The organism is Shewanella vaxholmensis (assembly GCF_031932135.1).
Taxonomy (GTDB): domain Bacteria; phylum Pseudomonadota; class Gammaproteobacteria; order Enterobacterales; family Shewanellaceae; genus Shewanella; species Shewanella hafniensis.
On sequence record NZ_JAUOEV010000010.1, the window covers coordinates 115,343 to 164,063 of the forward strand.

The window sequence follows — 48,721 nt, forward strand, 5'->3', positions numbered from 1 at the left end:
TCCATGTAAGGATCGTTAATCAGCCCCTTCCAACCTACTGTGGTTCTTGGCTTTTCAAAATACACTCGCATCACGATTTCGAGTTGATCTTTATACTGCTCACGCAGCGTAACCAGACGCTGACCATATTCCAACGCCGCTTTGGGATCGTGGATAGAACAAGGTCCAATTACCACTAACAGGCGATCATCAGACTTAGCCAGAATATTGTGGATACTATTTCGCGCATTAAACACAGTCGCAGAGGCTTTTTCGGAAGCAGGAAATCGTTCTAGAATCGCGATAGGAGGAAGTAACTCTTTTACTTCTTTAATGCGAACGTCATCATTTTGGTAATACATAATTTTACTGCTCCAACTCTGGTGTTTTAGGCTATTTCTATCGCTGCGATAAGGGATCTCAACTGCAATACTGAGTTCAATTTATCGAGTCTCAAGCGCCAATGCAACCAAGTTGTCTCCATTTCAAAAAATCAAATATAACTTATTGTTTTAATATATTTTAAAAAAATCAAAATTCAAATATGCCAGCTAACTCACAGCCTTAATGAACAAAATCGAATATGGCGGATAAAAAGCAAGCGGGGAATGATTGCGGCAAGTACGAGTGAGCTATCCATGCCTGTCAGCTAAGGTATTAACGACTAAACGCTTGAATGAGTGCAATTGATCCAGTTCTCTATGCAAGAGAACTGGATGCTAAAGCAAGCCAATACTAATGGTGCAGCATGACTTGTAACTTGTTTTGATAGCGATGACGCTCTGAATCATCACGGCTCAAAGCTAGCGCTTTTTCCATATTCAGTTTGGCACGCTTTTCATCCCCCAGCGCCCAATAGGTTTTTGATAAACCGAAGAAGAATTCATGCCGATAATCAGCTTTGGCCAACGCCCTTTGATACCATGCTAAAGCCTCGTCGTATTGATGTTCATCGAAGGCTTGCTGCGCCATATCATAGTAATAATAAGGATTACGTATCCTTGCTAATTCAAGCACTTTATTGATTTCAGCCCATTCATCAAGCCGGCCCTGATCCCCTAAAATCAAGGCTAAGTTATAAAGCGTGGTTAAATTTTTCGCCTCAAACTTAAGCGCATAGCGATACACTTGTTCGGCCCGTTTCTCATCCCCTTTATGCCGATAAATAATGGCGAGCGTATTGAGTGAGGGGACAAACTGACCGACATTTAAACCCGCTTTGATAAGGGCATAGGCCCTATCTAAATCGCCATTCACTAAAGACTCTGCCGCCATGTTATTGTAAAACATGCTGATCAAGGTTTGCTTATTCACTCGGGTCTTACCATACCCTCGTAGGGCGCGCTCGGGCATGAAGTCCACTAAGATTGCTGCGGATGACACATAGACTGAATGTAAATTCTCGGGCGGAAGTAAGCGTAAGTTCACATGACCATTGATTAAATAGAAATCCCCTTGCTTGTCCCATATGGGTTCAATAGCGATATCTTGATACTCAGCGCCCACATTCAATATATCCGCCAACGCAGAAGTCATGACCACTAAGGACATGCAATTCCCTGCCCTTTGGGCGTAGGTTTCACGGGCAATTTGGGTCAGGTTATCTTGGTAGCGAAAATCAATTTTAGCGCTATTGGTTTGGCTGGCATTGATATAACTGGCTAACCATTCGTTGGCTAACATGGCGTTATTATGGGAAAAAGTATATTTGTCATAGCTACGCTTTACATCTGTTACCACCTCAGGCGGCAGATAAAAAATATCCGCAACGGAAGGAATATCGGCGACAGGGGTAAACAATGAATCGGCAAGTAGCGACTCAAGATCAGACGGATCAGGCGCGATGGTCGTCGAGCTACAGGCAACCAACTGACTGAGTACAGTGCCCATTATGGCACTCAGGTATACGGCTCGGAATAGTTTTGACATATGTCCTCCCACACCATTAGCTCCTATTTGAGCTTATTACAAATGGCGAAAAAGACGACATAAAATGGTTACAAAAAATGACAATCGCTATCGTTAAAAAATAACTATAAGTGATTTAACACGTTAGTTACTGCGAAGGTTGATCAACCTCTATGTATAGCTCACGCTGCTGGTAATGGTATGGCCGATAGTTATGCTCCCCACAGGTAAAATAGCGATAGGGCTTCATCACAGTAATACAACCTAAGGGTAAAGCCTGCAGAATTTGGATCTGCTGTTGACGACGAAGCGACTCCTGCCACTCAAAATCCTTGAGCACTTGATCACGCACAGCAAAGGCATCGACAGGCTCACTCGAGCGGTTAACTATGATTTCCCCTGCAAAGGCAGATACTGATATCAAGCCAGCAATAACGATAAGACTGAGTCGCGTAAATTGACCGACTGCTGTGGCATTTAAGCTCATAGTTCACTCCTTTATTCGTGCAGTAAATGGTGCAGGTAAATAGTGTAGGTAAATCATGCTGTAAGGTAATGCACGGCAGCCTGCTTAAGCCCCACTCTAAACCGCCTTGAGCTTAACCCATGACCAAGCCCCATAAAAAAGCAGAGCCTAAGCTCTGCTTTACTATCCCTCGAACCACGCTAGGCATCAAGTTGAATCACCATTCATTCGCCAGTTTACTTAACCAGCACTTTTAACCGTAACAAACTCTGGGTAAGCATCGATACCACAATCAGACGCATCCATACCATTGTATTCTTCTTCCTCAGTCACACGGATCCCCATGGTTTTCTTAATCGCATACCAAACCACAAAGGATGAACAGAATACCCAAGTAAAGATGAAGGCTGCACCGGTCAACTGCCCAGTAATAGTCGCATCAGCGTTGGATAATGGCACACACATTAACCCAAGAAAACCCGCCACGCCGTGTACTGAAATCGCGCCCACTGGATCATCGATCTTAATGCGATCTAAGCCTACAATAGAGAACACCACTAAACCACCAGCAACCACACCAATCACGCCCGCCATTAACAGTGAAGGTGATAGCGGATCTGCCGTAATCGCCACTAAGCCCGCTAGGATCCCGTTGAGGATCATAGTTAAATCCGCTTTACCCCAAATCATCTTACACACGATAAGCGCAGAGATAGCACCAAATGCAGCCGCAGTATTAGTATTTACGAACACTTTTGCCACTGAGCTCGCATTCGCCGCATCCGACACCATTAATTGCGAGCCACCGTTGAAGCCAAACCAGCCCATCCACAGAATAAACATACCTAAGGTTGCCATCGGCAAATTAGAGCCTGGGATAGGATTCACTTGACCGTTAGGGCCATATTTACCCTTACGTGCACCAAGCAATAATACCCCCGCAATCGCTGCAGTCGCACCAGTCATGTGCACAATACCGCTACCGGCAAAGTCCACAAAGCCCAGTTTTGCGATAAAACCTTGGCCCCAAGTCCAATACCCTTCTACTGGATAGATAACTGCAGTCATTACCACAGAGAAGAATAGGAAAGCCCATAACTTCATCCGTTCCGCCACGGCGCCAGAGACAATTGACATCGCCGTTGCCACAAACACCACTTGGAAGAAAAAGTCAGATTCTAATGCATGGCTCGCATCCGATGATTGAGAACCGATTAAGGTACCAATCGATGGTAGCCAGCCTCCTTCAGTGTTATCGACATACATAATGTTGTAGCCAACCAATAGGTACATCACACAGGCAATCGCGTACAAAACCACGTTCTTAGTTAAAATTTCAGTGGTGTTTTTAGAGCGAACTAAGCCCGCTTCTAACATGGCAAATCCCGCTGCCATCCACATTACCAAAGCACCTGAGATCAAAAAGTAAAAGGTATCGAGTGCAAAGCGTAGTTCAGTGACTGTGCCACCTAGTTTTGTTAATTCTTCCATTATCAGCCCCTTATAGCGCTTCTGTATCGAGTTCACCCGTACGGATACGGATAGCATGTTCTAAGTCGACGACGAAGATCTTACCGTCGCCAATTTTCCCCGTATGAGCCGCCGTGGTGATGGCCTCAATCAACATGTCGAGATTTTCAGCCTTAGTGGCAATTTCTAGTTTTACTTTTGGCAAAAAATCCACCTGATACTCGGCGCCACGATACAGCTCTGTGTGCCCTTTTTGACGGCCAAAACCTTTAACTTCGGTCACCGTCATGCCTTCAATACCTATTCCGGCGATAGCTTCACGGACATCATCCAACTTAAATGGCTTGATGATAGCGCTGACTAGTTTCATCCTGACCTCCAAAAAAACGCGATTGTTATTAATTTGTATCAAAGGTAATTCAATCATTAGGCCAACAATTTAACTTACTGATTATTTTAAACTTTAACTAAACAAGGTTATTTTTAAAGGTTAAAAATGCACCATGATCGAGCACAAACAAGTGCAACGCACTCTTTTAGTGAGCAGTTTAAGTGCAACAGCTATTCGACCTTAGGCCTATTGGTAACAAGGTTAAATTGGGGTCTACTGGGGAAGCGTAAATCGAGATGAAATCTGAGCATCACAGCACAAGCTCTTAGACAAAAGCGAAGATCATCACTAAGACAATCATCAAGCGCAGAAGGAAGGCCCGATGTTAAAACCCGAAGAATGTGTTCTCGTTATCGTCGATGTGCAGGGAAAACTTGCACAAATCATGGATAACAGTGACAAGCTGCACCAACAACTACAGACCTTAATCCAAGGTGCACAATTATTTGAAATACCCATACTATGGTTAGAACAGCTACCCGATAAGCTCGGAGCAACCAGTCCTGAGCTTCAAACCTTGCTAGAGAAAACCGGCTCCCCCATTGCCAAGCAACATTTTAGCGGTTGGCACTGTGAAGAGTTTGCGCAGGCACTCACTAAGACAAATCGTAAACACGTCATACTGGCGGGCATTGAAACCCATGTGTGTGTTTATCAAACCTGTTGTGACCTTATAGAGCAGCAATATTCGGTGCATCTCGTCGCAGACGGCGTCTCGTCACGCAGTGCTGAGAATAAACAACTGGGTATTCAGATGATGACAGCCAGAGGCGCCTTATTAACGAACGTTGAATCACTATTATTTGAATTACAACATCAGGCCCAAGGCGAGCGCTTTAGGGCATTATTAAAACTGATAAAATAGTCTTAAATTTATTTAGGGTAAAATAATAAAGGTCACATTAACTTGTGACCTTTATATTAAAATATCGTTACAATTATTAAATTAGAAACGACCAGTCAGACCTAAACCAATAAATACACCATCAGCATCGGAATCTAATTCTCTAGCTAATTCAAAGTTTGCAGAGAAGCTATCAGATAGACGTAACCAATAAGCGGTTTTTAATACGAAAGTATCATCATGACCATCATCAGTATAACCTAGACCAACAGACCATGATTTAGTCACATACCAATCAGCACCTAAATTGAATGTGTCGTCAGAATCTTGATGTGTCCAGTTTGCGCTCAAATCAACACCAGTGGTTGATTGCAGTGCAATAAAGCTACGCACTTTTAAACCGTATGATTCTTCGATGCTATCGCTGCCATCGTTATAGAAAGCAGATACTGCAGAGCTATCGTTGAAGTAATAACCGACTTCTGCACCGTAAGTGTTCCAGTCAAAACTGCCGATTTCAGAACGTTGATAGTTAGCAGCAATAAACCATTTAGAAGCAAATACATAAGTGCCATCAACACCAATGGTATCTAAATCTGATTCATCATAATTGCTGTAATTAACGCCAACATTAGACGTTTGAGCTAAAAATCCATTAAGCGCATAAGGACCTTTAGTTTGGTCAACTGGGCTAATGTAGTAACGATAATTCGCGTTCCACAGACCATCGCTGAACTCTTCAGAATTTGCGCTATATTTTAGGCCTGCTTCATGCTGAAATGAGTTATCTTGTGCAGCAGCGGCATTAACACTTACGAAACCTAATAATATTGCAAGCGCGGTAATTTTTTTCATCAAAGTATTCCCTTATATGATTATAAGCTAGGAGTAAAAGATGAAGATAACGAAGAAACAATCTCAGCATTGCTTATTCCATTATCATTAATATCCATTTAAATTTTTTATTTAAACGAACCTGCTCTCCTAGCGGCGCACACCTTAATGCAAAAAATATAGAATTGAAATAAAAACTTAATATTTATCCTTTAATAAAGGATATAAAAAAAGCTCCTTATACAGGAGCTTTTTATTATTTTGAAGTCTACTTAAGTATTATTTATAAGTGGCTTCGCGTTTTTTCGCTTCTTCATCCCACTTAGGTAACATGTCCTTCTTAAATGCTTCTTTCTCAGCATTCATTTTTTCCATGTCCATACCTAAAGCGGCTTGTGCCTTAGCTTTAGTCGAAATATCAGGGATAGCGACAGGATCTGTGATGCCTTTTTTCGCCAACAGTTGCGCTAATTTAACCCGCGCATCAGCCGCTTTATCTACCGCGGTACCTAAAATACGTAAGACTTCTTCAGGAGCGTGAGCAGCAGCGCCGTGTGAAGCAATCGCATAGTCCCAACGCCATTGTGAATGACGGATATCGGTTAGAATAGGCTTCATTTCCGCTTCAGTTGCACCCGCTTTCCAAGCGGCTGCGGCTTCAAAGTGCGCTTTCACCAGTTGTGCTTCGGCGCGGCCTTTAAGCTCTTTTACTTTCGCTTTACGTTCGTTGGTCAAGCCGACTAAGAACTCTTTACTTTGGCTGTGGCACGTCGCGCAGGTTTCTTCAAAACGATCAAATGGGTTACCCACTTTATGATCTGTGTACTTACGACCCTTGTCGTTAGTCACTTTTGGCATGTGACAATCAACACAGCTCACATCGTTCTTACCATGAACACCGAGTTTCCAAGTTTCATAACCAGGGTGCTGCGCTTTTAACATAGGGGTTTTAGACAGCGCATGCGTCCAGTCGGAGAACTCAATACCGTCGTAATAGGTTTCCATTTGCTCAACGGTTGTGCCCATATCCCAAGGGAATTTAACGAAACCTTTTCTGCCTTCTTTTTTCTCGAAATAGTATTCAACGTGACACTGACCGCAGACCATAGATTGCTTGTCTTTTTTAGACGCTTTGGCAAACGGTGTACCTAATGCTTCCATACCACGTTCAGCAAAGGGGCGAGAGATACGCAGTTTAGGCGTGCCTTTCTCATGGCAGTCGCCGCAGCCTATAGTATTGACGACTTCTGGGCCGCCCTTGGCCCATTTACCTTTAAAGTAACCATCTTCGCCTTGCTCTTCAATTAAGCGAGGTACATCAGGGCTCTTACAGCTCCAACAAGCCATAGGCATTGGACCATCTTCCGCGTTGGCTGGTGCGCCAGTTCGCAGAGTGTTACGCACATCCGTAATGGCATACATGTGGCCACGTGGTGCGTTGTAATCTTTCGCAAAACCATAACCTGCCCACAGCACGACTAAGCTCGGGTCCGAGGCTAACACATCGGTATTTTCAGTGCTTTTATCTGTGTCATGCCAGCTAGCGTATTGATTAGCAAATTTGTCTTTATAAACTTCGTTGCGAGGCTCAGTTTTATCACTCGCCATTGCGCCCGCCGCCATGAAGCTGGCGGCAACCAGTGCACTTAGTGCAAAGGACTTACCTGTCATCTTCTTCATCATCTCATCTCCGTGTTGCATTATTGTTGTAAATCACGACATCTCCATGGTCAAACTTAGTGACTTAATCCCGCTAAACATATACCTCTTAGGGGGTATCTAGGTCGAAGTTTGCGCTAGATCAAAATGTAAAGGTGTTGTTGTTCACACTTCTATACTTTTGTTAATGTATTACATTATTTTCTAATGTAAAAACCACTGCAAAGTGCCATAACAGCGGCCATTAAAATGAATAGCGGATTAATGAAACGAGGCAGTCTAACCTCAAAAATCTTAGGATTAATGTTAGTACTCATTCTGCTTTCTAGCAGTTTATCGACCTTTGCTATCATCAATTTGTCTTACAGCTTGGGCGACGCTAAGGCGATTAACGCCTCGGGTTCTTTGCGGATGCAAAGCTACCGATTGATGTTTTACGCCAACTCTGGCAGTGATGCTGCGCTCGATAAAATCATCGAATTCGAAAACACCCTCTATTCCGATACCTTAAAGCCTTCAGATAGTTGGTTTAGTCCACGTAAGATTGCCGATCAATACCAGCTCGTGATCGATAAATGGCTGGTGATGAAATACTACATAGAGCAAGAAAACTCCCGCGACTATGTGGCGTCACTTAAGGACTTTGTCGACACCATAGATTTACTGGTATTGGAGATGGAGCACCACGCCGCCTTTAAACTCAGGCTCCTCGCCGCCAGCCAAATATTAGGCTTAAGCGTCATGCTCATTATCGCCTTTGTGGCGGTGCGTTTTACTAAGAAGAAAGTGGTAATCCCACTGCAAAAGCTTATGGAATCGGCGAATACTATTTCTAAAGGCAATTTTGAAATCGAAATGCCCGAAACCGAATATATCGAACTCACAGCGCTCACCCATGCCCTGCAAAAAACCGCCAAGGAACTCGCTATGCTTTATGGCGATTTAGAGTCGCAGGTGGCAGAGAAAACCTTAGCACTCACTCGGGCCAACAATGAGCTGGCATTTTTATACGATAACCTACTGACATTAAACGCAAATAAGCTCGATTACAAAGCGCTCAAAGCGGCACTAAATCAGTTAAAAGGCTATGAGTCACTCGACTACCTTAGGCTCATTATCCAGTATCCAGAGCAAGAGCTTGAAGTGATTGAGGCCGATGGCGGCTGGCCAGATATGACTCAAGAGAGTACCCGTTTCCCGCTACAATTTGAGCAAGCAAATCTGGGCTACTTAGAGTTGATTGCCGATCAAACACCGAATATCGCGCTATTTAAAAATTTCGCGATTATGCTGACTCGCTCAATCGTGATCCACAACGCCACAGAGCAAAGGCAACAACTGGCACTGATGGAGGAACGCGGCGTAATCGCACGGGAATTACACGACTCCTTAGGTCAAGTGCTGTCCTTCCTTAAGATCCAAATTAGCTTATTACGCAAAAACTTAGATCACAGCTGCCGCAACCCAACAATTGAGGCTCAATTAACCGAAATCAATGAAGGCGTGAGCACTGCCTATGTGCAGCTCAGGGAATTGCTGTCGACCTTTAGACTCACAATTAAAGAACCCGATCTAAAAAGTGCCCTAGAGGCTATGCTCGAGCAGCTCAGAGCCAAGACGAATATCAAGATCACCTTAGACTATAAACTTGCACCACAATGGTTAGAGGCAAAGCAGCATATTCACATACTGCAGATCACGCGAGAAGCGACTCTAAACGCCATCAAACACGCCGAGGCCAGCCTCATCAATATCCATTGTTATAAGGATGACGAGGGCATGGTCAATATCAATGTTTGCGATAACGGCATAGGTATTGGACATTTAAAAGAACGAGATCAACACTTTGGCATAGGGATTATGCATGAGCGAGCCAGCAAACTTTCAGGTAAAGTCATATTTAGCGACAACGAGATAAGCAGATTTAAACCTGCTACGGCAACCACGATTGAGCAAGGATGCAACGAACAAGACGATACACTCAAGCCTAACCATTCATTCAACCTTGTGCAGCACAGCAAAGGTTCAAGTGGTACTCGAGTGACACTTATTTTCCCCTCTCAACAGGAGCCTTCAAATGGGTAAACCTTATTCCGTACTTGTGGTCGATGACCATCCCCTGTTACGCAAAGGCATCTGCCAGCTCATTGCCTCAGATCCTGATTTCAGCCTTTTTGGTGAAGCTGGTGGCGGTTTAGACGCATTAACCGCCGTCGCCACCGATGAACCCGACATTATTTTGCTCGATCTGAATATGAAAGGCATGACAGGCCTAGATACGCTCAATGCCATGCGCCAAGAGGGCGTCACCTCGCGCATAGTGATACTCACAGTTTCCGATGCCAAACAAGATGTGATCCGCTTACTACGCGCCGGAGCCGACGGCTATTTGCTCAAAGATACTGAGCCCGATTTACTGCTCGAAAAACTCAAAAATGCCATGCTTGGCCACAGAGTTATCAGCGATGAAGTGGAGGAATACCTCTACGAGCTAAAAGATGCGACCGATGAGCAAGAATGGATTTCGAGCCTGACGCCAAGGGAGCTGCAAATTCTAGAGCAACTGGCGGAAGGCTTAAGTAATAGGATGATTTCAGAGCATTTACACATTAGTGAAGGCACAGTCAAAGTGCATGTGAAAAACCTACTGCGTAAAGCCAATGCCAAGTCGAGAACCGAAATGGCGGTGCGCTACCTTAATCAATAATCCCTGAGTTTAGCGAGGTATGGCGCAAACAATAAAGGCAATCCCATGATTGCCTTTATGTTTTTATCGAATAGGATTTAAATGGATGATTACAGACCTTTCTCGACAAACTGCTGCCAACTCAGTAGCGCCAGCTCAAAATCCTCTAAGCCACAATAGGCTTCAGATTCAGCATCATAGAGTGACATCGCCTCTTCTAATTCATACTCTTGCTCGAAACCTAACGTATTCGCAAACACCCGCGCCTGCTCACGCTCTAACTCTAAGGTGAAATCATTACCGACGAGACGCCATGCACCTCGTTTATCGGTTTGAATTTCTTTAATCATGTCTAACACTTGCTGAATTTTGGCTAACTCAGGCCCCAATTCTTCTGTAAACCATTGCCCCAGCACTTCATGATCCATGCTAAAGCTGGCCAGAAAAGTGCCGGTTAAACTGTTACGCCGAAATTCGTATTCCATTTTATTGTCTCTTTGCTCTAAGCCTACTAACGCTAATTTTAACCTATCCTTGCCGAAGTTGCTCGCCTCCCGCAGCACAGCCGATTTAACTCTATTAGCGTTGGCCTCATATCCGTTAAGCACGAGTACTGACTTCATTTTCGCGGTAAAATCAGTTAGCTTGTTTGTATGATTTTGAAAGTTATATGGAATGCGATATGCACGAAGGATTTATCTACAGTTTAGTGCTAAGCGGCGCCCAAGCGGGTTCCACCTTAAGCTTAGAACAGATCGAAAAATGGGATCCGCAGGATGGTCTACTCTGGTTGCACCTTCGCTATCGCAATAAAAAGGCGCGCCACTGGATACTCAATAGCGGCCTGCCGAAGGTCGAGAGTGATGCCCTACTCGCCCAAGATACTCGCCCCCGCGCCGTTATCGCCGGCGAAGGCATATTGCTCGCGTTACGCGGCGTCAACCTCAACCCCAATTCAGCTCCCGAAGACATGGTGGCCGTGCGTATTTATGCCGATAAACAGCGGATCATATCCACCTGCGATCGCGAGTTACAGTCGGTCAAAGATGTCGCCGAGCTGATCCTTGAGGGAAATGGGCCTGCAACTACGGGCGACTTTATCGTCGCTGTCTGCGAGCGACTCACTAACCGTAAAGTCGAGTTCATCGATAAGTTAGAAGAACAACTCTCTGATTTAGAAGAGCTCGTTGTCTCAGGCAATGTAAAAGACCTACGCACCGATATCGCCGAACTGCGCCGCCAAACTGTCGCCATTCGCCGCTATTTAGCGCCCCAGCGTGAAGCCTTTTCAAAAATGATTTCCGAGCAAGTTAGTCTGTTTAACGATTCTGAGCGACTTAAGCTCAGGGAAACAAACGATAAGCTTATCCGCACCATTGAAGATCTCGATGCCCTGCGCGATAGGGCGAATGTGACTCAGGAAGAATTACTCAGTCAGCAATCGGAGCAGCTCAATAAGCGCTTATATTTCTTATCTTTAGTGTCGGCCATCTTCTTACCATTGGGCTTTTTAACGGGCTTACTCGGAGTCAATATTGGCGGCATACCGGGCGCCGACAACACATGGGCCTTCGCCACCTTCTGCGGCATATTAATCTCACTCGTCGCCCTACAAATGGCACTGTTTTATCGATTTAAGTGGTTATAGCATCCTTAAAAACAACAACGCCAATCGATTAGGATTGGCGTTGTTTTCGTTCATTCTTATAAGCTGAATGTTATGAGCTAATGCTTATGCTCTAAGCGGGCGATTATGTCGTCGGCAACTCAAACACATGAGTCATGACTTTATAAAGCTCTGTTCCTTGGTGCACAGACGCCGAAGCAAAGTGCAAAATCGGCACACAGTCCTGGGGCAAACTGAGCGTCTTTAGCTCATCCACTGTACCGTATAAATCCATTCGCAGTAAATTCACTAAGGGCTGTCCCGCAGTCAATGGTTCACCCACTGGCGCGAGGTATTCCACTAACCCTGAACTTGGCGCGTGATACTTTTTATAGTCCTTAAGGTAACAACCAAAGCGCTGCATTTTAGCGGGCGCAACAGTTTCAGCGATCACGCCGCGGTGGCTCAAATACGCCAAAATCCCTTGGGCATCAACCAACGCATCCTCAAGACAGACGCGCTCTTGGCTCGCCAACTCCAAGGTTAACGCTGACACAGCAACGGCTAAATCTCGCCCCTGCGCTTTTGCAAAATCACTTAATTGCCACCAAGGACAAAACGCCGCCTCATCCATAGCACCACCAAAGGTGTTGGGGATAACAAGCGTATAAGGGATCGACAAAAACTGCGCGGCAGCTAAGTCATATTCAGGACAATACAAATGCTTACAGGATTTAGGACCCGTATGTAGATCGAGCACTATATCCGCGCCGTGGGCCATAATCTGCAGATTAACCGCAAGCCTATGCCCGGTTGTAATGCCCCATTCATGCCGCAACTTTTGCTGACAAGCTTCAACCAAAGTACTACGATAAGCTTGGATCAGCTCGCTATCACTCAGCTTGGCATGTTCGCTATACCAAGTCGGCAAATCGATAGCCTGATTCAAATACTCACGATTCCAATTCGCCCCCGTAATAGGATCAAATCGGCCAAGGGTAAACTCACCACTTTTTTGGTTGATCCCAAGAGGATTGGCAAGCGGCACTAAGGTGATTTCGCCGCGGATGTCACAGTGTTCGAGCTGCTTCATCAACTGATAAATCACCGCATTACCTTGCACTTCAGCGCCGTGGACATTGGCCTGAATATACACTTTGGGGCCAGTCGCCTTATCGTCGCTCGGCTTAAAATGGTAAATAGGCAAGGTAAGCGCTTGCCCTGCGGCAAGCTCGCCAATTTGCAGAGACGATGTTGTCGGCAGCATATTAAGCGCCTTCGAACAGATTTTGATGCAGCGATTTCACCACTTGCGCCGCTTCCGATTCTGCCACTAACACACACAGATTATGTGGGCTGGCGCCTTGGCAAATCATCCGCACATTGTGTGGTTCTAACACTTCAAACACACGGCGACAAATACCTGGCGTGGTCGCGATGCGGTTACCGATAATCGCCACTAAGGCCAAACCGTCTTCGACGCGCACCCGGCAATGCTGTGATAATTCTTGCAACAATGCCTCACTCAACAAACCTTGGCCACTTGAATCTGAGCCAGTTTTATCGAGGGTTAGAGACACGTTCACTTCTGAGGTGGTAATTAAATCCACACTGATCTTATGTCGCGCCAATGTCGCAAAGGTTTCCGCTAAAAAGCCCTGTGCATGCAACATTTGCAAGCTGTGAAGATTTAACAGGGTTTGGTCGCGGCGCAAAGCCACAGCGCGGAATACGGGCGCATCTTCCACTTGATGACGGATCCAAGTCCCGCCCTTTTCAGGCTCTTTACTTGAACCCACAAACACTTGAATTTGTTGACGAACAGCAGGAAGAATGGTCGCAGGATGCAATACCTTGGCACCAAAGGTCGCCATCTCGGCGGCTTCATTAAAGCTGATCTCGGCAATCGGAAAGGCATTGGGCGCAAGGCGAGGATCGGTTGTATAAATCCCTGCGACATCGGTCCAAATCTCGACCGCTGAGGCGCGTAGCGCTTCGGCTAACAGCGCAGCAGAATAATCACTACCACCGCGGCCTAATGTGGTCGTTTGACCTGCTTCATCGGCACCGATAAAGCCTTGTGTGACAATCACTTGTTCCGCTAATAGTGGCTGAAGATAATCACGAGCTAAAGTCGCAATCTGCTCAACCTGAGGTTCCGCGCGGCCAAAGTGGCTGTCGGTACGTAATACTCGGCGTACATCGAAGGCGCTGGAGTTAACACCTTTCTCGCGGATGACTGCTGAAAACAACGCCGAAGAACATTGCTCACCGAGGGACAACAACTCATCCATGGTCGCTTTGCTGCGTTGTGATGCGAGCGCGTCACTCAATACTGACATGCGACTCAATAATTTATCTAATGCGGCGGCCACATCGTTAGGACGACCGAGCTTATCTAAAATCGCGTATTGAATTTGGGCAATTTGTTTTAATCGCTGTAATCGACCATCGTCGTTGATGGATTCTTGAGTCAATTCCACTAACAGATTGGTCACGCCACTCGATGCGCTGACCACGACTAAACGGCAATGAGGATTAGCTAACACTATGTCGGCACAGCGATTCATAGCGTTATAGTCGGCGACTGAGGTGCCACCAAATTTTGCGACAACGAGGGACATTAGCGCACCTCCGTGAAACACGTAGGGCAAGAAATAAACGCAGATTGAATAAAATATTGATTAACTAACATGATCACACTCCGAACTAACTTCGTTCGAAGAGCCTGGTGCTCAATGATAACGCACCCCAAAAGAAGGGAAACAGCAATCGTCACCAGAAGCTCTCCACCAATTACAGGTGACAATCGTCAGGATTCAGCCTGAGCGACCGACATAAACATGCAGCAACCATATCTATGCCTCGGCGTTAATCTCCCTCATCAGTCATCGCTGGAGTTTGTGCTCCTCTGACCGACTACCTAGTTAACGCTCCTCTTCTGTTCCTTTCCTAGGGAAAGGGACGAAAAAAGTAGCAATAAACCCCTAATGAAGTCAATGCTAATTTCATAACAAATGAATAATTTAAATAAAATCTTTTTAAAACAACTAAGTGCTTAAATCGGGTAACTCGTATACCAGCTGCACATAATCACTAAATTTGCCTAAACACACTTCATCATGTCCGGCCAAGGTGCAAGGCACTAAGCTAACATCCCCTTGTTCGACCACATAAATCGCGTATTGATTAAATTTCTTCCCCAATTGCAGCGCCATCGTTCTATCGATAAACACGGCCCAGCTTTTTTCCATGTGGGATAAATCCGGCGCCGCGCCCACTAAAGCACGATAGGGACTGCCGAGTAATTCAATTTCACGGAGAAGTTGGCGATCGAGTAAACGGTTTTGACTGGGAGAAAGCAGCTTTGAAGCGGGATTATGAGCGGTAATAACAGCAAAGGAAAAATCACAGGATAATGCTTGAGTCAGCAAAAATAACGGCGCTTGGTAACATTGCCACAAATCTTGAGTCGTATTGTCCATTGGTAGTCTAATCGAAAAATGAACCCAAGCTAGTGTAGCAGAGTGATTGTAAAATCCAAAGAGGCGTGAACTGGCTCACAGGAATGGCAAATACATTAGTTATACTAATCAATAGCTAAAGTAAATATCATGGTAAAAACCCCGACTCACCTAAAATTTGTTAACATTTCATTTGTTAACAAATGACTAAAACGAGTACAATGTACGTACTGGTGAGTTGAAACAGATTGAGCAAGATGCTTATCGTTCAATACAGTTTGTTACATATATCGCTTTAAGTAACGTGAACTGACCGGGCATCTGTTTAAAATGTGTTCTACATTTGATTTGTCTTTTAAACATTTAAAAAAAACAATAGTTAAGGAACTTATTCTAACTATTGCTTATCGAAGTTGGTACTGATTACGTTTTCTCGTATTACACTTAAACGTGCACTTAATCTACATCCAGATATAGATGTCACCGTAAAGATTTTCCTTTTGAGCACAAAGCAGTTCAAGGAAGTATCAACGCTTTTATGAATATAAGAGCCCGAAGTAAGTTGCTCTTATTGGTTAGTATAAACTGATTAAAATTTAGGTAAATAATATGCAAAATCCGCACATTCTGATCGTTGAAGATGAAGCCGTTACCCGTAACACGCTGAGAAGTATTTTCGAGGCAGAAGGGTATGTGGTAACTGAGGCCAATGATGGCGCAGAAATGCATAAGGCTATGCAGGAAAACAAAATTAACTTGGTCGTTATGGACATTAACTTGCCAGGCAAGAATGGCCTGTTGTTGGCACGTGAACTACGTGAAATCAACAACATCGGTCTGATCTTCCTGACAGGTCGTGACAACGAAGTCGACAAAATCCTTGGACTTGAAATTGGCGCGGACGATTATATTACCAAGCCGTTCAACCCACGTGAATTGACGATTCGTGCTCGTAACCTTCTGACTCGCGTCAACAGCGCTGGTGCCGAAGTCGAAGAAAAGAGCTCAGTAGAATACTATCGCTTCAACGATTGGAGCTTAGAGATCAACAGCCGTTCATTAGTGAGCCCGCAGGGTGAGTCTTACAAACTGCCACGTAGCGAATTCCGCGCTATGCTGCACTTTGTTGAAAACCCAGGCAAAATTTTGACTCGTGCCGATCTACTGATGAAAATGACTGGCCGTGAACTTAAGCCACACGATCGTACTGTAGACGTGACTATCCGTCGTATTCGTAAGCATTTTGAAAGCTTGCCAGATACGCCAGAAATCATCGCGACTATTCACGGTGAAGGCTATCGCTTTTGCGGTAACTTAGAAGGCTAATTGCCCGCTAAGCGACACTCGCATTAGCAACAGGATTGATTCGATAAGCATCAATTCACAAAAACCAGATCCTAGGATCTGGTTTTTTTATGCCTGCTATTTGGCGTTTTTCAACTGCCTATCGAGGAAATCCGCTAATGAGCGGTATAAGTGATTACGCACTTTCTCGCCACGCATCGAATGTTTAGAGCCCGGATAATCGATCATCTGGAATAATTTGCCTTCATCCTGCAGCGCTTTATAAACCCGAGTGCTGTTTTCAAACAAGACGTTATCGTCAGCCATGCCGTGATACATCAATAGACCCGCTTGATAGTTTTTCACGTAAGGGAACACGCTACTGGCTTCATAACCCTTTTCATTACCTTCGGGATGACCTAAGTAACGTTCAGTATAATGGGTGTCATACAAGCGCCAGTCGGTCACAGGTGCGCCCGAAATCGCGGCTTTAAAGTAATCCGGCGCCTTAAATAAACTCATCAAGGCCATATAACCACCGTAACTGTGGCCGTAAATCGCCACATTATCGGCATCGACAAAGGCTAAGCTACGCAGATACTCCACCCCCACTTTTTGATCATTCACTTCAGCTTCGCCCAAATGACGGTAAATCACCTGCTCGAACTGAGTGCCTCTGTGGGCACTGCCACGGTTATCTAATTGGAATACCACATACCCTTGTTGCACCAGATACTGGGTAAAGTAGTCCTGCTCGCTCCAACTATTGGTCACTAACTGTGCGTGTGGCCCACCATAAACCCGCACTACGACAGGGTATTTCTTGCTTGCATCGAAGGGAACGGGTTTGAATAAACGGGTTTGCAGCACTTGGCCATCTTCGGCTTTCAGTTCACCGAATTCAGGGATTTGCCATAGTCCCGCATAGTCATATAAAGGATGACCTTGCTTGACCGCATTTTGCTCGACCCAAGCTAATTGCTGGCCCTTGTCACCGTGTAAACTGATTTGCGGTGGCTGAGATAAGCTATTGAAATAATCGAGATAGACACTCTGATTATCGGCGAAAACAGGATTGTGCATCCCCGCTTGCTTGCTCACGCGCTCAACCTTGCCGCCCGCTAAAGGTACGCGATAAAGCTGTTTCTCGATTGGCGTGTCTTTGCGGCCGGTGAAATACACCCAGCCTGCGGTTTCATCTATGTATTCCAACTCATCGACAGCCCACTCGCCCTGAGTCAATTTCGTTTTGAGTTTGCCTTTTAAGTCAAAAAGATACAGATGATTAAAGCCGTCACGCTCAGACGCCCAAATAAAGGCAGACTGCTGCTTTAAGAAGTGCAGATCGTTATTGAGGTTTACCCAAGCATCACTGCGTTCTTTCACTAAGGTTTTTGGCTTAGTCAGTGCATCTAACGCCACTAACTGCAAATCGAGCTGATGTTGATCGCGGCTCTGCCACTGGAACGACAAGTATTTGCTATCGGGCAACCAATCGACACGCGGCAGGTAAATGTCTTTGCTCTTGTCTTTGCTATTCTCTTCGCGCAGGCTCACCCAATTGATGGCCTTATCTTTTAGCGTGACCACACCTAATGCGATGTCGACGTTGTTTTTACCTGCGGCAGGATAACGCTGCTCGGTGAGTTTAATGCCGTCGGCATAGATCTCATTGCGCGTCACTTGCTCGACCGCAGATTCGTCGATACGGGTGAAGGCGATAGCCGATTCATCGGGCGCCCACCAGTAACCGGTCATGCGATCCATTTCTTCTTGAGCGACAAACTCGGCCATGGCATTTTTAATCACCCCGCCGCCATCGGTCGTCATAGCTTGGAGTTTTTTCGTCGCCAGATCTAACACATACAAGTTTTGATCCCGCACGAAAGACACAAAATGCCCCTTGGGCGATAAGCGTGCATCTGTGGCGAACCCTTCACCAATCGGCAATTGGGTCACGCTATTGTCGACGAGGGAAAAATAATACAGATTGCCAGAAGCCGGAATTAATAGCGCTTGGCTATCATCGGCCCAGAAGTACTCCATAATGCCTTCACCATAAATACGTTGGCGCTCGCGGCGGGCTTTTTCTTCATCGGATAATTCATTGGTCGCGAGTTTATCAGCGTTTAATAGCAAACTCGACTCACCGCTTTTGACATCCATCTGCCAGAGATCATAAAAACTTTGATTGTCTTTACGGCCAGCAAGATAGGTGACGCGCAGCCCATCGGGTGACAATTTTAAACCACGGGGACTGGTGCCTGCTAAGGCGGGCGAGGCATTCATTCGCTCAATCGTCAATGGCAGTTTGCCGCCTTCCATTGCCAAAGCTGGGGTGGTTGTTGAAATCATAGCTGTCGAAATCATGGCTATTTGGCTCGCTATCAGTAGGGGAACGGCGCGCACCTTAAGCGAGCGCGCAGGGAACCAAGTTAACCTATTTTTAATCATTATTATTCCTTGGAAGTATAATCGCCTAAGATGTCAGCGATTAAAAACAAGCCGACATTGTGCCAGAGGCAAACCCCAAATAGAAATAGCATGCAATATACAGATACAAATTAGGAGCATCTCGTCGGCTCAGTCCAAATAATCCCTAAAAGCCCTAATATTCGCTAAAAGCATCAGCAACATCGCTGAAATTGTCGACTAACTGAGTTATCATTCGCGGCAAATAACGAAATTGACCTCATTGTTGAACCTCTAAAGGACATAACATGCAGACTCTGGCCCAGCACCTGACCTCACAGGCAGTGAACGACTCCCTCTCCCAGCTAATTTTAACCTTAGCCGACACCTCAAAAGCCATTAGCCATGCCGTTCGCCACGGTGCGCTAGCAGGCGTGTTAGGCGCGACTGAGCAAGAAAACGTCCAAGGTGAAACCCAGAAAAAACTGGATATCATCACCAACGACATGCTCAAAGATGCATTAAAAGCTGCCGGTACAGTGCGCGGTTTGGCGTCGGAAGAAGAAGATCATGTGGTTGAAGTCAGCCAAAATGGTCAATATCTAGTGTGTTTCGATCCCCTAGATGGCTCATCTAATATTGATATCAACTCGTTAGTCGGCACGATTTTCTCTATCCTGCCCGCCCCTGGTGGCGAGTTGACTGAAACCAGCTTTTTACAATCTGGCCGTGCGCAATTAGCCGCAGGTTATGTACTTTATGGCCCATCGACCATGCTGGCATTAACCACTGGCCAAGGTGTGCAACTCTTTACTTTGCACCCAGAAACCAATGAGTTTTTACTGACTAACGCCGCCATGAGCATTAGCCCAGAGACCCAAGAGTTTGCCATTAACATGTCGAACCAACGTTTTTGGGAAGCGCCAATGCAGACCTATATTGCCGATTTACTGCTCGGTAAAATTGGCCCACGCGAAAAATCATTCAACATGCGCTGGATTGCGGCCATGGTCGGCGACGTACACCGCGTGCTATCACGTGGCGGTATTTTCACCTACCCAACAGACAATAAAGATCCGAAAAAACCGTACAAACTGCGCTTGATGTACGAAGCCAATCCAATGGCCTTCTTAGTCGAACAAGCAGGCGGTAAAGCCTCAACGGGTTATGAAACTATTTTAGACATTACCCCAACGCATATTCACCAACGTGTTGCCGTCATCCTAGGCAGCAGCAATGAAGTCGACGCTTGCCTGAGCTATCACGGTATTGATTACAGTGAAGAGCCCAATCCAGAAGTGTAATTCTTGCGTTGTTAACGCTTAAACTAAAAAAGCCACTGATTATAGTGGCTTTTTTAGTTTTTATACGGCCTTACGGCCGAGAAAGTCGTGGGGCTTCACCCCACACCCGACCAAAAGGGAAAAAACGCCTATTCCCCTTTTGGAAATCCCCCGGCGACCCTAGCGAAGTTACATGCATTAGATACTAGCTTCGTGCTTATTCAAAAATCGCTAACGCTTCCGATGGGACGTCCCTTCCCCCCGAAAGCTACGCAGACGTCCTGTCTGCGTCACGCGATTTTCTTCAACGCCCTTCAGCAACTTCGCACGGGAAGATGAACTTCTGTAACCTCGATGTTGACTGTTAATCCCAGAAACTCGTGCCTGTCCCATCTTTCTTCTATTGCTCTATGGCATCATCATTACTGTATAGAGGTACATACTGACTCCGATTGGTAAGTGGTCTAACTTTGAAGTTAATGAAACCATTCCACCTTTTCACTTTAATTTTTATGGGATAATTTAATCAATAATATTCCATGAATAAATTTACCATGAATTTTTCATAAGACTATGTTTGTTTTCTGTAAAATGCATCAGCTATAAATTTATTAATTGTAACTTGCTTTTCTATCTCATTCAACTCGAAATAACTAACTAACTTACCGTTGATGATTTTTTCTGGAGTCCAAATATTATCTAATAAAACTATGTTTTTCACTCCAAAATATTCCAGAGCTTCGGCGGTATAACTCCACATCGGCACTCTATCCCTATAGAAAATAGCTGGTTTAACTTGACCATATATAGTGATAAGCATACTTACTTCAATTTTTTTAAAGAAAAGACATTCATCTATAACCTTGTCTATTGGTGTGATTAAGGCTAGGCTAGATAATAAACTGCTATTACAGTTATTTGAAAAGTTCAATATCGTATGGATGTCTATTGGTGTTAATGCTTCATTTTTTAATTGAATATTCCCACCATGCCAGCCAAGAAATGATTTTTCGCTTAAATATTTATGGTTACCTGCTAAGAAAAGATAATTAGCACATGAAGATATGCAGTATTTATCAACTTCAACATCTAAATTTTCATTTACAATCCAATTTGCAAAAACAATGGCAACATCAGTATATCCACCAAAACTATTTAATTTCACTCGGGTAATATTTTTATGTTTAGAGTGGATATTCTTAACAATGTCGAAACCGTTTTGATTAATGTCGCTATTGTAATAAATTGTATTTTCTTTATAAAAAATATTTTCGTCTGCAAATAGTGTAACTGGAAAGATGAGTAGAATAAATCCGTATATTAAGATGTTGTACATGAGCACCTCTAAACATATCAAGTATTTATCTATTAAATACGTGATGCAGATTTAATTAAAAGTGATATGTAGCACCATCCCAAGGATCTTGACGACATACAAGTTTAGGTGCATCTGCCAAAACATACTCGGCCCAACACTTCCTCCAGTGACTAATTCTTCCATAACTAACACATCTAACTGGTCATTTTTGCATGATGGCTTCTTTCTACATACATTCTTCTAAAAGTTTTTATATTGGATTAATTTAATTTACGCACTATACAGAGAGCACAACCCTGTTACTTTTAACTATTTTAAGAATTGATTTATACTTTGAGTTTAAAATAGAATTTAACGTTTCATAGATAGATGTACCACTCCATTTCATCTTGCAAATAGCTCTGACTTTCATTTGTAATTAGATACTTCCTATGTGTTAAATATTTTATTTAATTTGTTATACTACCTTTTATTATCAAATTTATTATTGCAAGAATTGCACTCCATTTTTATCGAAAATAGTTGCACTCCAATTAAAAATGAGAACACTAAGTTAATCGGGAAAGTTATAGTCGCTAATAAACTCCAAATAATACTGGTATCCCTTGAACCGCAATATGGACATTGATCATCAAAAGGTGGCTTCATAACTTATACCATGTCAACCGATAATAGTGTATATCGATAGTAGCTGTGCTAAATATATATCTCCATAGAGCCGCTGCTTTTGTTCGTCGACTACCTGCTGACGAAATAATTTTGACATAAAATCCCTTTAATACTGCACAGGAAAAACTAGGCCTGAAGAAATCAATTTGCATCTGAAAAGAATTTCTTACTGAACGTTTACAATTTATCTTTATTTTTCATCTCGTGAAATAATACTTTAGAATTATTTATTGTTAAGGTATAAAAAAATGAAAATATGGCATATTAAAAGAAAAATACGGAACAGGCATAACTCTTTTCAGATCGATAGCTAACAATTTAGCTACAGGAATACACATCCCCTGCGAAGTTGCAGAAGGGCGTTGAAGAAAATCACGTGAGCGAGGCATGGATGCCGAGTTAGCTTTCGGACTCTTGGTTTAACAAATAGAGGATGTACCATCGGAAGCGTTAGCGATTTTCGAATAAGCACGAAGCCACTAATCAATGCATGTAACTTCGCTAGGGGCGTCATGGAGCATCCAAGGAGGATAGGACGAGCAGTCCTCCTTGGTCGGGTGTGGGGTGAAGCCCCACGACTTTGATCCACCTCGGCCGCAAGGCCGCATAAAGAGTTTCATCCCATTATCGAATTGAAAAACTATCCGCCGATAGCGCGGCTTTAACCCAGTATGTTATTGTTTTAGCATCATAGATTCGATTTTTACGCTTTAACCACTAAAGGTTTACTCCATATGGAACAAATATTTGAAAAATTGATGTATGCATCTCGCTGGATTATGGCGCCGATTTACTTGGGACTAAGCCTAGTCCTAATCGGTTTAGGCATTAAATTCTTCCAAGAGATCTTCCATATTCTACCGATTATTTTTGAGATAACCGAAGTCGATCTGGTGCTGGTCACCCTATCGCTGATTGATATCACCCTAGTGGGTGGCCTTATCGTGATGGTGATGTTTTCTGGCTATGAAAACTTCGTGTCACAATTAGATGTGGGCGAAGACAGTGAGAAGCTCAGTTGGCTCGGTAAGTTAGATTCAGGCTCATTAAAAAACAAAGTCGCCGCTTCTATTGTGGCGATTTCATCTATACACCTGCTGAAAATCTTTATGGATGTGAAGAATATCGATAACGATAAAATCATGTGGTATCTGTTAATCCACATCACCTTCGTGTTGTCAGCCTTTGCCATGGGCTATTTAGATAAAATGACCCGCGCTGGTAAGTAGTAGAATCGCAAGTGTAAATCTTATGAAATCGTAAATGCAAAAAGCCACTGATGACAGTGGCTTTTTGCATTTATGGCCTTTTTTAAGTCACTGCAACCTGACTTCCAAACGTAATGTTTTCTAAAATCATACTTCTTCCTTAGAATTAACAAATGGCTACCCACATTAAATCAACAACATAATGCACTTCCGGTTTGTCGACAAGAAAAGATGGATGGAAAAGATGGGGGGAAAAGATGGGACATGCATAACTCTTTTGGGATTAACAGCGAACATCTCAGTAGCAGAAGTTCGCCTCCCCTCGGAGTTGCCGCAGGGAGAATAGGCAAATTGCGTGAGTCTCGCCATGGATAATGGAATGGACCCATCCACTTTTAATCGGCCTCACAATGGGCCACGATGTAGTCGCTAAAACTCATCAGAAAGAGGACGGGTCCACTTATGAAGATTACTACAATTGGTTTAGATATCGCAAAGTCTGTTTTTCATGCTGTTGGTGTCGATAAAGCTGGCAAGTTAATCAAAAAGAAAATGCTTAGACGCAAGGACTTACTTCCCTTTCTTGCTCAAATTGAGCCGTGCCTAATTGTGATGGAAGCCTGTAGTGGCGCAAATTACTGGGCCAGAGAATTTGAGCTGTTGGGCCATAACGTTAAGTTAATTGCTCCTCAATTTGTAGTACCTTTTCGGCAAGGTAATAAAAATGACTACAACGATGCGCTAGCCATCGCTGAAGCTGCGCAGCGACCCAACATGCGGTTTGTAAAACCCAAAAGCGTTGAGCAGCAAGATGTGCAACTGCTTCACCGTATGCGTGAGCGTTTAAACAAACAATCAACCGCCTTAATCAATCAAGTCAGAGGGATGTTAGCGGAATACGGCATTGTGATAGCCAAAAGTAAATCGGCTTTTAAAGTACAGTTCCCAGATATTTTAGCGGATGAAACCAATGCGCTGACCACCAAAGGTCGGGCCATTTTTTATCAGTTATATGAAGAGTTTAGTGATATAGAAAAACGGCTTAAGGGTTGTGATGCACAAGTGCTCACTGAAATTAAGAACAATGTGATTTGCCAGCGTTTAGAAACTATCCCAGGTATTGGTCCAGTCACCGCTACCGCCTTTTATGCCGCCGCAGGTGATGGTAAAGATTTCAGTAATGGCAGGCACTTTTCAGCTTGGTGTGGCTTGGTTCCCAAGCAACACAGCAGTGGAGGTAAAGATAACCTCCTTGGAATAAGCAAACGGGGAAATGCGTATTTACGCACCCTGTTCATCCACGGTGCAAGAACAGTGTTGCAGCACAGTTGTCATAAACAGGATAAATTTAGCTGCTGGGCAATCCAGTTAGCAGAACGCCGCGATTTTAACCGAGCCTGTGTGGCCGTCGCCAATAAACTCGCCAGAATGGCATGGGTTATCGCGGCGCGTGAGGAAGAGTATCGGCTTCCACTATAGTGCTGAATAGATTCAATAAACGTTAATAATTAACCAACCAGCAAGTTGCTAAGACACTTGAATTGATGATGAGACAGTCAGACTGATCTACTGAAAACCTTAGCTGGCCATAGGCTCATTACGAAGCCGCAAGGATGATAAGGACAGTAGAAGCAGATATCCATCAGGGCCAGAGGCATACCTCGATAACAGGCCGGATATATGGGTGCAATGAACTCTTCTCAAAATCGCTATCGAATGTCTTGCAAACCGGATGGGTCCATATATGCCGAGATAGCGTCAGTCGAATCAGGGACGAGCGTCTGACGCGATAGCATAAGGACGCTAAATGCCCAAGGGGCTTTCAACTCCGTTAGGGGCGTCTTGGAGAATCCAAGGAGGATAGGACGAGCAGTCCTCCTTGGTCGGGTGTGGGGTGAAGCCCCACGACCTTGATTCAACTCGACCGTAAGGCCATATTGATCTTATACAAGACAACCGCCTGCCCCATGGCCGCTTTTTGGCATCCATGCCATCACGACATTTGTGAATCCTTTCACATCAGACGGGGCGGTCGAGCATCCAAGGATGGACTGGCTGCGTGTCGGTGAGAAAGTGCCATGACAAGCCTAAACTCTTGGGCTAATTAATAAAAAAGCCAGCAAAGCTAAATGCTTGCTGGCTTTTCGGTCTAACTTATTAACTCGCTTTATTTCATCAAGCGAGCACTGAATCAAAGCCGCTTAACTATGACTTCTTAGGAAAAATCGGATAGGACTCAGTGCCTAACACTTTGCCATCGACCGTGACACCATAGTAATCGCTGTCATTATGGTATTTTTCCTGCGCCTGCTTCACATCACCTTTGCTACGCGGGTCCTGTGGACGCTCGTGGGAGTTGATATATGCTGCAACGTCCCAAGCCTGTTGGTTAGTTAACTGCATACTCTTACCAAAAGGCATGTTTTCATGGATGAAGAATGCGGCAGTATTGACCCTGTGCATTCCGGCACCCCAGTTGTAACTCTTAGGCCCCCACAGCGGCGGCAGCGCATAAACGCCAGCAATCGCTTGACCTTGGCCATCAACACTGTGGCAAGTTTGGCAATGGGCGACATAGACCTCTTTACCCCGTTCAGGTGAATAGGCTTGTTCGGGTTTTGGGATCTCAGGATAACCACGACCCGGCAAGTTGGCACGCTGATCAACTGTCATCGCCTTGGCTAATATCTCAGGTAGCGGGAAGTCTTCCCGTTTAGCACCTTTAACTAACTCGGCATCACTCAGCTCAGGGACTGGGCCGCTAATATTAGCTTCGTCCATCAAGCCACCCATGCCTAACCAATAGGCATAGGCAGAAAGCGCTACTAGCTCAGGGCTCGCCGATGCAGGGGCTTTACCATTCATCGAATAGTTAAAGCAGCCCTGAATGCGCTCTTCAAAGCTACTGACCTTATTATCTTTTTTGCGATAGGCCGGATAAGCAAAATACGCGCCCCATAGAGGTGAAGCATTGGCTTTACGGCCCGCATCCATATGGCAGTTGGTGCAATTAAGCTCGTTGCCCACATACTTATCACGCAGTTGTTGGGTATTCACAAATAGCTGATAACCCAAACGCACTTTGTCACCAAAGGCGCCTTCAGGAATGGCACTCAAAGGTCTAGGGACGAGATAGGTTTGATCCGGTATCTTAGGGAAAGAAGGCAGCGGGGCTTGTTTATCTGGACGCTCTTGCAGCGGATCCGATTCGGCTTGCGCCTGCACGGTTAACGACCCCATCGCGGCCAGTAATAACATTGCGGAATATTTCATGGCCAGCTCCTTATTTCAAATTAGCAAAGTAGTTCGCTAAGGCATCAACCTCAGCGGCGGTAAGCTTGTTAGCTACGTTCGCCATCATGCCATCGACATCACCTTTGCGCGTTCCAGACTGCCATGCCAGTAATTGAGTTTTAATATAACTCGCTTGCTGACCGGCTAAACGGGGAAATAAGCCGCCACCTAACCCCGAAGGACCATGGCAGGTCACGCAGGCTGGTAAACCACGTGACCAATCACCTTGGTAGGCTAAACGAGCGGTATCGTCATTAAAAACCACCTGTTCACCGCGGATAACGGGCTTGACCTCATTGGCAGGCTTTGCAGAAAAGTAGTTTGCCACTTGCTCAATCCCATCACCTTGTAACGTCATTGCCATCGGCATCATGGTTGCGTTTTGGCGCACACCCGCTTGGAAATGCTGTAATTGGGTCGAGATATATTGTTTAGATAATCCCGCTAATCGAGGGCCGATTGGTTCAACGCCCTCACCTTCTACCCCATGACAAGACACACATAACTGTGCCGGTTGGGGGATAATTTCCATCAATTGTTTGCCAGAAGGCGCAACGGAGGCGGCCGCATAGCCGCTGCATAGCGTTAAGCCTATGACGAATGTTTTAATCTTCATGTTCTATCCTTGAAGAGAGTTAAGCTCTAAAGCATAGGTGGTTATTGTTATTTATGTAGCTACTCATACACTAAACCCATTTTTAAATCAGCCGCTCATTTTTAAAACAGCCAATAAATGAGCCTTAGCGTTCATTAAGGCTCATTTATCGTTCAATCCAAATGGGATAAATTTACCTTACTCTTTGAAAGGGTAAGCTGCAAGTCTTCAAGCCCGAGTAGCCAGAATCAATAACCAAATCGCGTCGATTCAAAACGATTCAATAACTTATGTATCAAATAACACAGGAGTAGCGTGCCGACGATGGCGGTGAGAATGCTGCTCACTCGATATAAGGCGCTGAAGATTAAATCGTTGCCCGGGGTCAGATACTGGCCAAACAGAATGCCTAAAGTTGTCATGGCGCCAAAACCCACGCCAGAGCCACTTGCCTCTCGCACATGGGCTTGGCTAAAGATCATCAGTCCAATCCACAGCAAGGGGACGATTAATATCAATAGTCCTGACCAGTCATAGAGTACCAACTGCACAACGACCCCAAACGACACGCCTAGCAAAGTACCTATAGCGCGCTTACGGGCATAGTCGAGTGCGCCATTCCAATGCATAGGAAACAGGAGCAACAAGGTGGTCGCCTGAGCCGACATAGAATCCCGCAGATCAAATATTTGGAATACCAGAAACGATGCGGTCGCTATGGTCGCGCCGAGTAATGCTTCGTGGCGCATTCGATGTGGCGCCTTAGGTCCAGGCTTGTAAGCCGCCCTAGGTTCGACATCGGGCCAGAGTGCCGTCATAGCGTAGGCGATAACAACCGACAGGGCCGTCGCCCAAAAGTTACTGAAAACTAAGTCATTCAAGTTGGTATTGGGATAGCTAGCAAAGTGCAGCATGATGCTGAGGCTGAGCACTCCGTTGGCGCCAAAGAGGAACAAACTGCCACGGGACATGGCAGCAAAACGGTATAGAAATAACAGGAAGACGATGGGCGTCATCAGGCCGGGATGGCTGCCAAAGAAACCACCGAGCAGTCCAACCTCTAACCCCGCCATGGCAGATGAGGCCAATAACTGGCGCATGGCGTGGCCATTCATCACGGGAACGAGTCCGAGTAATAGCATAGGTGTCACAGTGAAGAAGACTCCATTGCTCCAACCAAACATTTTACACAGGGTAAAACCTATGGTCGCGCCAGTCGCAATCCGTAAACACTGGCGTAAATCGTTGGCCGTCAATGGGCTATGGCGTAGTAACATGCTCGTCGCCTTGTTCTATCGATACGTAAAATTGGGGATGTTTAGCTGGCTTATACTGCATTCACACTTATGTTGCTTTGAAGCGTTCACTCAAGCGACTCACGGCAAACACACACCAACCGCGAGTCACTCGCCCGTCAACAGCAATTAGTGCGAGTAAATAGGCTAGTAAATATAGTGCAGCAGGCTGATTGCTTTAATCTGCACCTTAGCAAGCAAACCAAATAGGCCGTTCTCTGGCAGCAATTGCACTGTGGCGCGCGCCCCTGCTGGCAGATCTTTCATCCCATTGCCATCCAAAATTAAGTGCAATCTGAGTCTTTGGGCATCACGTACCCAACGGTCAGACTCCTGCGGCGCCGCTAAACGGCCATTGGCATCGAATTGCCCAGCACTCACGCCCGCATCGACACTGCTCACCGTCGCCCGATATAAACGGCCAGGTTCGCCATCGAACGCAATCAAAGCGGTCGAAGAAGTATTGACACCACGCAGGCTCTTCTCGCGAAAATCGGCAATAATATCCACTTTATCCGATACCACGGCCAACAGAGGTTGCCCCACGGTCGCAAAACTACCGACTTCTAATTGCAAGTTAGTCACTATCCCATCCTGATCGGCACGTATTTGGGTGTAAGACAGATTAAGCTCAGCTTGGGCTAAATGGTTTTGCGCCTGACGCACTTTAAGATTCTCTTCGCCATAACTGCCGCGACTCACTTTGAGTTTTTCTAAACGCGCATTGGCGGCAAGCAAATTTGCTTCAGCAGCTGCGGCATCGCTATCGGCTAACTCCTTTTGCTGCTGCGATACGCCATGGGTGACATACAGGGCATCGAGACGTTTAGCCTCGCTGCGTTTTTGTTGTGAGGTGGTTTTATTGGCATTGACCTCGGCCTTAGCGGCTAGTAGCGAGGCATCTAACTCAGCATTATCTTGACGGGCTTGCTCTAAGGCCAATTTAGCTTGCGATACCGCTAACTCATAAGGCGCGGGATCGACTTGAAACAACAAATCGCCCTTGGCAACCGCTTGGTTATTGGCCACGGCTATGGTCTGGATTTTACCACTGATCTGCGGTGTCACTTTCGTCACTACACGGGTCGCCATGGCTTGAGGCGTCAATGGCATCATAGTGTCGGCCAGCATGAAATAGCCAAAAACCATCACAAAGCCAAACATGGCAAATTTTACTAAACGGGCAAACTGTTGATCCGGTGTCATCTTCTTTCTCACAAAATGGTGTCTGTAACCTTGGTTAATTTGGCGCTGGCGTTGTCGCTGATCAGGCTAATAATGCGTTCAAATTCGCTCAACTCTTCGGCACTGATCCCGCCTAATAACTCACGGCGCACTTGAATAATCCGCGCTTCCATTTGCTTTAAAACATCTAATCCCGCTGGCGTCAGGCTCACAATCCTTGCCCGCTTATCTTTGTCACAACAATGACGCTCGACTAGACCTTGCTCTTCTAATTGCCCTAAGGTGCGCATTAACGAAGCCAATTCAATTTCTAAGGCATCGGCCAACACTTTCTGGCTCACGCTGTCGCCTAAACGCAGTAATTTCCACAATGCCGTCCAACGGGGATGAGTTAATCCCAAAGGCGCCAGCTCAACATCGGCCACGGTACGCCACAGTCGATGCAGACGGCCTAAATGCTCCGCCAGTGATAACTCTTTTAGTCGCTCTAATTCTTTTTGCATCTTGCCCACCCACTTAGTTAGCGTGCTAAGCATTATACTTAGTTAGCAGGCTAAGTAAATGTGTTCATATAAAAAAATTTTCTGTGTCCTATGGCGCAAAAATGTCGCATGGGGAAACAAATAATCCAAAAGGCTGGCGCCATCTCAAATATAATCAGCCGTATCTCTATAATATTAAAAAGATAAATCAGACTGATGAAGTGAACTGGGAGGTTGGCTTTGGTGAATTTAAAAATTAGTACGAGGATTGTGGTTGGGATATGTCTATTACTGTTGGCCATGATGAGCTTTATCATGCTGCTAGTCCTGTCGGAATTCAGCAGTCAGGTGAAAGAATCTGAGCAAAGAGAACTGCATAAACTGTACGAAACTGCGGTAGCCAACATAGCCTCATCCGGTAAACTCGCACAGGCAATGGCAACGATAGTTTCACTGACGCCAGAGATCCAAAGTAACTTCGCCGAACGGGATCGCCCAGCACTCAAAGACCGTACTCTGCCGCTGTTTGCCAAGCTTAAGCAAGATTTCGCCGTACAACAATTTCAGTTTCATACGCCGCCGGCAACCTCTTTTTTACGATTACATCGCCCCGAAAAATTCGGTGATGATCTCACTGCCATTCGTAAAACCATTGTGGAAACCAACACCACAAAACAGCCATTAAACGGGTTGGAATATGGTGTTGAAGGTTTAGGCATTCGCGGTTTAGTGCCCATGGGTTATCAAGGCCAACACACAGGATCCGTGGAATTTGGTATGTCCTTTGGACAACCTTTCTTCGACAGTTTCAAAGATGCTTATCAAGCTGAAATCGCACTATTATTGCCTAATGGTGCGGATTTTAAAGCATTTGGCGCCACGTTCACGCCCGATATTCAGGCCATAAGTGAACTCAATAGCGTGATGCAAGGCAATGAAGTAATTCGCACTATTAGCTTAGAGGGCAAAACCTTCGCTTTGTATCGCCACGCCATAAAAGATTACTCGGGACAAGTCTTTGGGGTACTAGATATTGCGATGGACAGAAGCCATTCAGAGCAAGTCATGGCGGATATTCGCCTCAAGTTGATCCTCATCGGTTTCGCTGCAATGTTAATCGGCACTGCCATTGCTTGGTTTATTGCTAAGGGCATTACCCGCCCAATAGCAGAAACAACCCAAGCCATGAATGACATCGCCGAAGGCGAAGGCGATTTAACCCGTCGAATTACCATAACGAGTAAAGATGAAATCGCCGAGTTAGCGCAGGCATTTAACCGTTTTGTGGAGAAAATCCACCACACAGTAACTCAAGTGTCTGATGCCACGAGTTTACTCGCAACCTCTGCTGAAGAAATGTCGAGCATTACGCGGGAAACCCAGAAGATGGCGAGTCGTCAACACCTCGAAACAGATCAAGTTGCCACCGCAATGAATGAAATGGCCGCAACGGTACAAGAAGTTGCCCATAACGCAACCGATGCGGCCGATGCCGCCAATCATGCCAATGACTCAACCGAACAAGGCAAATTAGTTGTACAAAAAGTGGTAACCACTATCGCAATATTAGCCGAGGAAATAGCCACAGCAGCAAGTGCAATCAATGAATTAGAGCGTAATACCGCTGAAATTGATTCTGTGCTTGTGGTTATCCGTAACATTGCCGACCAAACTAATTTACTCGCACTCAATGCGGCAATTGAAGCCGCAAGGGCGGGAGAACAAGGTCGAGGATTTGCAGTCGTTGCCGATGAAGTACGCACTCTGGCGAGCCGCACTCAAGCATCTACGACAGAAATTCAGCAGATGATCGAAGCGCTTCAGCATAAAGCTAAGTCCACAGTCAATGCGATGGAAACAAGCACCCGCACCACCCAAAGCTGTGTATCCCAAGTTCACCAAGCGGGTGAGGCACTCGAAGCCATTACCCATGCGGTTTCCACCATTAGCCAGATGAATATCCAAATCGCCAGCGCGGCAAATGAGCAGTGTGCGGTTTCAGCAGAGATTAATAAGAATGTTAATAACATCAATGACATTGCAACTAATGCGACAGATAGTGCGGTACAAACTGCACGCGCTGGCGATGAGCTTGCCCAACTCGCAGTCCGTTTAACAACTTTATTAGCTCAATTTAGAATTTAAACAAAACAAAACGCCGCATTCTCTGCGGCGTTTTTATTAGCTTATTTTATAAAGTTTTACTTAGGACGCACGCCTAACGTATGGCAAATCGCATAGGTCAATTCGGCGCGGTTTAGGGTGTAAAAGTGGAAATCCTTCACGCCTTCACGTGACAACACCTTAACCATATCAATCGCTACGTTTGCACCCACTAATTGGCGTGTACCGGCATCATTTTCTAAACCATCGAATTGCTTATGCAACCAGTTAGGTAACGACACATTGGTCATGCCCGCGAAACGTTTTAACTGGGTAAAGTTAGTCACAGGTAAAATGCCTGGCACAATTTCAACGTCGATACCGGCGGCAACGCAGCGGTCACGAAAGCGCAGGTAAGATTCCACATCGAAGAAAAACTGGGTAATGGCACGGCTAGCGCCCGCATCAATCTTACGCTTAAGGTTGATCAAATCAGCCTGTGCATTGCTCGCATCGGGATGCACTTCTGGATAGGCTGCAACGGAAATATCAAAGTCGGCCACTGAGCGCAGTAAACGCACTAAATCCACCGCAAAACGAGTTGGCTTAGGGCTGCCCGCAGGTAAATCACCCCGCAGCGCTACTATGTCACGAATGCCCGATTTCCAGTAATGCTTAGCCAGTTCTAATAGCTCTTCATCGCTGGCATCCACTAAGGTTAAGTGCGGCGCGGCAACAAGGTCGGTTTCCTGTTGAATACGCTCAATCACGCCGTGGGTGCGGTCGCGCACACCTGAGTTAGCGCCGTAAGTCACAGACACAAACTTAGGATTAAGCGGCTCTAAACGACGAATAGAGTTCCACAGGATCTGTTCCATTTCGGGGGTCGATGGCGGAAAAAACTCAAAAGAAACATTAATATCGCCATTAAGCTCAGACAAGCTCTGGTTCAGCGATTGTGAATGTTGTGCGTGATGAAAAGCCATGTGTATTTCCTCAACCGCCCTTGGCGCTACTCTTTGCTAGTATGAATTAGTTCAAATGGACGTTTGGACGTCTATATGTCCATATACTAGAGAAACTGAGATGTAAGTCAAGCCAAAAAATACCCATAAACCGCATTTAATCTCGGTTAATTCGATAGATTTATTCTAGCCAATAAAAAAGGACTCGAATGAGTCCTTTAAGCTGCTGAATTTCAGTCTACTCTTGTAAGAGATCGCGACAGATCTGCGTTAGATCCGACTGCACCGCCGCCGCTGTCACTTCGCGTCCGGCGCCCGGTCCACGGATGATCAACGGATTGCCTTGATAGAAGACGCTGCGGATCACAAACACGTTATCCCCTGGAGTCAAATTAGCGTAGGGATGATGGGCATCAATCCATTGCAAACCGACTTCGGCTTTAAGCTCTGGGCCGCTGTTATCTAAGGATGCCACGTATCTGAGCACCTTATTTTGCTCCGCCGCCGCACCGTATTGTTGCAGCAGATCGGCATCTAACTCGGCAATGCGGGCAAGAAATTGATCTAAGGGAATATCGGCCAAATCGGCTGGCACTAATGAGCGTAATTCAATATCTTCAAGCTCGATTTCAAGACCAATTTCACGGGCCAAAATGAGCAATTTACGCTGCATATCACGACCGGACAGATCGTCGCGGGGATCGGGTTCAGTGATACCTAAGCCTCTGGCTTCAATCACTAATTCAGAGAAAGGCTTGCTGGTATCGTATTTCTCAAATAACCAACACAAGGTGCCAGAGAAAATCCCGCCCACGGCTTCAACGCTATCACCGCTGTTACGCAGATCATTTAACGCATGTTGGATTGGCAAACCTGCGCCGCAACTGGCGTTATAGCGCCAAAATAAACGACGATTACCCAGTTGCTGTTTTAACTCACGGTAGAAAGGCAGTGGACCCGAGCCTGCGAGTTTATTCGCGCTCACCACATGGATGCCACGCTCGAACAGCTCTGGATATTGCAGCGTCAAACTGGCGCTAGCACTGATATCTAAGGCCACCAGCTCATCGCAGTTAACCCGTTCTAATTGCTCGAACAAGTGCTCGTACTGCCAAGGCGTAGCCTCGGTATTAAACTCAGTCTGCCACGCGGCAAGATTAATGCCTGTGGATTTAATCAAGGCTTTACTCGAACTGACTAAGCCGACTAACTCAACGCTAGCTTCAAGTTCATGATCCAGTGATGGCGACACCGACTTAAACAAATCGACCCAGGCCTCACCTATGTTGCCCACACCGAGTAGCAAGACACCAATGCGTTTACGCGGCCCAGCGCAGCGGCGGTGTACCTTTTGCGTCAACAGATTCACCTGCGACTGAGGCACCAGCGTCACTAAGCTTAAGTCACCACTAAACAAAGGTTTAGCGTCACGACTTAATAAACGGGCGAAGCTGCGGCGATAATGTTCGGCATCGGCACTCACTAACGCCACTAGGCCGAGATCTGTGTTGATCTGCTGATCGCTGATCCCTAATGCTTCTGCCTCGGCGTCGAGTAATCTTTGTACTTGTTTTTGATTTTCAGCGGTATAGGCAAGCTCAACCCTTTGATGGGCAGACGTCCAATGGGCCAATGGCGTTAAACCCGCGGCGATCAACGAATCTAATAGGCTTGCTAATTCGCCCGTGAGCTTAAAGCCGAACAGCACGACTGCATTGAGGTTCGTCACCACAGGCGCGCTCGCCGACGAACTATGGGGCGCGATTAAAGTAAAGTCGGTGTGGGATGCATAACTTGAGCGCACCGCTAAACTCACTTCGGTATTGAACAAAGGCTGCAAAGTGCGCGAATGCAATACCGGCGAGCCTAAACGCGCTAGGCGGTCGGCTTCGGCAAGTGACATGCTTTTCAGTAATTTAGCATCGTTGATTTTATTAGGATCGGCGTTGAACACCCCTTCTACATCGGTCCAAATGGTCACGCGCTCAATATCGGCAAGGCTGGCAATCAGGCTAGCGCTAAAATCGGAACCATTACGACCGAGTAATAAGGTATCGCCACGCTCGTTAGCGCAGATAAAGCCTGTGATCACTAAGCGTTCATTTGGGTGGGCGGCCAATAGCGCTTGTACTTTAGCGCGGGATTCTTGCACCCGAATTTGCGGCACGGCGGCTTCATCGGCCACTAAAATTGAACAGGCATCCACATGGCTTGCCGCCACGCCAGATTCGCGCAGCAGCGCCGCCATTAAACGTGCCGACCAACGTTCACCAAAGCTCACCACATGGTTAACTTGGTATTCGTTACGTTCGTCGAGGGACAATAAACTGATGAGTTGCGCCTGATCTGTCGCCAAACGCTCGCGCAGATCGCGGGCTTGTTCGTTCGACAATAACTGCTCTACCAACCCTTGTTGGTAGCTGGTCAGCACTTGTAATTCTTCTTGCCACAACTGACCCGCATCACGCAGCGCTAATAATTTATACAGGAAATTCGTGCTCTTACCCGCCGCAGAGACCACCACAAGGTCATCGCTATGACCGTGGGTTAACAGGATATGGGCGACTCGGCGATAACAATCGGCATCCGCTAAACTGGAGCCACCAAATTTATGTAAGTGACAACGTGCCATCTATTATTCCTCTACTGACAAGCCGCAACGGCGGCTAATCCTGCTTGAATATCTGCAACTAAATCGGCGGCATCTTCAATACCCACCGATAGACGCAATAGGGTGTCTTTAATGCCTGCCTCAAAACGCGCCTGCGGCTCCATGGCTCTGTGGGTCATAGTTGCGGGCACGGCCACCAAACTTTCAACGCCACCTAAACTTTCCGCCACGCTAAATAAGCTGAGTGCACCTAAAAAGGCCACCACTTCGGCCTCGCCGCCTTTGAGCTCAAAACTCAGCATAGCGCCAAAGCCTTGTTGTTGCTTGGCTGCAATCGCATGACCTGGGTGATCCGCAAGACCGGGGTAATAAACTTTGCTCACCACAGGGCTTTGCGTTAATACCTCAACAATGCGCTGGGCATTGGCTTGATGTTCACGAATTCGCACCGCTAAGGTGCGTAGGCCGCGCAGGGTTAAGTAACTATCAAAAGCCGATCCCGTTAAGCCTAACGTGTTCGACCACCAATGTAAGCTTTCGCCAATTTGTGCATCTTTGGCAACCACTGCGCCGCCAACCACATCGCTGTGACCATTGATGTATTTAGTGGTGGAGTGGATAACGATATCCGCGCCTAACAATAGGGGTTGTTGCAATATCGGCGATAAAAAAGTGTTATCGACCACCACCAGCGCGCCGACCCCATGGCTCGCCTTAGCAATAGCTTCGATATCCACCACACGCAATAACGGGTTCGATGGGGTTTCGAGCCACACCATCTTAGGATTCTGCGCAATGGCGGCGGCTAACGCTTGGCTGTCGGTTTGGTCGACCACAATGAGCTTAAACTGGCCTTTCTTCGCCAAGTTGGTAAATAAACGGTAGGAACCACCATAGCAATCATGGGGCACAACTAATAGGTCATCGGGGCCGAGTAAAGTAGTCACTAAGGTGATGGCCGCCATGCCAGTGCACGTCACTATGCCAGTGGCGCCTTTTTCTAATTGCGCTAATGCTTCGCCTAAAATGCAGCGCGTTGGGTTGCCTGAACGACTGTAATCGAATTCGCGGGGATTTTTATGACCATCGAAGGCGTAATTAGTCGACAAATAAATCGGTGGCACAACTGCGCCATATTGAGTATCGCTTTCGATACCCTGACGCACTGCCAGTGTGGCTAATTGACGCTCTGCCATGGGTGGACTCCTAAATTCGGTAGACTGATAGAGATGTCTGGACGTCTAAATGTACCTAAGCACAACGCCATCGTCAATAGGCGTTAAGACGTTTAGACGTCTAAACATAAAGAAATCTGTTTGCAATCACAAAGAAATAGTAGCAATAATTTGACTGTTGTTTGTAAGGGTTTAAAATCTGCCCCGAATTTAGCGTTATAACAGGTGAGTCAATGACTGAATGGAATGGGGAATACATCAGCCCCTATGCTGAACATGGCAAGAAGAATGAACAAGTAAAGAAAATTACTGTGTCTATTCCGCTCAAAGTGCTAAAAGTCCTCACGGATGAACGTACGCGTCGTCAGGTCAATAATTTGCGTCACGCCACCAACAGCGAGCTGTTGTGTGAGGCATTTTTGCACGCCTACACTGGCCAGCCATTGCCTAACGATGAAGATCTGTCAAAAGACAGCCCAGACAGTATTCCCGCCGAAGCCAAGTTGCTGATGGACGAGATGGGGATCGAGTGGGAAGATATGGAATAGCGACTCGTCGCTTTCAAAGTCATATCACAGTGCTCATCAATAGGGATCGTTAACGATCCCTTTTTGTTTATATGGAATCCTATGTTTTCTCTAATAGATCCACAGACACTCGCCTTAGCCTCGCTGGTCGTGTTTCTTGGCGCCTTAACCCAGAGCCTGATTGGATTTGGACTTGCGGTGGTAGCCAGTCCTTTGCTGTATATCGTCGACCCCGATCTCGTGCCCGGTCCCGTTATCGCCATGGGATTTACCATAGCATTACTGACCTTATTCCGTGAACGTGGCCACTTAGAATTCAATGGCTTGCAATATGCACTCTTAGGTCGCGTGCCCGGCGGTTTTATCGGCGCAAGTCTATTACTGTTTGCACCTCAGCCCATACTCGGGTTATCCATCGCCGCCATTGTAGCGGTCGCGGTGATCCTTAGCCTGTATAAATTCAGCCTACCCGTGAATAAGAAAACCCTCTTCGGCGCGGGTGTCGTCTCGGGGATTTTCGGTAATATTGCCGCTATTGGTGGCCCGCCGATGGCGATTCTATTGTCAGGCAAAGACGCTTCGCAGTTTCGCGCCGCCCTGTCGGCCTTCTTCATTTTTAGTTCCACCATAGCTATGGTCATTCTGGCGATCACTGGCTTATTAGAATTGAAGCACCTGTGGCTGTCGTTGATGTTGCTACCTTCAGTGCTTTTAGGGTATTTAGTCGCGGGGCGATTGGTGGGCAGTGTCGATAAAGACAAGACTAAAATAGCGACCTTAGTCCTGTGCAGTATCAGCGCCTTAGTGCTAACGGTGAAGTCGGTTATCGAGTTATTACCCCAATAAGCGTCCTGCTTGTACTGGCAAACCTTCTCAAGATTCAAACAATAAAAAAGCACTGACATTGCCAGTGCTTTTCTTTATCTATCAATATCTAAAGCCAGCTTACACTCAGCTTAAATAGCTTTGCCCTGCGTACACAATAAAGTGTCTTAAGGCGAGTACGCCCGTTAAGCTCGCACAAGCCACCATGATCATCGCGCCCTTAGTGTGGCGAGTCGCGGCGGGTAGCAGCATAAACAGCAATGGAATACCAAAACCTATACCGACAACGCCTATCCAGAACACGCTTGCCCATAACCCAGACGTTAACGATGCTAAGGCCGCAGCCGCCGCGCCGCCCTTGAAGTACAAGGCGCAGAACAACATGAACAGGAACAGAATTTCAATCGCCATCACAGGCAATTCTAAACCGTGCATCTTCACTAAAGTTTTGTCGTGGCTGTCAGTCTTAAACATCAGCAACGCCAGTACCGCATTTGCCGCAGCGCCCGCCGATAAACCCGACACTAAAAACAGCGCAGGCAGTACCGCAGTGTTGAGCATAGGATAGGCATTCATCGCCGAAATTAAGAAGCCAGTGTAAGCCCCTACGCCAATAGCGAGGACAAACAACAATACTTCAATCAGCTTTCGAAATGGCATAAGTAACTTAGCGATAGGTGTTAGGAAACCCAAACCCCATTTTGGTAAATCGTCACGCAATACGAGAATCGCGTAGGCAAAGGCCAAGGGAGAATACGCCAGCAGCGCCAGCACCCCGATTGCCATCACAGACTGGAAGTTATAGTGAATTAAGATCAACCAAAAGTGGAATGGTTTGGTTAAGTCAAACACTAAGCAAGCTAGACCTAAGCTAATTGCTACAGGCCCAATAATGGCTGCCGCCTTAAGAATGCTGCTTTCAGCTCCCGCGCTGAGTTCCTTATTCGCCCAGCGTAAACCAATGCCAATCAATAAACTGCCCGCGGATAACCCCGCCATAAACAGGTAAACGGCGATGACCCAGTGCCAAGTGACAGGATCATATTGCGCCATGTCGCCCCAAGTATTGTTCATAATCAAATCCCCCCTCTTTTGGTAGGAACGCGATATACCCTAGGTTTAGTGCCTAAATGGGTTTTATCTTGGTAAGTAATTTTAGTGTTGAGCATGATGGCCACTTCACTGCGTGGATCATTGGCATCACCAAACACTAAGGCATCGGTTGGACACACAGTCACACACGCTGGCTCTTCGCCCCGCGCTAAACGCGTGTCTTTACAGAAGTTACACTTATCCGCCGCCTTGGTTTCTGGGTTCATAAAGCGCACTTTATAAGGGCACGCTGCCACACAGTACATACAGCCGACACACTTCTCGGTATGGATAGAGATAATGCCATCTTCACCCACATAGGCCGCGCCTGTTGGGCACACTTTAACGCAGGGTGCATCTTCACATTGCTGGCAAGATACCCTGTGATATTTGAAATGCAGATTAGGCATCTCACCAAAGGGGCCTTCCACACGCACTTGCAGACGAGTTACGCCTTCGGGTACGCCATTTTCACTGCGACACGCCACGTTACAGGCTTGGCAGCCGATGCACTTATTCTCGTCGTGCACCATTACATATCGTTTATTCATTTAAGCCTCCGATTAGCGCTTTGCCAGCGTGACGCCCGTGGTGTGCACTGTCATGCCACACACAGGAGCAGTAACGTGCGGTAGTAAGTTACCGCAGTGGATACCTTTGCCCGTTGCTCTGACCAACTCTTTGTTTTTAGAACCAAAGCCCATGTAAGCAAACACAGTATCTTGGCGAATACCCGGCGTGACTAAGGCATGGCCTTCTTCTGTGCCTACACTGCTGGTGAGGCGGATTGGGTCGCCATTGCTGATCCCTAATTTGCCCGCAGTGACGGGGTGAACCCACACAGCGTTATCCGACATCAGGTTAGCGAGCATAGGTACATTATGGGTTGCACCATTGGTGTGCACCGCCACTTTTCCTTGGATAAAGTACAGCTCATCTGCTTTTTTAAGATTCACTTCGCGGAACTTGATCACCCCACGGCCCGGTGCCATGGCTTCGACTTTCGCGGAAGTGAGTTCAATCTTGCCACTCGGGGTTTTAAAGGTCAGTGCACTGGCGTAAGTGCCGTCTTCATCGGCAGGTCGCGCATTGGGGTATGCCTTAATAAACTCGGCAACCATCTTAGGCTCGCACAACATAATTGGCTTACCAAAGCTCACAAAACCTTCGTCTTTGATCCGGCGCAGCAGGTCAGTGTCGCGGTTCACCTGCAGCATTTGCAGGGTTTCCATGTTTTCCCATGGATAGAACTCGCCAAGGCCCATAGCCACACCCACATCCTTAAAGATCTGCCAAGAAGGCTTAGTATCACCTAAGGTTTCAACGACCCGTTGGCGCACATAATAGGCCGGATTTTTACCTGACTTATCAGCAATTTCTTCATCACGTTCAAGATAAGTCGACTCAGGTAAAATCACGTCCGCATAGGCGGCGGTTTCGCTGATATACACATCACACACGGCGATAAAGTCGAGCTTTTTCATCGCTTCAACAACGCGTGCTCTGTCTGTCATGGTTTGCATTGGGTTAGTGCGTGACATCACCCAACCGTGTAACTGGTAAGGCACAGCGCTTAATGTGGCATCGAGAATGGTTTGGTAAACGCCGCCCGATGTCCACATCATGGCGTACTGTTCTTCCACCTGATCGATACGTTTCGCTGCTGGTTTTGGTATGTCTTTCACGCCAGGTTTTGCCAATACGGGCGCAACTGCTTCACCGGCAAGCTTGTTGTAATCACCGGGTTTCTGGCCGATATAAATCCCGCCCTTGCGCTCAATATTACCAATCAAGACGTTGGCGGCGTAAAGGGCGCGGCGCATCTCAAACTCTTCGGTGGTAAAGGTGGCTCTGTGACCAAAATCGACCACGGCATGGGGCGCTTTAGCGGCATATTCGTGGGCGATGCGGCGAATGTCTTTGGCAGGTACATCGGAAATGGTTTCGGCCCATTCAGGGGTATAAGCTTTCACTTCGGCGGCAAAGGCTTCGAAGCCTTCCACATAGCGCGCGACGAATGCATTGTCGTAAAGATTATCTTCAATCAATACATGGCATAACGCCAAGGCGACGGCAACGTCGGTTCCGGGGCGAATGGCGTACCATTCATCGGCTTTATCGGCCACGACAGAGAATCTTGGCTCGAACACCACTAGCTTGGCACCTTTGTCCATTTGCGCCGCCATCATGCCGCGGGTTTCGGACATATTGATGCCTTCGTACAGGTTATGGCCGAAGTTAATGATGTATTTAGAATTACTTAAATCACGTTTAACCTTAGTGCCAAAAATAGCCTTAGCGGCAATTTCATAACCACCAGGGCAAGTCGACGCGTGAGTAAAGGTATTTGGACTACCAAAGGCGGTCGCAAGGTGAAACAAATGCTTTTCTTGTGAGCCAGATTTTGACGAGAATGCCACGGCTTCTGGGCCATGTTCTTTTTTGATTTTATTGAGGTTTTCAGCGATTAATTTATAAGCCTCATCCCAACTGATCTCAGCCCATTTGCCTTCGCCGCGCTCACCGACCCGCTTTAACGGTTTAACGATACGCTGTGGATCGTACAATAAACTATGGCCTGCGCCGCCACGGGCACACACTTTACCGCCAAAGGATTTAGCGGCCTTGTTGCCACTAATGAAGACGTTTTTGCCCTCAATCACCCGCGCCGAAATCGGGCAACGGGTCGAACACATTTCACAAATACTGGCAATGTCTTTGCCCATGCCCTTTAGCTGCTTATTCTCTAATGCCGCTAAGCTGCCCGGCAGCAGACTGGCCAGCGCACACGTGGCGCTGCTCGCTCCTGCTCCCTTTAAAAAGGTTCGCCTATTAAGCTCAATCATGGTTACCTCCATCACGCTCATCCCACCCGTCAGTCGCCATTTTTGGCGCCATCGAGCAGAGGTTTGCTCACTGATTTGATTACTTTTTTAGTTATAAAGCGTTAAAACAGCGCCACCATATCTTCAAAATACACGGCATATGCTGAATACACTGCTCATCCACAGAGATTGTTATCCCGAAAGAGGTAGGTGGGTATTGTGGTAAACCACATGGGGAAGCTCGGTGTGATCTACCGCAACTAAAACCTAAGACTGACCTTGAAATACGTGAATAAGATCAATAGCTCTTAAAAAACGGACAGAAAAAAGCCGCCAGATGGGACAAATGGCGGCTTCAAAAACAAACAGATATTTCAGTAAATTGCGATCACACTCGTGGGATGAGCATCACTATGCTGAGTGAAAAGCTGAGTAAAAATCTACCACAATCCTTAATCCATTAATTCTATATCGAGACAGTTGAGCAGCCGAATCGCTTCGTCGCGGCTAAACTTAGCGCCTTTGATTTTATTGTTAAAAATGTCGATATCGTAATTGGATGCCTCGCTGAAATCCGCCTCCAATAATTGAGTTCGGCCAAACAGACTATGACTAAAATCCGTGTAGGTGAAATTGGCTTGATTAAAACTGCCCTCGCGAAAATCGACATCGTGGGCCTTGCACTCTTCGATGATAATTTCATCGAGGGACAAACCTAAAAATGAGCAATCATTTAAGATGGATTGCTTAAAGGAAAAGGGCGCGGCAAAGGATAAACGCGACCACGCGGCGCGGGTCCAATCGATACCGACTAACTTACACTCTTCAAACTCGACCCCGCTGAACTGGCACTGGGGCACTTTCACTAAGCTCAAGTTGCAGCGTACAAAGCGACAATCGATAAACTTACATTTACGAAAAACGCTCTCGCTAAAATGACAGTCTTGAAAGCAGCAATCCTCGAACTCGATGCCCTGTAGATCTTGGGCTAATTCCGACAAACCATTGAACTGTTTTGATAAAAAACTATTGCCCTGCAAAACCGCGCTTTGCGCCAGTTGCGATGGCGCAGGCACCGATTGTTTAAGCATTGGCACTTCTTTCTGTGACGACATAACACCTCTAATCCAGCCCAATCCCCAACAATATGATAATGCAGGGCAATTGGGCTAGGTACTGCTTATTGTTTACTCTCAGATACGAGGCTTGAGACTCACCGGCTAAATGCTCGCGACGAGTTCCTCAAGCTGATCGGTCGCCTTAGACCAACCCTGATGAAACCCCATATCCTCATGATTCTGCCTATCTTCGCTATTCCAATGCTGCACCTGCGCAGTGTACTTCCCTCCATTGGATATTTGGCTTGATGGTCTTGTGGGCTGTAACTGTGTAATAAGCTCGCACATCAGCAAAGAACAATGCAAATAGCCGTGGCAAATTTTGTCAAAAAAGGTAGAATGTCGCCACTTTTTCGCGGCAGTCTAGCACAAGGTTCTCTCGGATTAATGGTTAGCATTTTCGAGCAAAATGGCACGGGCCCAGCCCGCTTTTACAGACCACTTTCACTGTGGTGCCAACCTTGCCCTGCGTTTGTTCCATCCCTTGCATTATCTCCTGCTGACACAATTCAAACACCGCCCGAAAATACCCCTTTTGCTGTTCAAGATTTAACATCAAATCCCGCAAACTGGCTGAGCGCTTTACGCCCTAAGCCACGCGCGAATAATAAAGCGGTTGCAATGAATCTGGCTGTTGCTAACGCCATAGTCCATCTGCAAACCGACACTTATAAAAACCTTATCCCTACACTCTCTATCCTAAGGAATACTCGTCATGAGTCTTGCTGATTCCGTACTTGCCATCAATAACGATTTGCCTATCCGCACCGACAGCCCAGTCCACAGCGGCAAGGTTCGCAGCGTTTACTGGCTAACCGACGCCGACAGCCGCCGTTTAATTACCACTAAAGGTTATAACGTCCCCGAAGATACTCCGCTCGCCATCATGGTGATCAGCGACCGTATCTCGGCCTTCGATTGTATCTTCCACGGTGAAGGCGGCCTCAAAGGCATTCCCGGTAAAGGTGCGGCATTAAACGCGATTTCTAACCATTGGTTTAAACTGTTCGCCGAAAACGGCCTTGCCGACAGCCATATTTTGGATATCCCGCACCCGTTCGTATGGATAGTCCAAAAAGCCCGCCCTATTAAAGTCGAAGCCATTTGTCGCCAGTACATTACCGGCTCAATGTGGCGCGCTTACTCTAAGGGCGAGCGAGTATTCTGTGGCATCACACTGCCAGAAGGCTTAGAGAAAGATCAAAAACTCCCTGAGCTGTTAATCACCCCATCGACTAAGGGCATTTTAACCGGCATCCCAGGCGTGCCAGCCCAAGATGACGTGAACATCAGCCGCAGCGATATCGAAGCCAACTACCAAGCCTTTGGCTTTGAAAAGTTAGAAGATATCGACCTGTACGAGAAGCTGTTAAAAGATGGCTTTAAAGTGATTTCAAAAGCACTGGCCGACATTGACCAAGTGTTTGTCGACACTAAGTTTGAGTTCGGCTATGTCACCGACAAAGACGGCAATTCAAAACTGATTTACATGGATGAAGTCGGCACCCCAGATTCATCACGTATATGGGACGGCGGCGCCTACCGCGATGGCAAGATTTTGGAAAACTCTAAAGAAGGTTTCCGCCAGTTCTTGCTGAATCATTTCCCCGATCCTGATGTGCTGCTTAACAAAGACAGAATGCCAGAGCGTGAAGCCCTAGCTCGCGACAATGACCTGCCACTTGAGGCCATGATGCAAGTGTCACGCACCTACACCGGCGTTGCCGAGAAGGTGACTGGCGCTCCAATCCCGCTGCCAGCGAATCCAAAGGCAGATATCATCAAGATACTCAAAGATGAGTATGATCTGATTGTGTAATCAAATCATTGTGGGATGGGGCGTTTTCCCTTTCCCCAAGAGTAGAAAGGCGCTTAGGCGCCTTTTTGTTTGCTTTACAAAAGCAGCTTTTCCAAACTTCGTTTGGATCAAAGTCGTGGGGCTTCACCCCACGACTTTGATTCACCTCGGCCGTAAGGCCGGAATGACAGACAAAGAAAGACATATATGGTCACCTCGGGTTTAGCAAGGCCAATTCCGCGACGACAGAAGTTAACTCCCTCGGTATTGCCGCTCGGCGAGTAGGCAAATTGCGTGAGTCTCGCCATGGAATGCGAGTTAGCTTTCGAGGAAAGGACGAATGAAAATCGGTGATTTTCGTGCTGATGAGCGAGAGGCTAGGCCTGCCAAACTAGAGGGCTTTATATGGATAAAGCGAAACCATCGGAAGCATTAGCTATTTTCGAATAAGCACGAAGCCATGCCTTATAAATATGCATGTAACTTCGCTAGGAACGTCTGGCTGCATATAAAAACAATCTAAGGAGGATCGGGAACAGTAACCCTACTTAATCGACTCTTGATTAAAACTCACGAATGAAAAGCTGCATGAGCTTGGCGACATCCCTTAAAAACAACCTATCTATTCGCTGTGTTACAAAAATTACCTAATATAATAAGAAACAAAATGCAAATAATGACTTACAAATATAATCAATAAAAAACACTGAAATTCAAATAAATTACCAATTAAATCGCTATAAGTCACAGTTTAATACGGTTTGAAAATCTAGAATCCAGAGCCATTCATCATATATTTCATACGGTTATTTTTGGAGTCAGGTTGTGAGTCAAGCCATCTTTTCCAAGCTTTCTTTACGCAAGTTGTTAATCACTTTGTTCGCGGCGCTTTTGGCGCTGTTTTGCCTATCCTTGGGTACTATTGCCTATCATTTGCAAGAGGTTAAAAGTCAGATAAACCTGTTAGAACGTGAGTATCACAGCAACGATCAAGCTGCCGCTTTACTTCAACTGGTATCGGGCCTCAGACGTGAACAGTTGGGTTACAGTTTAAGACGGGTGCTGGATGCGCCTATGAGCGAAGAATCGCGTCAATATCTGCAAGACCAGACATTGTTGATCCAAGCCGCACTGAATGAACTCAAACAAGGTTCAGGGAAAGACACTCTAGTGCAGTTAGAAAAGCTGAACGCACCACTACAAGCATTTATGGGACTACATACTCAATTTTTGATACAGGATAATAACGACCTGCCAGAGAATACTGCCAATATGCTGACATCAATGGAAGCATGGCATATTTACAATAACGTGGAGACAAAACTCAGCGCCTTAATGACGCTGGAAACTCAGAAAGTCAGCTCCGCCAGAAATGCTAGTGAACAGGCAATCCAATCCCTTAGCAGCAGTCTGATTATCGTCTTCAGCCTCTTTGTGACGATCGCACTCGGGGCCGCATGGTTCCTGCTGCGCCGGATCTTTATTCCCCTTGGCGCAACCACTCAAGTACTGGAAAACATTGCTTCTGGTGATCTCGCAACCCGTATTCCGATGGAAAAGTTCACCAGTAGTGAATTTACCCATTTGGCAAAAACCCTTGAGCAAATGCGTATTACATTACAGGATATAATCTCTCAGATTGGCGCGGCTTCTGTACAGTTGGCCGCCGCCGTGGAAGATATGAGTACAATCGCTGCCGAAGCGGCCGAAGATATGCACCAACAACGCGCTGAAGTTGACCAAGTAGCAACCGCAATGACGGAACTGCAAAGCTCAATTAGCGATATTTCCCGTAATACCACTCAAACGGCCGATCAGGCCAATCTGGGTGTGCAAGCCACGGCCGAAGGGCAACAGGTGGTATTACAAACGCTGGAAACGATTCGCAACTCAGATGTCGAAATCACGACCGCCAGCGAAGTGATTGGTCAATTGCAAAAAGACTCAGACTCCATCGCTATGGTGCTAGAAGTCATTGGCCAAATCACAGAACAAACCAATCTTCTGGCCCTCAATGCTGCCATTGAAGCCGCCAGAGCGGGTGAAGCAGGCCGAGGCTTTGCCGTGGTTGCAGATGAAGTACGCACTCTCGCCAGCCGCACTCAAAGCTCAGCACGGGAAATCAAAGGCACCATAGAGCAACTGCAACAAAGAGCCCTGCATGCCAACGAAGTCATGCAAAAAAGCCGCGAGCGCATGCAAGGGAGTGTTCGCTGTGCAAATGAGGCCAGTGATGCAATTGAAAGGATCAGCGCTGCCATCAGTATTATCAACGATATGGCTATTCAAGTAGCCAGTGCCACCGAGCAGCAAACCGCCGTAACTGGCGAACTGGGTGTCAACATCATTAATATTAGTGATGCCGCCACTAAGGTCTCAATGGGAACAGGCCATGTATCTCAGTCCAGCCAGGAACTGAATCAACTGGCTCACAACTTAGCACAGTTGATTAGTCGCTTCCGCACCTAACACGCGCTACCACTCAGCCTCATGTGGCCACTCGGTCACATGAGGCTTGCCCCAACCACAAACAACTAAATGCAAAACTAAATGGACAAAACTAAATGGACATCCATCGTTAATGGCGCGATAGTTAACCTCCGACTATGCTTAGGCTAAGCATTGAACAAGGAGGTTTGTATGCCGCGCCCTCGCAGAACTCAGATTAGTGTTGAAGACACGCCCTTCTATCACTGTTGTAGTCGCGTTGTTCGGCGTGCATTTTTATGCGGCGATGATAGTTACTCGGGGAAAAACTATGACCATCGCCGCGCCTGGGTAGAATCGCTACTATTTGAACTTGAGGCGGTTTTTGCTATTGATGTAGCGGCCTTTGCGGTGATGTCGAATCATTTGCATGTGGTGTTACGGGTGGATATCGACCGTGCTAATCGTTGGACTGATCGCGAAGTGCTTGAGCAGTGGCATAAGCTATTCAAAGGCGATGAATTAACGCAAAAATTCGCTAAAGGTGAGTTGATTGAACCTCACCAAGTCCTCAGGCTAAAGCATGCCATAGCAATTTACCGTAGCCGTTTATGTGATATCAGTTGGTTCATGCGTTGCTTAAACGAACCGATAGCAAGACAAGCAAATCAAGAAGATAACTGTAGTGGTCGTTTCTGGGAAGGCCGCTTTAAGTCACAGGCTCTTCTTGATGAAGCTGCTGTTTTAGCCTGTATGACCTATGTTGATTTGAATCCCATCAGAGCCAAAATGGCTGACACGCCAGAACAATCAGACCATACCAGCATTCAGCTACGTATTCGGGCAGCATTGAAAGGTGATCAGCCTAGCAATCTACTGCCTTTCATTGGTAATGAACGCGATAACCAACCTAACTAAATGGA

General features: G+C 46.3%; 39 protein-coding genes, 2 pseudogenes and 1 riboswitch (1 of these 42 only partly in view). Of the genes and pseudogenes, 15 read left to right on the top strand and 26 right to left on the bottom strand.

Translation table 11 applies throughout. From position 1 onward, the window contains the following. The 5 genes from aroG to Q4Q46_RS10905 all read right to left on the bottom strand — a co-directional run. Positions 1-341, bottom strand: the 5' portion of a protein-coding gene (gene aroG / locus Q4Q46_RS10885; RefSeq protein ID WP_220591144.1) for a 3-deoxy-7-phosphoheptulonate synthase AroG. 715 nt of this gene lie to the left of the window's left edge; 341 of the gene's 1,056 nt are visible here — the first part of the coding sequence; it begins with the start codon at positions 339-341; its stop codon lies beyond the left edge, outside the window. A gap of 373 nt (positions 342-714) precedes the next feature. After that, positions 715-1,908, bottom strand: a complete 1,194-nt coding sequence (locus Q4Q46_RS10890; RefSeq protein ID WP_300478214.1) for a tetratricopeptide repeat protein — start codon at positions 1,906-1,908, stop codon at positions 715-717. A gap of 127 nt (positions 1,909-2,035) precedes the next feature. Continuing rightward, positions 2,036-2,374, bottom strand: a complete 339-nt coding sequence (locus tag Q4Q46_RS10895; RefSeq protein WP_300478212.1) for a hypothetical protein — start codon at positions 2,372-2,374, stop codon at positions 2,036-2,038. A gap of 219 nt (positions 2,375-2,593) precedes the next feature. After that, the gene (locus tag Q4Q46_RS10900; RefSeq protein ID WP_311905941.1) at positions 2,594-3,844 is read right to left on the bottom strand and encodes an ammonium transporter AmtB; all 1,251 of its coding nucleotides are present in this window, start codon (positions 3,842-3,844) and stop codon (positions 2,594-2,596) included. A 10-nt stretch (positions 3,845-3,854) separates the two neighbouring features. After that, on the bottom strand, positions 3,855-4,193 hold the full coding sequence (locus Q4Q46_RS10905) for a P-II family nitrogen regulator (RefSeq protein WP_028761800.1): 339 nt from the start codon (positions 4,191-4,193) through the stop codon (positions 3,855-3,857). Between the two features lie 343 nt (positions 4,194-4,536). Between Q4Q46_RS10905 and Q4Q46_RS10910 the strand changes: the two genes are divergently transcribed. Further along, positions 4,537-5,079: a hydrolase gene (locus tag Q4Q46_RS10910; RefSeq protein WP_220591146.1), complete on the top strand. Its 543-nt coding sequence runs from the start codon at positions 4,537-4,539 to the stop codon at positions 5,077-5,079. A gap of 81 nt (positions 5,080-5,160) precedes the next feature. Here Q4Q46_RS10910 and Q4Q46_RS10915 read toward each other — a convergent pair whose 3' ends face one another. Both Q4Q46_RS10915 and nrfA read right to left on the bottom strand, forming a co-directional pair. After that, the gene (locus Q4Q46_RS10915) at positions 5,161-5,913 is read right to left on the bottom strand and encodes a putative porin (protein ID WP_063881746.1); all 753 of its coding nucleotides are present in this window, start codon (positions 5,911-5,913) and stop codon (positions 5,161-5,163) included. 258 nt (positions 5,914-6,171) lie between these two features. Next, the gene (gene nrfA / locus Q4Q46_RS10920; RefSeq protein ID WP_012090224.1) at positions 6,172-7,575 is read right to left on the bottom strand and encodes an ammonia-forming nitrite reductase cytochrome c552 subunit; all 1,404 of its coding nucleotides are present in this window, start codon (positions 7,573-7,575) and stop codon (positions 6,172-6,174) included. 225 nt (positions 7,576-7,800) lie between these two features. On the opposite strand from nrfA, the gene narQ reads away from it, so the two are divergent. Further along, positions 7,801-9,636 (top strand): nitrate/nitrite two-component system sensor histidine kinase NarQ, encoded by a 1,836-nt coding sequence (gene narQ, locus Q4Q46_RS10925; protein ID WP_311905942.1) that lies wholly within the window; start codon positions 7,801-7,803, stop codon positions 9,634-9,636. Then, positions 9,629-10,258, top strand: coding sequence for a response regulator (locus Q4Q46_RS10930; protein WP_006084162.1), 630 nt, complete (start codon positions 9,629-9,631; stop codon positions 10,256-10,258). The genes narQ and Q4Q46_RS10930 overlap by 8 nt, the downstream gene beginning before the upstream one ends. A gap of 89 nt (positions 10,259-10,347) precedes the next feature. On the opposite strand, the gene Q4Q46_RS10935 is transcribed toward Q4Q46_RS10930, so the two are convergent. Beyond that, positions 10,348-10,722 carry a YacL family protein gene (locus tag Q4Q46_RS10935; protein ID WP_311905943.1) on the bottom strand — a complete coding sequence of 125 codons (375 nt, stop codon included), beginning with the start codon at positions 10,720-10,722 and terminating at the stop codon, positions 10,348-10,350. A gap of 197 nt (positions 10,723-10,919) precedes the next feature. Between Q4Q46_RS10935 and Q4Q46_RS10940 the strand changes: the two genes are divergently transcribed. Then, positions 10,920-11,885 (top strand): zinc transporter ZntB, encoded by a 966-nt coding sequence (locus tag Q4Q46_RS10940; RefSeq protein ID WP_012588585.1) that lies wholly within the window; start codon positions 10,920-10,922, stop codon positions 11,883-11,885. Positions 11,886-11,988: 103 nt separating this feature from the next. Here Q4Q46_RS10940 and Q4Q46_RS10945 read toward each other — a convergent pair whose 3' ends face one another. The 3 genes from Q4Q46_RS10945 to Q4Q46_RS10955 form a co-directional block, all read right to left on the bottom strand. Continuing rightward, positions 11,989-13,110: a succinylglutamate desuccinylase/aspartoacylase family protein gene (locus Q4Q46_RS10945; protein WP_311905944.1), complete on the bottom strand. Its 1,122-nt coding sequence runs from the start codon at positions 13,108-13,110 to the stop codon at positions 11,989-11,991. A 1-nt stretch (position 13,111) separates the two neighbouring features. Beyond that, positions 13,112-14,467 (bottom strand): lysine-sensitive aspartokinase 3, encoded by a 1,356-nt coding sequence (lysC, locus tag Q4Q46_RS10950; protein ID WP_063881752.1) that lies wholly within the window; start codon positions 14,465-14,467, stop codon positions 13,112-13,114. A gap of 150 nt (positions 14,468-14,617) precedes the next feature. Then, positions 14,618-14,792, bottom strand: a riboswitch (Lysine riboswitch). 101 nt (positions 14,793-14,893) lie between these two features. Continuing rightward, a complete protein-coding gene (locus Q4Q46_RS10955; protein WP_006084167.1) occupies positions 14,894-15,328 on the bottom strand; it encodes a DUF3293 domain-containing protein in 435 nt (144 codons plus the stop codon). Between the two features lie 588 nt (positions 15,329-15,916). Here Q4Q46_RS10955 and arcA point away from each other — a divergent pair. Further along, positions 15,917-16,633: a two-component system response regulator ArcA gene (gene arcA / locus Q4Q46_RS10960; RefSeq protein WP_006080127.1), complete on the top strand. Its 717-nt coding sequence runs from the start codon at positions 15,917-15,919 to the stop codon at positions 16,631-16,633. 96 nt (positions 16,634-16,729) lie between these two features. Here arcA and Q4Q46_RS10965 read toward each other — a convergent pair whose 3' ends face one another. Beyond that, positions 16,730-19,045 (bottom strand): S9 family peptidase, encoded by a 2,316-nt coding sequence (locus Q4Q46_RS10965; RefSeq protein ID WP_311905945.1) that lies wholly within the window; start codon positions 19,043-19,045, stop codon positions 16,730-16,732. Between the two features lie 266 nt (positions 19,046-19,311). Between Q4Q46_RS10965 and Q4Q46_RS10970 the strand changes: the two genes are divergently transcribed. Next, complete coding sequence (locus tag Q4Q46_RS10970; RefSeq protein ID WP_311905946.1) at positions 19,312-20,307, top strand: class 1 fructose-bisphosphatase; 996 nt, start codon at positions 19,312-19,314, stop codon at positions 20,305-20,307. Between the two features lie 550 nt (positions 20,308-20,857). Here the strand turns inward: Q4Q46_RS10970 and Q4Q46_RS10975 are convergent. Next, positions 20,858-21,622 (bottom strand): hypothetical protein, encoded by a 765-nt coding sequence (locus Q4Q46_RS10975; protein WP_311905947.1) that lies wholly within the window; start codon positions 21,620-21,622, stop codon positions 20,858-20,860. 1,385 nt (positions 21,623-23,007) lie between these two features. On the opposite strand from Q4Q46_RS10975, the gene Q4Q46_RS10980 reads away from it, so the two are divergent. Continuing rightward, positions 23,008-23,502: a TIGR00645 family protein gene (locus Q4Q46_RS10980; RefSeq protein ID WP_006084177.1), complete on the top strand. Its 495-nt coding sequence runs from the start codon at positions 23,008-23,010 to the stop codon at positions 23,500-23,502. Positions 23,503-23,943: 441 nt separating this feature from the next. Then, complete coding sequence (locus Q4Q46_RS10985; RefSeq protein ID WP_311905948.1) at positions 23,944-24,960, top strand: IS110 family RNA-guided transposase; 1,017 nt, start codon at positions 23,944-23,946, stop codon at positions 24,958-24,960. A gap of 726 nt (positions 24,961-25,686) precedes the next feature. Here Q4Q46_RS10985 and Q4Q46_RS10990 read toward each other — a convergent pair. The 5 genes from Q4Q46_RS10990 to slyA all read right to left on the bottom strand — a co-directional run bounded on the left by Q4Q46_RS10990 (position 25,687) and on the right by slyA (position 30,353). Further along, positions 25,687-26,754, bottom strand: a complete 1,068-nt coding sequence (locus Q4Q46_RS10990; protein ID WP_311905949.1) for a c-type cytochrome — start codon at positions 26,752-26,754, stop codon at positions 25,687-25,689. Between the two features lie 10 nt (positions 26,755-26,764). Next, positions 26,765-27,391: a c-type cytochrome gene (locus tag Q4Q46_RS10995; protein WP_006086998.1), complete on the bottom strand. Its 627-nt coding sequence runs from the start codon at positions 27,389-27,391 to the stop codon at positions 26,765-26,767. Positions 27,392-27,618: 227 nt separating this feature from the next. Next, positions 27,619-28,647 carry a DUF2955 domain-containing protein gene (locus Q4Q46_RS11000; protein WP_006083209.1) on the bottom strand — a complete coding sequence of 343 codons (1,029 nt, stop codon included), beginning with the start codon at positions 28,645-28,647 and terminating at the stop codon, positions 27,619-27,621. A gap of 165 nt (positions 28,648-28,812) precedes the next feature. After that, positions 28,813-29,871 carry an HlyD family secretion protein gene (locus Q4Q46_RS11005; protein WP_311905950.1) on the bottom strand — a complete coding sequence of 353 codons (1,059 nt, stop codon included), beginning with the start codon at positions 29,869-29,871 and terminating at the stop codon, positions 28,813-28,815. Positions 29,872-29,879: 8 nt separating this feature from the next. After that, the gene (slyA, locus tag Q4Q46_RS11010; protein WP_220776938.1) at positions 29,880-30,353 is read right to left on the bottom strand and encodes a transcriptional regulator SlyA; all 474 of its coding nucleotides are present in this window, start codon (positions 30,351-30,353) and stop codon (positions 29,880-29,882) included. Positions 30,354-30,575: 222 nt separating this feature from the next. Between slyA and Q4Q46_RS11015 the strand changes: the two genes are divergently transcribed. Next, complete coding sequence (locus tag Q4Q46_RS11015; RefSeq protein WP_311905951.1) at positions 30,576-32,477, top strand: methyl-accepting chemotaxis protein; 1,902 nt, start codon at positions 30,576-30,578, stop codon at positions 32,475-32,477. A gap of 56 nt (positions 32,478-32,533) precedes the next feature. Here Q4Q46_RS11015 and metF read toward each other — a convergent pair whose 3' ends face one another. The 3 genes from metF to metB all read right to left on the bottom strand — a co-directional run bounded on the left by metF (position 32,534) and on the right by metB (position 37,207). Beyond that, positions 32,534-33,421, bottom strand: a complete 888-nt coding sequence (gene metF, locus Q4Q46_RS11020; protein ID WP_012088154.1) for a methylenetetrahydrofolate reductase — start codon at positions 33,419-33,421, stop codon at positions 32,534-32,536. Between the two features lie 217 nt (positions 33,422-33,638). Beyond that, complete coding sequence (locus Q4Q46_RS11025; protein WP_311905952.1) at positions 33,639-36,032, bottom strand: bifunctional aspartate kinase/homoserine dehydrogenase II; 2,394 nt, start codon at positions 36,030-36,032, stop codon at positions 33,639-33,641. Positions 36,033-36,043: 11 nt separating this feature from the next. Beyond that, positions 36,044-37,207 (bottom strand): cystathionine gamma-synthase, encoded by a 1,164-nt coding sequence (gene metB / locus Q4Q46_RS11030; protein WP_311905953.1) that lies wholly within the window; start codon positions 37,205-37,207, stop codon positions 36,044-36,046. A 212-nt stretch (positions 37,208-37,419) separates the two neighbouring features. On the opposite strand from metB, the gene metJ reads away from it, so the two are divergent. Together metJ and Q4Q46_RS11040 are read left to right on the top strand one after the other, a co-directional pair. After that, positions 37,420-37,734: a met regulon transcriptional regulator MetJ gene (gene metJ, locus Q4Q46_RS11035; protein WP_006083215.1), complete on the top strand. Its 315-nt coding sequence runs from the start codon at positions 37,420-37,422 to the stop codon at positions 37,732-37,734. Between the two features lie 81 nt (positions 37,735-37,815). Beyond that, positions 37,816-38,559 carry a sulfite exporter TauE/SafE family protein gene (locus tag Q4Q46_RS11040; protein WP_311905954.1) on the top strand — a complete coding sequence of 248 codons (744 nt, stop codon included), beginning with the start codon at positions 37,816-37,818 and terminating at the stop codon, positions 38,557-38,559. A 105-nt stretch (positions 38,560-38,664) separates the two neighbouring features. Here the strand turns inward: Q4Q46_RS11040 and nrfD are convergent, their stop codons facing one another. From nrfD to Q4Q46_RS11065, 5 genes and pseudogenes are all read right to left on the bottom strand, one after another. Continuing rightward, complete coding sequence (gene nrfD / locus Q4Q46_RS11045) at positions 38,665-39,612, bottom strand: NrfD/PsrC family molybdoenzyme membrane anchor subunit (protein WP_311905955.1); 948 nt, start codon at positions 39,610-39,612, stop codon at positions 38,665-38,667. A 2-nt stretch (positions 39,613-39,614) separates the two neighbouring features. Continuing rightward, the gene (locus Q4Q46_RS11050; protein ID WP_105251316.1) at positions 39,615-40,181 is read right to left on the bottom strand and encodes a 4Fe-4S dicluster domain-containing protein; all 567 of its coding nucleotides are present in this window, start codon (positions 40,179-40,181) and stop codon (positions 39,615-39,617) included. Between the two features lie 12 nt (positions 40,182-40,193). Then, positions 40,194-42,476 carry a thiosulfate reductase PhsA gene (phsA, locus tag Q4Q46_RS11055; protein ID WP_311905956.1) on the bottom strand — a complete coding sequence of 761 codons (2,283 nt, stop codon included), beginning with the start codon at positions 42,474-42,476 and terminating at the stop codon, positions 40,194-40,196. A 431-nt stretch (positions 42,477-42,907) separates the two neighbouring features. Continuing rightward, on the bottom strand, positions 42,908-43,570 hold the full coding sequence (locus Q4Q46_RS11060; protein WP_311905957.1) for a pentapeptide repeat-containing protein: 663 nt from the start codon (positions 43,568-43,570) through the stop codon (positions 42,908-42,910). Positions 43,571-43,675: 105 nt separating this feature from the next. Next, positions 43,676-43,798: pseudogene (locus Q4Q46_RS11065) on the bottom strand (polyketide cyclase); the annotation flags it as partial. 75 nt (positions 43,799-43,873) lie between these two features. On the opposite strand from Q4Q46_RS11065, the gene Q4Q46_RS11070 reads away from it, so the two are divergent. The 4 genes and pseudogenes from Q4Q46_RS11070 to Q4Q46_RS11085 form a co-directional block, all read left to right on the top strand. Next, a complete protein-coding gene (locus Q4Q46_RS11070) occupies positions 43,874-44,302 on the top strand; it encodes a hypothetical protein (protein ID WP_311905958.1) in 429 nt (142 codons plus the stop codon). After that, positions 44,289-45,392, top strand: a complete 1,104-nt coding sequence (locus Q4Q46_RS11075) for a phosphoribosylaminoimidazolesuccinocarboxamide synthase (protein WP_311905959.1) — start codon at positions 44,289-44,291, stop codon at positions 45,390-45,392. Before Q4Q46_RS11070 ends, Q4Q46_RS11075 begins: the two co-directional genes overlap by 14 nt. 804 nt (positions 45,393-46,196) lie before the next feature. Further along, positions 46,197-47,840: a methyl-accepting chemotaxis protein gene (locus Q4Q46_RS11080; protein ID WP_311905960.1), complete on the top strand. Its 1,644-nt coding sequence runs from the start codon at positions 46,197-46,199 to the stop codon at positions 47,838-47,840. Between the two features lie 171 nt (positions 47,841-48,011). After that, positions 48,012-48,713: pseudogene (locus tag Q4Q46_RS11085) on the top strand (transposase); the annotation flags it as partial. Positions 48,714-48,721: the final 8 nt, after the last annotated feature.

What these genes read in the sequence shown, in the direction of transcription:
- Q4Q46_RS10980 (WP_006084177.1), top strand. Translation starts at nt 23,008, where the DNA reads ATGGAACAAATATTTGAAAAATTGATGTATGCATCTCGCTGGATTATG.
- Q4Q46_RS11050 (WP_105251316.1), bottom strand. Translation starts at nt 40,181, where the DNA reads ATGAATAAACGATATGTAATGGTGCACGACGAGAATAAGTGCATCGGC.
- nrfD (WP_311905955.1), bottom strand. Translation starts at nt 39,612, where the DNA reads ATGAACAATACTTGGGGCGACATGGCGCAATATGATCCTGTCACTTGG.
- Q4Q46_RS11005 (WP_311905950.1), bottom strand. Translation starts at nt 29,871, where the DNA reads ATGACACCGGATCAACAGTTTGCCCGTTTAGTAAAATTTGCCATGTTT.
- Q4Q46_RS10975 (WP_311905947.1), bottom strand. Translation starts at nt 21,622, where the DNA reads ATGTACAACATCTTAATATACGGATTTATTCTACTCATCTTTCCAGTT.
- arcA (WP_006080127.1), top strand. Translation starts at nt 15,917, where the DNA reads ATGCAAAATCCGCACATTCTGATCGTTGAAGATGAAGCCGTTACCCGT.
- Q4Q46_RS10940 (WP_012588585.1), top strand. Translation starts at nt 10,920, where the DNA reads ATGCACGAAGGATTTATCTACAGTTTAGTGCTAAGCGGCGCCCAAGCG.
- narQ (WP_311905942.1), top strand. Translation starts at nt 7,801, where the DNA reads ATGAATAGCGGATTAATGAAACGAGGCAGTCTAACCTCAAAAATCTTA.
- metJ (WP_006083215.1), top strand. Translation starts at nt 37,420, where the DNA reads ATGACTGAATGGAATGGGGAATACATCAGCCCCTATGCTGAACATGGC.
- Q4Q46_RS10945 (WP_311905944.1), bottom strand. Translation starts at nt 13,110, where the DNA reads ATGCTGCCGACAACATCGTCTCTGCAAATTGGCGAGCTTGCCGCAGGG.
- Q4Q46_RS11060 (WP_311905957.1), bottom strand. Translation starts at nt 43,570, where the DNA reads ATGTCGTCACAGAAAGAAGTGCCAATGCTTAAACAATCGGTGCCTGCG.
- metB (WP_311905953.1), bottom strand. Translation starts at nt 37,207, where the DNA reads ATGGCAGAGCGTCAATTAGCCACACTGGCAGTGCGTCAGGGTATCGAA.
- Q4Q46_RS11000 (WP_006083209.1), bottom strand. Translation starts at nt 28,647, where the DNA reads ATGTTACTACGCCATAGCCCATTGACGGCCAACGATTTACGCCAGTGT.
- Q4Q46_RS11040 (WP_311905954.1), top strand. Translation starts at nt 37,816, where the DNA reads ATGTTTTCTCTAATAGATCCACAGACACTCGCCTTAGCCTCGCTGGTC.
- nrfA (WP_012090224.1), bottom strand. Translation starts at nt 7,575, where the DNA reads ATGATGAAGAAGATGACAGGTAAGTCCTTTGCACTAAGTGCACTGGTT.
- Q4Q46_RS10965 (WP_311905945.1), bottom strand. Translation starts at nt 19,045, where the DNA reads ATGATTAAAAATAGGTTAACTTGGTTCCCTGCGCGCTCGCTTAAGGTG.
- Q4Q46_RS10905 (WP_028761800.1), bottom strand. Translation starts at nt 4,193, where the DNA reads ATGAAACTAGTCAGCGCTATCATCAAGCCATTTAAGTTGGATGATGTC.
- slyA (WP_220776938.1), bottom strand. Translation starts at nt 30,353, where the DNA reads ATGCAAAAAGAATTAGAGCGACTAAAAGAGTTATCACTGGCGGAGCAT.
- Q4Q46_RS10915 (WP_063881746.1), bottom strand. Translation starts at nt 5,913, where the DNA reads ATGAAAAAAATTACCGCGCTTGCAATATTATTAGGTTTCGTAAGTGTT.
- Q4Q46_RS11070 (WP_311905958.1), top strand. Translation starts at nt 43,874, where the DNA reads ATGCAAATAGCCGTGGCAAATTTTGTCAAAAAAGGTAGAATGTCGCCA.
- Q4Q46_RS10995 (WP_006086998.1), bottom strand. Translation starts at nt 27,391, where the DNA reads ATGAAGATTAAAACATTCGTCATAGGCTTAACGCTATGCAGCGGCTAT.
- Q4Q46_RS10985 (WP_311905948.1), top strand. Translation starts at nt 23,944, where the DNA reads ATGAAGATTACTACAATTGGTTTAGATATCGCAAAGTCTGTTTTTCAT.
- lysC (WP_063881752.1), bottom strand. Translation starts at nt 14,467, where the DNA reads ATGTCCCTCGTTGTCGCAAAATTTGGTGGCACCTCAGTCGCCGACTAT.
- Q4Q46_RS10970 (WP_311905946.1), top strand. Translation starts at nt 19,312, where the DNA reads ATGCAGACTCTGGCCCAGCACCTGACCTCACAGGCAGTGAACGACTCC.
- phsA (WP_311905956.1), bottom strand. Translation starts at nt 42,476, where the DNA reads ATGATTGAGCTTAATAGGCGAACCTTTTTAAAGGGAGCAGGAGCGAGC.
- Q4Q46_RS10930 (WP_006084162.1), top strand. Translation starts at nt 9,629, where the DNA reads ATGGGTAAACCTTATTCCGTACTTGTGGTCGATGACCATCCCCTGTTA.
- Q4Q46_RS10935 (WP_311905943.1), bottom strand. Translation starts at nt 10,722, where the DNA reads ATGGAATACGAATTTCGGCGTAACAGTTTAACCGGCACTTTTCTGGCC.
- Q4Q46_RS10895 (WP_300478212.1), bottom strand. Translation starts at nt 2,374, where the DNA reads ATGAGCTTAAATGCCACAGCAGTCGGTCAATTTACGCGACTCAGTCTT.
- Q4Q46_RS10900 (WP_311905941.1), bottom strand. Translation starts at nt 3,844, where the DNA reads ATGGAAGAATTAACAAAACTAGGTGGCACAGTCACTGAACTACGCTTT.
- metF (WP_012088154.1), bottom strand. Translation starts at nt 33,421, where the DNA reads ATGGCTTTTCATCACGCACAACATTCACAATCGCTGAACCAGAGCTTG.
- Q4Q46_RS10910 (WP_220591146.1), top strand. Translation starts at nt 4,537, where the DNA reads ATGTTAAAACCCGAAGAATGTGTTCTCGTTATCGTCGATGTGCAGGGA.
- Q4Q46_RS11075 (WP_311905959.1), top strand. Translation starts at nt 44,289, where the DNA reads ATGAGTCTTGCTGATTCCGTACTTGCCATCAATAACGATTTGCCTATC.
- Q4Q46_RS11025 (WP_311905952.1), bottom strand. Translation starts at nt 36,032, where the DNA reads ATGGCACGTTGTCACTTACATAAATTTGGTGGCTCCAGTTTAGCGGAT.
- Q4Q46_RS10990 (WP_311905949.1), bottom strand. Translation starts at nt 26,754, where the DNA reads ATGAAATATTCCGCAATGTTATTACTGGCCGCGATGGGGTCGTTAACC.
- Q4Q46_RS10955 (WP_006084167.1), bottom strand. Translation starts at nt 15,328, where the DNA reads ATGGACAATACGACTCAAGATTTGTGGCAATGTTACCAAGCGCCGTTA.
- Q4Q46_RS10890 (WP_300478214.1), bottom strand. Translation starts at nt 1,908, where the DNA reads ATGTCAAAACTATTCCGAGCCGTATACCTGAGTGCCATAATGGGCACT.